At 63.1% G+C, this 47,878-nt stretch carries 44 protein-coding genes and 1 pseudogene; 27 read left to right on the forward strand and 18 right to left on the reverse strand.

Features of this window, described 5'->3' with window-relative positions; genetic code table 11:
* Positions 1 to 240: 240 nt before the first annotated feature.
* Both typA and ACTHNE_RS10555 read right to left on the reverse strand, forming a co-directional pair.
* Positions 241 to 2,070 (reverse strand): translational GTPase TypA, encoded by a 1,830-nt coding sequence (typA, locus tag ACTHNE_RS10550; protein ID WP_324937625.1) that lies wholly within the window; start codon positions 2,068 to 2,070, stop codon positions 241 to 243.
* A 332-nt stretch (positions 2,071 to 2,402) separates the two neighbouring features.
* Positions 2,403 to 2,900: a VOC family protein gene (locus ACTHNE_RS10555; protein ID WP_440269224.1), complete on the reverse strand. Its 498-nt coding sequence runs from the start codon at positions 2,898 to 2,900 to the stop codon at positions 2,403 to 2,405.
* A gap of 569 nt (positions 2,901 to 3,469) precedes the next feature.
* On the opposite strand from ACTHNE_RS10555, the gene ACTHNE_RS10560 reads away from it, so the two are divergent.
* The 4 genes from ACTHNE_RS10560 to ACTHNE_RS10575 all read left to right on the forward strand — a co-directional run bounded on the left by ACTHNE_RS10560 (position 3,470) and on the right by ACTHNE_RS10575 (position 8,029).
* Positions 3,470 to 4,795, forward strand: a complete 1,326-nt coding sequence (locus ACTHNE_RS10560) for a carbohydrate-binding protein (protein ID WP_440269225.1) — start codon at positions 3,470 to 3,472, stop codon at positions 4,793 to 4,795.
* A gap of 232 nt (positions 4,796 to 5,027) precedes the next feature.
* A complete protein-coding gene (locus tag ACTHNE_RS10565; RefSeq protein WP_440269226.1) occupies positions 5,028 to 6,608 on the forward strand; it encodes a carbohydrate-binding protein in 1,581 nt (526 codons plus the stop codon).
* A gap of 260 nt (positions 6,609 to 6,868) precedes the next feature.
* Complete coding sequence (locus tag ACTHNE_RS10570) at positions 6,869 to 7,042, forward strand: hypothetical protein (protein WP_440269227.1); 174 nt, start codon at positions 6,869 to 6,871, stop codon at positions 7,040 to 7,042.
* Positions 7,043 to 7,189: 147 nt separating this feature from the next.
* Positions 7,190 to 8,029 carry a DUF3014 domain-containing protein gene (locus tag ACTHNE_RS10575; protein ID WP_324937615.1) on the forward strand — a complete coding sequence of 280 codons (840 nt, stop codon included), beginning with the start codon at positions 7,190 to 7,192 and terminating at the stop codon, positions 8,027 to 8,029.
* Between the two features lie 67 nt (positions 8,030 to 8,096).
* Here the strand turns inward: ACTHNE_RS10575 and ACTHNE_RS10580 are convergent, their stop codons facing one another.
* Positions 8,097 to 9,521 carry a hypothetical protein gene (locus tag ACTHNE_RS10580; RefSeq protein ID WP_440269228.1) on the reverse strand — a complete coding sequence of 475 codons (1,425 nt, stop codon included), beginning with the start codon at positions 9,519 to 9,521 and terminating at the stop codon, positions 8,097 to 8,099.
* 273 nt (positions 9,522 to 9,794) lie between these two features.
* Here ACTHNE_RS10580 and ACTHNE_RS10585 point away from each other — a divergent pair, with 273 nt between their 5' ends.
* The gene (locus tag ACTHNE_RS10585) at positions 9,795 to 10,295 is read left to right on the forward strand and encodes a DinB family protein (RefSeq protein WP_324937611.1); all 501 of its coding nucleotides are present in this window, start codon (positions 9,795 to 9,797) and stop codon (positions 10,293 to 10,295) included.
* Between the two features lie 4 nt (positions 10,296 to 10,299).
* On the opposite strand, the gene ACTHNE_RS10590 is transcribed toward ACTHNE_RS10585, so the two are convergent.
* Entirely contained in the window at positions 10,300 to 11,100 is an 801-nt protein-coding gene (locus ACTHNE_RS10590) for a glucose 1-dehydrogenase (protein ID WP_440269229.1), read from the reverse strand.
* Positions 11,101 to 11,177: 77 nt separating this feature from the next.
* On the opposite strand from ACTHNE_RS10590, the gene thpR reads away from it, so the two are divergent.
* Both thpR and ACTHNE_RS10600 read left to right on the forward strand, forming a co-directional pair.
* Positions 11,178 to 11,771: an RNA 2',3'-cyclic phosphodiesterase gene (thpR, locus tag ACTHNE_RS10595; RefSeq protein ID WP_440269230.1), complete on the forward strand. Its 594-nt coding sequence runs from the start codon at positions 11,178 to 11,180 to the stop codon at positions 11,769 to 11,771.
* Between the two features lie 320 nt (positions 11,772 to 12,091).
* Positions 12,092 to 12,877, forward strand: coding sequence for a class I SAM-dependent methyltransferase (locus ACTHNE_RS10600; protein WP_440269231.1), 786 nt, complete (start codon positions 12,092 to 12,094; stop codon positions 12,875 to 12,877).
* Positions 12,878 to 13,004: 127 nt separating this feature from the next.
* Here ACTHNE_RS10600 and ACTHNE_RS10605 read toward each other — a convergent pair whose 3' ends face one another.
* Positions 13,005 to 14,129 carry a glycoside hydrolase family 18 protein gene (locus ACTHNE_RS10605; RefSeq protein ID WP_440269232.1) on the reverse strand — a complete coding sequence of 375 codons (1,125 nt, stop codon included), beginning with the start codon at positions 14,127 to 14,129 and terminating at the stop codon, positions 13,005 to 13,007.
* A 93-nt stretch (positions 14,130 to 14,222) separates the two neighbouring features.
* On the opposite strand from ACTHNE_RS10605, the gene ACTHNE_RS10610 reads away from it, so the two are divergent.
* The 5 genes from ACTHNE_RS10610 (at position 14,223) to ACTHNE_RS10630 (ending at position 19,096) form a co-directional block, all read left to right on the forward strand.
* Complete coding sequence (locus ACTHNE_RS10610; RefSeq protein ID WP_324937629.1) at positions 14,223 to 14,438, forward strand: oxidoreductase-like domain-containing protein; 216 nt, start codon at positions 14,223 to 14,225, stop codon at positions 14,436 to 14,438.
* A gap of 81 nt (positions 14,439 to 14,519) precedes the next feature.
* Positions 14,520 to 15,044 carry a hypothetical protein gene (locus ACTHNE_RS10615; RefSeq protein ID WP_324937601.1) on the forward strand — a complete coding sequence of 175 codons (525 nt, stop codon included), beginning with the start codon at positions 14,520 to 14,522 and terminating at the stop codon, positions 15,042 to 15,044.
* A gap of 144 nt (positions 15,045 to 15,188) precedes the next feature.
* Entirely contained in the window at positions 15,189 to 17,186 is a 1,998-nt protein-coding gene (locus ACTHNE_RS10620; RefSeq protein ID WP_324937598.1) for an OPT family oligopeptide transporter, read from the forward strand.
* A 141-nt stretch (positions 17,187 to 17,327) separates the two neighbouring features.
* A complete protein-coding gene (locus tag ACTHNE_RS10625; protein ID WP_324937596.1) occupies positions 17,328 to 18,389 on the forward strand; it encodes a class I SAM-dependent methyltransferase in 1,062 nt (353 codons plus the stop codon).
* A complete protein-coding gene (locus tag ACTHNE_RS10630) occupies positions 18,386 to 19,096 on the forward strand; it encodes a pseudouridine synthase (protein WP_324937594.1) in 711 nt (236 codons plus the stop codon). Before ACTHNE_RS10625 ends, ACTHNE_RS10630 begins: the two co-directional genes overlap by 4 nt.
* A gap of 18 nt (positions 19,097 to 19,114) precedes the next feature.
* Here the strand turns inward: ACTHNE_RS10630 and ACTHNE_RS10635 are convergent, their stop codons facing one another.
* Entirely contained in the window at positions 19,115 to 19,261 is a 147-nt protein-coding gene (locus ACTHNE_RS10635; RefSeq protein ID WP_324937592.1) for a hypothetical protein, read from the reverse strand.
* A gap of 211 nt (positions 19,262 to 19,472) precedes the next feature.
* On the opposite strand from ACTHNE_RS10635, the gene ACTHNE_RS10640 reads away from it, so the two are divergent.
* A complete protein-coding gene (locus ACTHNE_RS10640; protein WP_440269242.1) occupies positions 19,473 to 21,032 on the forward strand; it encodes a protein adenylyltransferase SelO in 1,560 nt (519 codons plus the stop codon).
* A 148-nt stretch (positions 21,033 to 21,180) separates the two neighbouring features.
* Here ACTHNE_RS10640 and ACTHNE_RS10645 read toward each other — a convergent pair whose 3' ends face one another.
* Both ACTHNE_RS10645 and ACTHNE_RS10650 read right to left on the reverse strand, forming a co-directional pair.
* Positions 21,181 to 21,855 (reverse strand): SH3 domain-containing protein, encoded by a 675-nt coding sequence (locus ACTHNE_RS10645; protein ID WP_324946598.1) that lies wholly within the window; start codon positions 21,853 to 21,855, stop codon positions 21,181 to 21,183.
* A 72-nt stretch (positions 21,856 to 21,927) separates the two neighbouring features.
* Positions 21,928 to 22,356 (reverse strand): FKBP-type peptidyl-prolyl cis-trans isomerase, encoded by a 429-nt coding sequence (locus ACTHNE_RS10650; protein ID WP_440269233.1) that lies wholly within the window; start codon positions 22,354 to 22,356, stop codon positions 21,928 to 21,930.
* A gap of 278 nt (positions 22,357 to 22,634) precedes the next feature.
* Between ACTHNE_RS10650 and ACTHNE_RS10655 the strand changes: the two genes are divergently transcribed.
* The 4 genes from ACTHNE_RS10655 to ACTHNE_RS10670 all read left to right on the forward strand — a co-directional run bounded on the left by ACTHNE_RS10655 (position 22,635) and on the right by ACTHNE_RS10670 (position 27,602).
* The gene (locus ACTHNE_RS10655; protein ID WP_324946602.1) at positions 22,635 to 23,711 is read left to right on the forward strand and encodes a 3-deoxy-7-phosphoheptulonate synthase; all 1,077 of its coding nucleotides are present in this window, start codon (positions 22,635 to 22,637) and stop codon (positions 23,709 to 23,711) included.
* A gap of 378 nt (positions 23,712 to 24,089) precedes the next feature.
* Positions 24,090 to 26,387, forward strand: a complete 2,298-nt coding sequence (locus tag ACTHNE_RS10660) for an RCC1 domain-containing protein (RefSeq protein ID WP_440269234.1) — start codon at positions 24,090 to 24,092, stop codon at positions 26,385 to 26,387.
* Positions 26,388 to 26,604: 217 nt separating this feature from the next.
* A complete protein-coding gene (locus ACTHNE_RS10665) occupies positions 26,605 to 26,880 on the forward strand; it encodes a GNAT family N-acetyltransferase (protein ID WP_324946608.1) in 276 nt (91 codons plus the stop codon).
* Complete coding sequence (locus tag ACTHNE_RS10670; RefSeq protein ID WP_440269235.1) at positions 26,877 to 27,602, forward strand: DUF1345 domain-containing protein; 726 nt, start codon at positions 26,877 to 26,879, stop codon at positions 27,600 to 27,602. The genes ACTHNE_RS10665 and ACTHNE_RS10670 overlap by 4 nt, the downstream gene beginning before the upstream one ends.
* 68 nt (positions 27,603 to 27,670) lie before the next feature.
* Here ACTHNE_RS10670 and ACTHNE_RS10675 read toward each other — a convergent pair whose 3' ends face one another.
* Positions 27,671 to 28,153, reverse strand: a complete 483-nt coding sequence (locus ACTHNE_RS10675; RefSeq protein ID WP_440269236.1) for a YajQ family cyclic di-GMP-binding protein — start codon at positions 28,151 to 28,153, stop codon at positions 27,671 to 27,673.
* A gap of 96 nt (positions 28,154 to 28,249) precedes the next feature.
* Here ACTHNE_RS10675 and ACTHNE_RS10680 point away from each other — a divergent pair, with 96 nt between their 5' ends.
* Entirely contained in the window at positions 28,250 to 29,428 is a 1,179-nt protein-coding gene (locus tag ACTHNE_RS10680; RefSeq protein ID WP_440269237.1) for an NAD(P)/FAD-dependent oxidoreductase, read from the forward strand.
* A 61-nt stretch (positions 29,429 to 29,489) separates the two neighbouring features.
* Positions 29,490 to 30,374, forward strand: coding sequence for an NAD(P)-dependent oxidoreductase (locus ACTHNE_RS10685; protein ID WP_324945808.1), 885 nt, complete (start codon positions 29,490 to 29,492; stop codon positions 30,372 to 30,374).
* Positions 30,375 to 30,453: 79 nt separating this feature from the next.
* On the opposite strand, the gene ACTHNE_RS10690 is transcribed toward ACTHNE_RS10685, so the two are convergent.
* Positions 30,454 to 30,912: a YaiI/YqxD family protein gene (locus tag ACTHNE_RS10690; RefSeq protein ID WP_440269238.1), complete on the reverse strand. Its 459-nt coding sequence runs from the start codon at positions 30,910 to 30,912 to the stop codon at positions 30,454 to 30,456.
* Entirely contained in the window at positions 30,905 to 31,789 is an 885-nt protein-coding gene (locus tag ACTHNE_RS10695; protein WP_324945802.1) for a PhzF family phenazine biosynthesis protein, read from the reverse strand. Before ACTHNE_RS10695 ends, ACTHNE_RS10690 begins: the two co-directional genes overlap by 8 nt.
* A gap of 111 nt (positions 31,790 to 31,900) precedes the next feature.
* On the opposite strand from ACTHNE_RS10695, the gene ACTHNE_RS10700 reads away from it, so the two are divergent.
* The 4 genes from ACTHNE_RS10700 (at position 31,901) to ACTHNE_RS10715 (ending at position 34,753) form a co-directional block, all read left to right on the forward strand.
* Positions 31,901 to 32,509: a rhomboid family intramembrane serine protease gene (locus tag ACTHNE_RS10700; RefSeq protein ID WP_324945799.1), complete on the forward strand. Its 609-nt coding sequence runs from the start codon at positions 31,901 to 31,903 to the stop codon at positions 32,507 to 32,509.
* 102 nt (positions 32,510 to 32,611) lie between these two features.
* Complete coding sequence (locus ACTHNE_RS10705) at positions 32,612 to 33,175, forward strand: hypothetical protein (protein WP_324945796.1); 564 nt, start codon at positions 32,612 to 32,614, stop codon at positions 33,173 to 33,175.
* Positions 33,176 to 33,316: 141 nt separating this feature from the next.
* Complete coding sequence (locus ACTHNE_RS10710) at positions 33,317 to 33,667, forward strand: hypothetical protein (protein ID WP_324945791.1); 351 nt, start codon at positions 33,317 to 33,319, stop codon at positions 33,665 to 33,667.
* A 90-nt stretch (positions 33,668 to 33,757) separates the two neighbouring features.
* Positions 33,758 to 34,753, forward strand: coding sequence for an aminopeptidase (locus ACTHNE_RS10715; RefSeq protein WP_414649771.1), 996 nt, complete (start codon positions 33,758 to 33,760; stop codon positions 34,751 to 34,753).
* Between the two features lie 58 nt (positions 34,754 to 34,811).
* Here ACTHNE_RS10715 and ACTHNE_RS10720 read toward each other — a convergent pair whose 3' ends face one another.
* Positions 34,812 to 35,630, reverse strand: a complete 819-nt coding sequence (locus tag ACTHNE_RS10720) for a c-type cytochrome (RefSeq protein ID WP_440269239.1) — start codon at positions 35,628 to 35,630, stop codon at positions 34,812 to 34,814.
* Positions 35,631 to 36,034: 404 nt separating this feature from the next.
* On the opposite strand from ACTHNE_RS10720, the gene pncB reads away from it, so the two are divergent.
* A complete protein-coding gene (gene pncB, locus ACTHNE_RS10725) occupies positions 36,035 to 37,234 on the forward strand; it encodes a nicotinate phosphoribosyltransferase (RefSeq protein WP_324945785.1) in 1,200 nt (399 codons plus the stop codon).
* A 303-nt stretch (positions 37,235 to 37,537) separates the two neighbouring features.
* On the opposite strand, the gene ACTHNE_RS10730 is transcribed toward pncB, so the two are convergent.
* Positions 37,538 to 38,221: a response regulator transcription factor gene (locus tag ACTHNE_RS10730; RefSeq protein WP_324945933.1), complete on the reverse strand. Its 684-nt coding sequence runs from the start codon at positions 38,219 to 38,221 to the stop codon at positions 37,538 to 37,540.
* Positions 38,222 to 38,427: 206 nt separating this feature from the next.
* Here ACTHNE_RS10730 and ACTHNE_RS10735 point away from each other — a divergent pair, with 206 nt between their 5' ends.
* Positions 38,428 to 39,885, forward strand: coding sequence for a DUF4139 domain-containing protein (locus tag ACTHNE_RS10735; protein WP_324945930.1), 1,458 nt, complete (start codon positions 38,428 to 38,430; stop codon positions 39,883 to 39,885).
* Between the two features lie 210 nt (positions 39,886 to 40,095).
* The gene (locus ACTHNE_RS10740; protein ID WP_440269240.1) at positions 40,096 to 40,854 is read left to right on the forward strand and encodes an enoyl-CoA hydratase/isomerase family protein; all 759 of its coding nucleotides are present in this window, start codon (positions 40,096 to 40,098) and stop codon (positions 40,852 to 40,854) included.
* A gap of 337 nt (positions 40,855 to 41,191) precedes the next feature.
* Here the strand turns inward: ACTHNE_RS10740 and ACTHNE_RS10745 are convergent, their stop codons facing one another.
* The 3 genes and pseudogenes from ACTHNE_RS10745 to ACTHNE_RS10755 all read right to left on the reverse strand — a co-directional run bounded on the left by ACTHNE_RS10745 (position 41,192) and on the right by ACTHNE_RS10755 (position 43,679).
* Complete coding sequence (locus tag ACTHNE_RS10745; protein ID WP_324944342.1) at positions 41,192 to 42,043, reverse strand: sulfurtransferase; 852 nt, start codon at positions 42,041 to 42,043, stop codon at positions 41,192 to 41,194.
* A 2-nt stretch (positions 42,044 to 42,045) separates the two neighbouring features.
* A pseudogene (locus ACTHNE_RS10750) lies at positions 42,046 to 42,821 on the reverse strand (CoA pyrophosphatase).
* A gap of 87 nt (positions 42,822 to 42,908) precedes the next feature.
* Positions 42,909 to 43,679 (reverse strand): FKBP-type peptidyl-prolyl cis-trans isomerase, encoded by a 771-nt coding sequence (locus ACTHNE_RS10755; protein WP_324944339.1) that lies wholly within the window; start codon positions 43,677 to 43,679, stop codon positions 42,909 to 42,911.
* Positions 43,680 to 43,974: 295 nt separating this feature from the next.
* On the opposite strand from ACTHNE_RS10755, the gene ACTHNE_RS10760 reads away from it, so the two are divergent.
* Positions 43,975 to 44,757, forward strand: a complete 783-nt coding sequence (locus tag ACTHNE_RS10760) for an enoyl-CoA hydratase/isomerase family protein (RefSeq protein WP_440269241.1) — start codon at positions 43,975 to 43,977, stop codon at positions 44,755 to 44,757.
* Between the two features lie 98 nt (positions 44,758 to 44,855).
* On the opposite strand, the gene ACTHNE_RS10765 is transcribed toward ACTHNE_RS10760, so the two are convergent.
* Positions 44,856 to 45,776, reverse strand: coding sequence for a DUF1684 domain-containing protein (locus tag ACTHNE_RS10765; RefSeq protein WP_324944334.1), 921 nt, complete (start codon positions 45,774 to 45,776; stop codon positions 44,856 to 44,858).
* Between the two features lie 72 nt (positions 45,777 to 45,848).
* Positions 45,849 to 47,669 carry a DNA mismatch repair endonuclease MutL gene (gene mutL, locus ACTHNE_RS10770; protein WP_324944331.1) on the reverse strand — a complete coding sequence of 607 codons (1,821 nt, stop codon included), beginning with the start codon at positions 47,667 to 47,669 and terminating at the stop codon, positions 45,849 to 45,851.
* Positions 47,670 to 47,878 lie beyond the last annotated feature (209 nt).

Raw genomic sequence — 47,878 nt, forward strand, 5'->3', positions numbered from 1 at the left:
TTGACCAGCATTCGCTGTTGAAAAGCGCCTCCGCTTTCGCGGGAATGACGGCCCAGTAATCTGGAAGATCATGTGCAAGGTGTATAGCTCGCTGATTTTATTGAAATCATCGAGCAAAAACGTGGGGATACGTCAGGGTGCCAACCCCAACGATGCCATCTCCATGCTGCGCGATGTTGGGGTTTGCACCCCAACCTACGAAAAGGCCGCCTTGCGGCGGCCTTTTCGGTTATCGGCGTATCAACCGCCGCGTGATGCCTTCTTGCGATCGTTCTCCGTCAGATGCTTCTTGCGCAGACGGATTTCCTTCGGCGTCACTTCCACCAGCTCGTCGTCGTCGATGAAGTCCAGTGCCTGTTCCAGCGAGAACTTGGTCGCCGGGGTCAGCTGGATCGCATCGTCCTTGCCCGAGGCGCGCATGTTGGTGAGCGGCTTGGGCTTGATCGCGTTGACGGTGAGGTCGTTGTCCTTGGCGTGGATGCCGACCAGCTGGCCTTCATACACGTTATCGCCTTCGGCGGCGAACAGCTTGCCGCGTTCCTGCAGCGGCCCCAGCGAATAGGCGGGCGTGGTGCCGCCGGCGTTGGCGATCATCACGCCGTTGAGGCGCTTGGCGATCTGGCCTTCTTCCTTCGGTCCGTAATGGTCGAACACGTGGAACAGCAGGCCCGAGCCCTGGGTGAGGGTCTTGAACTGGTTCTGGAAGCCGATCAGGCCACGCGCCGGGATCATGTATTCCAGACGCACGCGACCCTTGCCGTCCGGTTCCATGTTCTTCAGCTGGCCCTTGCGCATGCCGAGGCGCTCCATCACCGGGCCCTGGTGGATTTCTTCCACGTCGACCACCAGCTGCTCGTACGGCTCCATTTTCTGGCCGTCGATTTCCTTGATGATCACTTCCGGACGTGACACGGCCAATTCATAGCCTTCGCGGCGCATGTTCTCGATCAACACCGACAAGTGCAGTTCGCCGCGGCCGGAGACCAGGAACTTGTCGGCATCCGAACCCTGCTCGACGCGCAGCGCCACGTTGTGCACCTGCTCGCGCTCAAGGCGATCCTTCAGCTGGCGGCTGGTGAGGAACTTGCCGCCGGAAAGATCCTTGTTGCCGGCGAACGGCGAGTTGTTCACCTGGAAGGTCATGCTGATGGTCGGCTCGTCCACCGTCAGCGCCGGCAGCGCCTCGGGCTTGTCCAGCGCACACACGGTGTCGGAGATGGTGAGCTCCTGGATGCCGGAGATGGCGACGATGTCGCCCGCTTCGGCGCTGTCCTGCTCGATGCGCTCCAGGCCCAGGAAGCCGAGCACTTGCAGCACCTTGCCTTGGCGCTTCTTGCCGTGGCGATCGATCACCGCCACCGGCATGTTCTTCTTCAGCGTGCCACGCTGGATGCGGCCGATGCCGATTACGCCGACGAAGTTGTTGTAGTCCAGCTGGCTGATGCGCATCTGGAACGGGCCGTCCGGATCCACTTCCGGCTTCGGCGCGTGGTCCATGATGGCCTGGTAGAGCGGGGTCATGTCGCCTTCGCGGGCGTCCGGATCGAGCGAGGCGTAGCCGTTGAGCGCCGAGGCGTAGACGATCGGGAATTCCATCTGCTCCGGCGTGGCGCCGAGGCGGTCGAACAGGTCCCACACCTGTTCCACCACCCACTCCGGACGGGCGCCCGGGCGGTCGATCTTGTTGACCACCACGATCGGCTTGAAGCCCATCGCGAAGGCCTTCTGCGTCACGAAACGGGTCTGCGGCATCGGGCCGTCCATCGCATCGACCAGGATCAGCACGGTGTCCACCATCGACAGCACGCGCTCCACCTCGCCGCCGAAGTCGGCGTGGCCTGGGGTGTCGACGATGTTGATGCGGTTTTCACGCCACTTGATGGCGGTGTTCTTGGCCAGGATGGTGATGCCGCGTTCCTTTTCCTGGTCGTTGCTGTCCATCACGCGCTCGGCCAGCACGGTGCGTTCGGACAGGGTGCCCGACTGCTTCAGCAGCTGGTCGACGAGGGTGGTTTTGCCGTGGTCGACGTGGGCGACGATGGCGATGTTGCGCAGGTTTTCGATGGACATGAGTGCCGGGCTTGGGCGGGCCGTAAGGCCGCCGCGCAGGTTTCGGTAGGGGTTAACCTGCGGATTATACGGGGTTGTGTGACATCTTGCTTGCTGTCTGGCCCTTACGCGTTGCCTGACCATTGCGGCCTGAACTCTCGGTCGCCTGTTGGTGCCCTGTCGCTAAGGTTCCGTTAGCGTCGAATCTCTCAGCTTGCCGGACTGCTCCCTCCCCTGCTTGCAGGGGAGGGATGGGTTGGGGTGAAGCCATCTCGCGATGCATGCCAGCCATGCGGCAAGCCCAGGCAACCCCAGCCCGGCCCTCCCCTGCAAGCAGGGGAGTGAGCCAGCCGCTACGCCGCCGCGTCCTCCACCACGCCCAGATCCAGCTTCTTCATCGTCATCACCTTCTGCATCACGCGCTGCGCCTTCGCGCTGTCCTTGGCGGTGAGCAGCTCGATCAATTGCACCGGCACGACCTGCCAGGACAGGCCGAAGCGGTCCTTCAGCCAGCCGCATTGCTGCGCGGCGGGGTCGCCGTCCTTGGATAGCGCGTTCCAGTAGTGATCTACCTCCTCCTGCGTGCGGCAGTTCACCACCAGCGAGACGGCAGGGGTGAAGGCGAAGATCGGGCCGCCGTTGAGGGCGGTGAAATGCTGCCCGTCCAGTTCAAACGCCACGGTCATCACCGAGTCCGGGGCGCGATGTGTGGCTTGCGCCGTCGCGGCGTCGTAGCGGGTGACGCTGAGGATGCGGGAGTTGTCGAACACCGACACGTAATAGTTGGCAGCTTCTTCGGCTTCTTCGTTGAACCACAGGAACGGGGTGATGCGCTGGAATCGCGAACTCATGGCGGATGCCTCCGTAGTGGATGGGATGTCTTAACTGTGCGACGACCGTGGCGGCGTGAAATCGACAAGCGGCGACAAATATTCGCCGAGCGTTTAGATCGAATGAAACATGTCCAAAGCTGGCTATCGTTGTCAGCGATGTCATGCCATGCAGTGCCTATGGCCGTGTGTGCATGCTGCGTTGCGTTCGGCTGCTGACGCTTCGCTTAGTGCGGAATGATCGCGGCCTGTCTCTTCGCAACGGACGCCATGTGTTGCGGCGCAACGGCAAAAATCTGCGTTTTCGGCCGTTTTTCGCTGTCAGCGTGCACGCTTTGTGAAGGCGCATGCCAGCGATGTGACATTTATTCCTTTGCGATACGAATCACGTTCCAGCGTGGGCAAATCGGCCAATTGCACTGGACAACGTTGTCATGCCGGGCCAATACTCGCGCCACTTTGCGGTTTCATGACAAGCGGTAGCGCGCATGGATGCGGATGGCGACTGTCCCCCTCGGCTGCCTGGAGCGCGGCTGTGAATCGCCGGCGTTCATTCAACCTCGTTGCGTTCCATCAGCCCGGAGACAGTCATGCAAGAGAAGAAGTCCACGAAATGGTCCACCGTTACGGCAAGCGCGTTGAGCACGGCGGTGGGTGCCGCGCTTACCACTACCGTGCTTACCGTCGCGCCGGTGCAGAGGGTGCATGCGCAAAGCACTTGTGCTGCGGCCTGGAGCGCTACGGCCATCTATACGGCCGGCAACATGGCCAGCGAAAACGGCATCAACTACAAGGCCAACTGGTGGACGCAGGGCAACGACCCGGCTACCAACAACGGTGGCCCGGGCAGCGGCCAGCCGTGGACGTCGCAAGGTACGTGCACATCGACGCCGACTCCAACGCCGACCCCAACTCCTACTCCGACGCCCACACCAACGCCGACTCCGACTCCCACGCCGGCACCCAGCGGTTTCGTGTTCAGTCCGTACAAGGACATCACGATCAACCTCAACTGGAACACCAACAGCATGCAGACGGCTGCGTCGGGTTCGGTGCTGCCATTGGTGGGTAGCGGCAGTTTCTATTCGACCAAGGAGCCGAACCTGCCCGGCATTACGCTGGCCTTCGCCACCGGTGCGTGCGGCAGCGAAAGCTGGGGCGGCGTTACGGCGTCCGGTTTCATCTCCGGCAATATCAGCGCGCTCAACAGCGCCGGCCTCAACTACATCGTGTCGACCGGTGGTGCGTCCGGCGTGTTCACCTGCGGATCGGCCTCGGCGTTCGAGAGCTTCATCGCGAAGTACTACACCTCGCACATGCTGGGTGTGGATTTCGATATCGAAGGCGGCCAGTCGCAGGCGGACATCCAGCAACTGGTGGCCGACGTGGCCGCGGCGCAATCGCAGTATCCCAACCTGCGCTTCTCCTTCACGCTGGCCACGCTTGCGTCTTCGGACGGCAGCTACGGCGGCATCAATCAGCTCGGACAGTGGACGGTGCAGGCGATCAAGGCAGCCAGCCCGGCGTTGAAGAATTACACCGTCAATTTGATGGTGATGGATTTCGGCAGCGCGACGGCCGCCAACTGCGTGGTGGTGAACGGCGTGTGCGCGATGGGGCAATCGGCGATCCAGGCGGTGACCAATCTTGAACACACCTACGGCATTGCGGCCAGCCATATCGAACTGACGCCGATGATCGGGCAGAACGATGCGCAGGGCGAAATCACCACGCTGGCGGACATCGACACCATCGTCAATTACGCCACGGCAAACGGCCTGGCCGGCGTGCATTTCTGGTCGCTGGATCGCGACACGCCGTGCGCGGCCGGTTCGGCATCGTCCACGTGCAATTCGTATCCGAGCGTGGGCGCATTGGGTTACACCAACGAGGTCCTGAAGGATCTCGGTAAATAAAACCAAGCAGGGAACGCAGGGGAAACCGCGGCGATTCGGCAGTGCCGGGTCGCTGCGGCGTCATAGCGCGGATTGGCGGGATACGCGGCGCGCGACATGCGCCGCCATGACAGTACCGATATGCGGGATGCGCGGCGGCGTTCGTCTTTGACTTTACGTTTTGCGAACGCGGTCGTCGCATCGCCGATGTTCTTCACCTGTTGCGGTTCAATCCCATTCTGGAGACAGTCCCATGCAAGTGAAACGACCAACGAACTGGACCACCCTGGCATGTAGCTCGTTGAGCACCGCGATATGCGCGGCGCTTGCCACCACGGCGCTTACCGTGGCGCCGGTGCAGACCGTCCACGCGCAGTCGACCTGCGCGGCGGCATGGAACGCATCCACGGCATATACGGCCGGCAATGTGGTGAGCGAAAACGGCATCAACTACGTCGCCAACTGGTGGACGCAAGGCAACGATCCGGCCACCAACAATGGCGGCTCCGGCAGCGGCCAGCCGTGGACGTCCGAAGGCGCGTGCGGCGGTTCGCCCACGCCTACCCCGACACCGACGCCCACTCCCACACCGACACCAACGCCTTCGGGCTGCGATCCAGCCTGGAACGCAGCCACCGCATACAACGGTGGCGCGCTGGTCAGCGAAAACAGCATCAACTACAAGGCGAACTGGTGGACGCAGGGCAACGATCCGGCCACCAGCAACGGCCCGAGTGGCAGCGGCCAGCCGTGGACACAAATCGGCACGTGCAGCGGTTCGCCGACGCCGACACCCACACCGACCCCGACGCCTACTCCCACGCCAACACCAACACCAACTCCAACGCCCACACCGACACCGACACCCAGCGGTTTCGTGTTCAGTCCGTACAAGGACATGAGCATCAACATGAACTGGAATACCTACGCCATGGCCACGGCGGTCACCGGCACGACGATTCCGGTGGTAGGCAGCGGCAGCCTGTATGCCACGCAGGTGCCGAACCTGCCGGCGATTACGCTTGCGTTCGCCACCGGCGAATGCGGCAGCGAAAACTGGGCGGGCGTGACACCATCGGAATTCATCTCCGCCAACATCACGCCAGGCGCCGCCAACTCGCTGGCCAGCGCGGGCTTGAAGTACATCGTTTCCACTGGCGGCGAGGCAGGCGTGTTCACCTGCGGCTCCGCGTCGGCATTCCAGAGCTTCATCGCGAAGTACTACACCGCGCAGATGATCGGCGTGGATTTCGATATCGAAGGCGGCCAGACGCAGGCGGGAGTGCAGCAATTGGTGGCGGATGTCGCCGCCGCGCAATCGCAGTATCCCAACCTGCGCTTCTCCTTCACGCTGGCCACGCTCGGCGCGTCGGACGGCAGCTACGGCGGCATTAACCAGTTGGGGCAATGGGTAGTGCAGGCAATCAAGGCATCCAGCCCGGCGTTGAACAACTACACCATCAATTTGATGGTGATGGATTACGGCGGCGCCACGTCGTCCAACTGCGTGGTGGTCGGCGGCGTGTGCGAGATGGGGCAGTCGGCGATCCAGGCGGTGACCAACCTGGAACACAGCTACGGCATTCCGGCCAGCCATATTGAGCTCACGCCAATGATCGGCCAGAACGATTCCGGCGGTGAAATCACCACGCTGGCGGACATCGACACCATCACCAACTACGCCGCCGCAAACGGTTTGGCCGGCGTGCATTTCTGGTCGCTGGATCGCGATACGCCGTGTGCGTCGGGGTCGGCATCGTCCACCTGCAATTCGTATCCGAGCGCGGGCGTGCTGGCCTTCACCAAGGAGATCCTCAAGGATATCGGCAAGTAGCGTGCAGGTTCAGGGGAGCGCGTCGCGAGAGCGGGAGGCATGCCCCTTTTCGCGGCGCAGATGGGAGGGGGAGGGCCACCGGCACGAACGTGCCGGTGGCTTTTTTTTCTTGGTGCCCAGAACGTGCCAGGAAAGTTGAACGCAGTGGCAGTCGCGGCAGCTCTCACAAAGCGGGCGAACTCGGCTTAATGCCTTGCGGCGCAAGAACTTTTTCTAGACACCGCCAACTTACGTCAGCCTGACGTGCTCGGCTGTCATTGATGCGCCGCCGGAATGTGTCGCAGTTGTCCAAGTTCCTACGAAGATCTCTACGCCGCCAGCAGCCTGGCGCCTACGACCGCGATGACAGCTTCCTCATGCCCGCATCCGCGTTGAAGCGTCGCGTGCAAGGCCGGCCGATGGCGGCGGCTGAAGGGCGCTACCGCGTGGCGTGATGCCTGGCGGCACGAGCATCGCAATGAACGCAAGTGAACGCCCGCGCTTGCTGTGCCTTGTCGTCACAGCGCCGCTGACGATGCGCGCGAACGAACCGCCGATACGCCTGTCACAATGATTGTTCAACGAGCAGAACGGGCAGCATCGTGAATCGAAATATCAAGCGAACCTCATATGGCGGCTGGATCGCCGCGATCATCATCGTGCTTGCTGTCGTGGCAGCGGGCGTCTATCTGGTCCAGCGCGGCATGCATCCGGCCGCATCGGAAAATCCACCGCCGAGCGCACCGCCATCGACAGCGGCGCAGGCGCCAGCAAGTTCGTCCTCTACGATCCAGCACCCCATCGCGCAGGCCGCCGCAGGGCCTGCGCCCGCATCCACGGCAGCGCTGCCGGCCCTGGTCGACAGCGACGCCAGCGTGCGTGAAGCTCTGGCGAGCATGGTGGGCAGCGACATGGGTGCGTTGCTGGCGCCGAGCCAGATCATCTCGCGCGTGGTGGCGACGGTGGACGCCTTGCCGCGCCAGGGCATGGGCAACACTACGATCCTTCCGCTGCGCACGCCCCGCGGCACCATGCAACTGCAGACCGCCAATGGCGCAAGTGTGATTGCCGCTGCCAATGCGGAGCGTTATGCGCCTTACATGACGGTGCTGGCCAAGGTCGACCCGCATGCCCTGGTTGCCTGGTACAAGCAGAACTATCCGTTGTTCCAGCAGGCGTATCGCGAGCTCGGCTACCCGCGCGGCTATTTCAACGATCGGCTGATTACCGCGATCGACGACATGCTCGCCGCGCCGGACGTGCACGATCCGATCGCCGTGACGAAGGAAGGCGCGCGCTATCACTTCGTCGATCCGCAACTGCAGTCGCTGTCGAATGGACAGAAGCTGATGCTGCGTCTCGGCCCTGAGAACGAAGCCCAACTCAAGGCCAAATTGCGCATGATCCGAACGTTGCTGGCAGGTGGCCAGGTCGGGCATTGAGCATCATGCCGAGCGCAAGAAAAGGCCCGCGAAACGCGGGCTTTTTCGTTGCAGCGAAGTGGAGCGATCAACCGTGGTGCATATCGTGCCCGCCACCACCGTGCGGTGCGCCACCTCCGGACGGATGCGGCGCCTGGGCAGGGCGATAGGCACGATATTGCGGTGCCGGCGCCGCGTGGTACTGATACTGCGGTGCGCGGAACTGCGGTTGCGGCTGCGGGCGATACACCGGTGCCGGCGCCGGACGGTACGCGGTGGCAGGCGCGCGATAGGTGTTCATCGGATGCGCATTCATCGGTTGCATCGGACGGCCGGTCGGCGGGACGCCGCCGCCAGGACGATACGGGTTGCTGTAGTTCGCGCTGGGACGTATCGCGTTCGGCGCGACCGGCGCATTCGTGTGTGCAAAATTAGCCGAATGCAAGGCTGCGCCGTTGTTGAAGGGTATCGATTGCGGCGCGCGCATTCGGCTGTTGTTGACGTGCTGCATTGGTGCCGCGTTCGGCATGTTCGCGTGCGGGGCAAAGCTTGCCGAGCGCAGCGCCATGCCGTTGTTCGGCTGCATGGCGTTGTTCATCGGACGCATGGTCGCTGCAGGCATGTTCGCGTGCGGTGCAAAGTTCGCCGAATGCGGCGCGAAGCCGCCGTTCGCCTGTGCAGCCTGCGGCGCATGCATCGCAACGTTGTTCATGTGCTGCGCGACGGAAATCGGGCCTCCACTGCGCGCCGCCGGCACCACGCCGGCGCCGGCGAACACGCCCGCGCGCGGCGTGGCGGCAATCGGCGGCGCGCCGTGATTGGCGGACACGCGCATCGCCGGGTTCTGGCGGGCCAGGTTCATCTGCTGCTGCTGGGCGGCGATCGGCCCCATGCGGGCCTGGCGGGCGAAGGCCATCTGTCGCGGTGTCGCCCGCGCCATCACGCCACCGCGTCCGCCGTTGTAGCTGATGTGGTTGACGTTGACGTTGTTGATCACCGTCTTGTTGTAAACGTTGGTGATGTTCACGTTCTCGATGTGGTTGACGGTGCGGTTGTAGTAGAAGCCGCCATGGCCCCAGTAGCCGCCGTCATAGCCTCTGCCGAAATACCCGCAGCCGTAGTTGATGCCGCCATAGAAGCCGATGTGGTCACCCCAGTAGCCGGGGTGGAACACGTACAGCGCGCCATCCCAGCCCCAATAGCCCGGCGTCCACAGCGCGCCATAGAACGGCGCCGGCACCCAGGTGCCCGGCACCCAGTAATACTCGTCGCCATCCCACGCCCAGTAACCTGGTGTCCAGATATAACCGGGGCCCGGAATCGGTGGTTGCTCATATACGGGCAGTGGCGGAGGCGGCACGCCGACTGAAACGCCTACACCGATGAATACGCCAGCATCCGCTTTTTGTGGCAGTGCGGCGAATGCGGCAAGCGCAGCCAGCGCACCTGCCAATGCACGCAGCAGCAGGCTGCGTCGCATCGAAATGGATGGCGTAACGGCGATGGCTTTCATGGCGTGTCCTCCTGGGTCTGCACCGTACTAGAGAAAACGCGGGAAAATGTTCAACGTTACCGTCACGCGGCACGACAAGTTCGCCATGGTTCAGCCGCGTTTGTCGGCAAGTGTCGCGCCATGGCTTGTGCGGCATGGTTTTGAAGCTTTCCAAATCGCGGATAAACAACGAGCGTTAGCGTTTAATTAAAATGCGGCGCGATAAACCGCGGCGCGTATTTGTAAGTTTTTGGTAAGCGGCGCGAACTCTCCGATCCGGCTAAAAGGCACCCCATGGCGCAGCGCCATCACCTTCACCAGCTCACACGTTATCGCGCGTGGGCCGACCGTTTGCTCTATCAATCGCTCAGCGCCGTGCCCGAGGAGGCCTTGAACGCGCCGCAGCCGATCGTTTTCGGCAATCTCTTGCGCACCTTGCATCACACCTATTGCATGGATCTGGTGTGGAAGGCGCATCTGCAAGGCGTGCCGCATGGACTTGCATCGCGCAACCCGGATCACTGCCCCGCGTTCGACGCGCTGCGTATGGCGCAGGCCGAGATGGACGCGTGGTACATCGACTACGCCGCGTCACTCGATGAGCAGGCTTGCGACGACATCGTGCGCTTTACCTTCATTGGCGGCGGCGAGGGGGAGATGCGGCGCGGGGAGATCCTGCTGCACGTGGTGAACCATGCAACCTATCACCGTGGGCACGTGGCGGCGATGATGTATGGCCTGTCCGTGTCGCCGCCGACCACCGATTTGCCGGTATTCCTGCGCGAAGACAGTTGAGGCGTCAGACGTACTGCATCTTCACCGTCATGCCGCCGTCGATCACGAAGTGTTGTCCGGTGACGAAGGCGGATGCGTCACTGAGCAGATAGACGGCCAACGCGCCGATATCATTCGGTGTTCCGGCGCGTCCGGCGGGATGCTGCGCGTGATCCTTGCGGCTCAGTTTGGAATGATGGCGTTCCTGCGGCTTCTTCCATTCATCGGTGACGATCCAGCCGGGCAGGATCGCGTTCACCCGCACCTTGGGGCCGGAGCTGACCGCCATTGCATGCGTGAGCGCAAGCAGGCCGCCCTTGGTGGCGGCGTAGGCTTCCGTATCCGCTTCGGACTGCAGCGCGCGGGTGGAAGCGATGTGCACGATCGCGCCGCCCGCCGCCGACAGCGACGGCAAGGCGTGCTTGCTGCACAGGAACGCGCCGGTGAGGTTGGTGGCGAGATAGCGGTTCCAGGTTTCCAGCGGCAATTCGTGTAGCGGACCTTGGTGCGGCTCGGCGATGCCGGCGTTGTTCACCAGGCCGTGCAAGCTGCCGAAGTGATCGATTGCGGCCTTGACCCAGCGATGCACGCTGGCTTCGCGCGAGACATCAAGCTGGCGGAAGGCCGCGCGTTCGCCCACCTTCCATTCCTGCAGGCAGGCGTGGCCGGCGTCTGGGTCCAGATCGCCGATCATCACGTTGCCGCCGGCGCCCAGCACGGCTTGCGCAATGCCGCGCCCGATACCCTGGGCGCCACCGGTAACCAGCACGACGCGATCGCGCAGCGGTTGGGCATTGTAGGTGGCGATGGCAGGGGCTTTGCTCATGTTGGTTCCACTTTGGATTGTCAGCACAAAAAGAGCGTAACGCATGCCTGCGTGACGAATGCGCTAGGCTTTTGCGCATGAGCAACACCGAATCGCCTGTCCAGACGGCGCTGTTTGGCCAACCCGCCACGCGCGAGCTGCATCGCCTGTTCTTTGCGCTGATGCCTGATGCCGCGAAGCGCCATGACATCAACCACGCCGCGGCGCTGGTGCAACAACAGCATCCCGGTTTACGCGCGCGCTGGGTGAAGCCGGAACGCTTTCACGCCACCTTGAACTTTCTGGGCGATTTTCCGGTGGTGCCCGATGAAGTGGTGGAGAAGGCGATGATCGCCGCCGGCGCGCTGCACGCGGCACCTTTCACCTGGACGCTGGACTACGTCGCCAGCTTCCGCGGCCGCGAACCGCCGTGTGTGCTGCGCAGCACGCAGGTGCCCGAATTGTTGTTGACGCTGTGGCGCGATCTGCATGCGGCGCTGGTGCGTGCCGGCTTGAAACTGCGCGCCGAACGGCAGTTCACGCCACACGTCACCCTGGCTTATGGCCGGCAGGAGTTGCCGGAAGCGGTGCCGGTAGCGCCGATCGTGTGGGAGGTGGATCGGTTCGTGTTGATCCATAACGTGGTGGGGAAGGGGAAGTATCGGATGCTGGGGAGTTGGGAATTGGCGTAAGTCAGCGCTGGTGTGCAGTCTCCCTCCTCCGTTGGCTTGATTGGCGTCGAATCTCAGCCTGCCGGAACGTGTCCCTCCCCTACGTGTAGTAGGGGAGGGCTAGGGTGGGGTGAAGCAACCTCGCGCGGCATTTCAGCCATGAGGCAAGCTCGAACAACCCACCCCAACCCTCCCCTGCGCGCAGGGGAGGGGGCCGTTATTCGTGCGGTTGAGATTCAACGCCAGTCGAGTCCCCTCGAATGGGCCACAAGTCAGCTATCCGATGCGCAGCCCGCAGGCGCACAATCCGCAAGCTCTCCCAACCCAGTCAGGAGGTCGTCATGCGTTCGATATCTGTCGTACTGCTTGCGGCATTGGCCGTTCCAGGGGCGGCCCTGGTGGCGCAAACGCCGCAAGCCAACCACATGCATGCCTTGCAGTATGTGCCGCCCTACGTCCACGCGGCGGTGGCCGATCCGGCGCGTGGGGAAGATGCCAGCAACGATGCACGCCGCAAGGTCGCCGACGTGATGGTTTTCAGCAATGTGAAGCCCGGCGAGAAAGTGCTGGAGCTGATCCCGGGTTCCGGCTATTTCACGCGCGTGTTCAGCGGCATCGTGGGCGCGACGGGTCACGTTTACGCGTTGTGGCCGGACGAATACGTCAAGGTCGACGGCGATGAATTGGCGCCGTTCGAGAAGCTGGCGGCCGATCCGCATTACTCCAACGTCAGCGTGCTCAAGCAGCCGGCGGCGCAACTGAGCGTGCCCCAGCCGGTGGATATCGTGTTCACCTCGCAGAACTATCACGACTATCCGGACAAGTTCATGGGCAAGGTCGATCCGGTGGCGTTCGACACGCAGGTGTTTGCCGCGTTGAAGCCGGGCGGCCTGTTCATCGTGATCGACCACGTGGCGCCGGCCGGTTCAGGCATGGCCGATACCGATACGCTGCATCGCATCGATCCGGCGATCGTGAAGAAACAGGTGGAATCGGCGGGTTTTGTGTTCGCGGGCGAAAGCAACGTGCTGCGCAATCCGAGCGATCCGCACACCAACAAGGTGTTCGACAAGTCGATACGCGGGCATACGGACCAGTTCATCTATCGGTTCCGCAAGCCAGGTTGACGTAGATGGATGCGTGGGCTGGGAAGCGCCCCAGCCCACGAAGATGCGACGTAGGTTGGGGTGAAAACCCCAATATTGTCATGTCATCCAACATCGCGATGTTGGGGTTTGCACCCCAACCTACGAGTCACTCGTTCAATCCATGCCACATCGCATCCAGCAATTCATCCGCCGGATCGTTGGTCTGCTCCCAGTACATGATGCCGCCCAGGTGCTGCGCCTTGATGTAAGCCATCTTCGCGGCGATCGACTGCGGATCGTCGTAGGTGATGAAGTGATGCGTCTTCGCGTTCCATAGCCACGGCGCCTTCGCCACGTCGTCCCAGTGGCGCACGTAGCCTTGCTTGCCGATGTAGTGCGCTTTCAGGTCGGGCCAGGTGAGCATGTTCACGAAATGGCCATAGGGTTGATACAGGCCATCGTGATCGTCCTGCACATCGGCGAATTCGCGCCCGTACAGCGCCGCGCCGATCACCAGTTTCTTCGGCGGCACGCCGGCGGCCAGGAACTGCTGCACAGCGCGATCGGTGGTGCGGCCGTCGCCCTTGATCAGCGGCGAGGCGTGCAGGCCGGTGTGGTGGCCGGTGGTGGGCGTGTTGGCGTTGACGAAGTCGTAGGTCATCAGGTTGAACCAATCCAGCAGCGGATTGATCGCTGGAATATCGACGTCGCTGACGAACGGACCATCGGCGATCGCCACGCTCAGCGTGTAGTGCTTGCCGTCTTTCTGGCCGGCGCGATCGAGGCTGGCGCGGATCGCTTTCAGCAGAAGGGTGAAGTTGGCCTTGTCGTCGGCGCTGGAGCGGATGCCCGATTCATGATGGCCGGGATATTCCCAGTCCACGTCGAGCCCGTCGGCATGCTGGGCGGAGAGCATCTGCGCGGCGGTGTCAGCGAATAGCTGGCGTCCCGCCTCGCTGCTGGCCGCTTCTGAGAAACCGCCCGCCGACCAGCCGCCGACCGAGACGGTGACCTTGAGTTTCGGATTGACGGATTTGAGCGCGAGCAGTGTCTGCAAGGTCTTGCTGCGATCCGCGTCGAGCCCTACGCGGCCGTCTTTCAGTTGCGCGAAGGCGTAGATCAGCGTGTCGATCTTGCCGACATCCTTGGTCTGCGCGGGATCCCAGCCGGTGGCGTAGCCGACGATGCGATAAGGCGATGCGCCATCGGCGGCGATGGCGCCGTTGGTGGCGAGCAGAACGAACAACGCTGCGGCCCATCGGCTGGCGCGGCGAAAGAACATGTGGCGCATGTGCACTCCTTGGTGGATCGATCGATGGCGGCGCTACGCTTGACGTGCAGGCAGCAGGACCGCATGGTGAAAGCTGCCTGGCCTGCTTTGCGTATGAACGACACGCCGATCCCCAACGATAACCAATTGCGCGACGATCCGCCGCCGGCGCCACCGGTCGAACCCGATCCGGGCGATTGCTGCGGCAACGGATGCGATCCATGCATCTTCGATCTGTACGAGGAAGCGCGGCAGCATTATCGGCAGGCGCTGGCGGCCTGGCGCGAGCGTCATCCGGATGTGGATCCGGCTTCGCCGGCGCCGCCCTGATGCATTCCCCTTACGACAGAAACCGTTGCTGTGCTTGCTGCGCTGCATTAAATTGCGCAGTTCGTGACAAGGGGGAATGACATGAAACGCTTTCTGACGATCGGCGCCGCTGCTGCGCTGCTGGCTGCCTGCGGTGGCCAGAACGTGCACGCGCCGGCGCCGCTGGGCGATCTGGTGCAGCCGGGCACGGCGCCGTGGCTCACCGTGACCGGTGGTGCGGACAAGCTCGACGTGCGCGGCCTCGATCACAAGCTCACGCTGGAGCCCTCGCCGGAACTGGCCAAGGCGATGCAATCGCAACTGGGCGCGCAGCTCAGCACCAACTACGTGCAGGACCTGGTCGTAACCTGCGATGCGTTGAACGCCAGCCTGCGCGTGAATGAGGAAAAATCGCCCGGCAACGTCTCCATGGACGTGGGCGTGCATTGCGCGATTTGGGCGCACGGCTTCCAAGTCAGCCACAACTACAAAACACAAGTGGCCACCGCGGTGGGCAGCGGCGCGAGCGATCAGGCCTATGCGCAGGCCTTGCCCAAGCTGTTGGCCGATGGCGCGAGCGGCATTGCCGAGCAGATGCGCGGGGATATCCGCAAGGTGGCGCGTTGATCGATTGACACGCGTTCGTAGGTTGGGTTACCCCCGGATCAAGTCCGGGGTAACCCAGCTTACGGTTGCGATCCTGCAGCGCGGCAACATGATCCCCGCGATCCACGCTATCTTGTTAGCTGGACAGTTTGGGGAGACACACCCGTGAATGCAGTACCTGGACCCGGTGCCGAACGCGCCGAACTCACTGTGCGCGGCCTGATCATCGGCATCGTGATCACCTTGTTGTTCACGGCGGCCAATGTGTTCTTCGGCCTGAAGGCCGGCCTGACCTTCGCCACTTCGATCCCCGCGGCGGTGATCTCGATGGCGATCCTGCGCGCGATGAAGAACGCGACCATCCAGGAAAACAACATCGTGCAGACGGTCGCCTCGGCGGCGGGCACGCTGTCCTCGATCATCTTCGTGCTGCCGGGCCTGATCATCGTTGGCTGGTGGACCGGCTTTCCGTTCTGGGTCTCGTTCGGCATCTGCGCCGCAGGCGGCATTCTCGGCGTGATGTACACCATCCCGCTGCGCCGCGCGCTGGTCACCGATTCGGATCTGCCGTATCCGGAAGGCGTGGCCTGCGCCGAAGTGCTGAAGGTGGGTTCGGGCGAAGTGGTGGAAGCATCCGATTCGGCCGCGGTGGAAGGCGGCAGCGCCGGCCTCAAGGCGGTGGTGGTCGGTTCGATCGTCTCGGCCGTGTTCTACGTGGTGATCCAGACCAAGCTATTCGCCAGCGACCTGGCGCAGTACTTCCGCATCGGCGACCGCGGTGCGACCAGCGGCTACGATTTCTCGCTTTCCTTCGCGCTGTTCGCGGTGGGACACCTGGTGGGCCTGTGGGTGGGCCTGGCGATGTTGCTCGGCGCCATCATCAGCTGGGGCTGGGCGGTGCCGCATTTCAGCCTGCTGCATCCGGCCACCGGCGACGTGGCCGAAGTGGCGCAGGGCGTGTGGAGCCATTACGTGCGCTTCGTCGGCGCCGGCACCATTGGCGTGGCGGCGATCTGGACGCTTCTGAAGCTGGTCAGGCCGGTGGTCAGCGGCCTCACCTCGGCGATGGCCGCCTCGCGCGTGCGCAAGGCCGGCAAGGGCGACACGCTGCCGCTTACCGAACGCGACATGCCGATCGGCATCGTCGGCCTCATCGTATTGCTGTGCATGATTCCGGTCGCCTACCTCTTGGGCCATTTCAGCGTGGTCAGCGGACTGGCCTCGCACACGACGCTGCTGGTGGTCGGCGGCGTACTGTTCGTGTTGATCCTGAGCTTTTTGGTGTCGACAGTATGCGGCTATATGGCGGGCCTGATCGGTTCGTCCAACAGTCCGCTTTCCGGCATCGGCATCCTGGTGGTAATCATCGCCGCGCTGCTGCTGGTGGCGGGCGTCAAATCCGACCTGCCGGCCGATTCGGGCAAGGCATTGGTGGCGTTTGCGCTGTTCATCACCTCGGTGGTATTCGCGGTGGCGGCGATCGCCAACAACAACCTGCAGGATCTGAAAACCGGCCAGCTGGTGAACGCTACGCCGTGGCGCCAGCAGGCGGCCCTGGTGATCGGTGTGATCGCTGGCGCGATCGTGATTCCGCCGGTGCTGGACCTGCTCAACAAGGCCTACGGTTTCCTCGGGGCGCCGGGCGTGGACCCCGCGCATGCGCTGCCGGCGCCGCAAGCCGGCTTGATTTCCGCGCTGGCGCAGGGCGTGATCCAGAACAACATCGACTGGAACCTGATCATCCTCGGCGGCGCCATTGGCGTGTGCCTGATCGTGCTGGATGCGGTGCTCGCCGGCACCACCAAATCCGTACGACTGCCGCCGCTGGCGGTAGGCCTGGGTATGTACCTGCCCACCTCCACCACCTTGATGATCGTGGTGGGCGCGATCGTCGGCTGGTATTTCGATCGCCGCGCCGATCGCACGCCGAAGGCGGAGGCCACCAAGCAGTTGGGCGTGCTGCTCGCCTCCGGCCTGATCGTGGGCGAGAGCATCATCGGCGTGCTGGTGGCGGCGATCGTGGTGTTCTCCGGCAAGCCGGCGCCGCTGGCCCTGGTGGGCGACAGTTTCGAAAACGCATCGGTGTGGATCGGCACGATCGCGTTTATGGCGGTGACGTTCGCGATGTATCGCTGGATCACGCGAGTCGGGCGCAATAGCTAAGCCGCGTAGGTTGGGGTGCAAACCCCAACATCGCCAAGCCGATCGGCAACAGGGTGTTGGGGTTTGCACCCCAACCTACGGCCGCAAGTTTGCAGCGCGCGGGCATAGAATACGTGCCCTGTTTCCACCGGACCCACTCGTTTGACCTCATCCGGCTTCCACGCCTCCACGCCCGAAGCGGTGCTCGATGCGCTGTTCCTGCCGTTCGCAGACGGCGTGTTGCATCTGCCCGCCGACGGCAATGTGTTGTTCCTGCGTGCGCGCAACAGCTTTCGCTTGCGCGAAGTGGCACGGTCGGGCTGGCTGTGCGAGCAGAGCTTCAAGCCGTTTGCCGATGCCTTGCTGCGTGACGGCTTCCACGTCGCCGAACCCGCCGACGATGCGCGCTTCAAGCTGGTGTTGCTGTTGCCGCCGCGGCAACGCGATGAAGCACGCGCATGGTTTGCCAAGGCGGTGCGGCATGCCGAGGGCGGCACGGTGGTGGCGTGCGTGCCGAATGCGGAAGGGGCGAAATCCGCGCAGGCCGATCTGGCGGCGCTGCTCGGTTCGGTCAGTCATCTTTCCAAGCACAAATGCCGCGTGTTCTGGGGTAGCTCGGAAACACGTGACGACGCATTGCTCGAATCCTGGCTAGCGCTGGATCGTCCGCAGATAAACGCCGCTGGGTACATGAGCCGGCCCGGCTTGTTCGCGTGGGATCGCGTAGACAGCGCATCGGAGTTGCTCGCCGCGCATCTGCCGGATGACCTGCATGGCCGTGTCGCCGATTTCGGTGCGGGTTATGGCTATCTCGCCGCACAACTCATTGCGCGCTGCCCCGGCATTACGGCGCTCGATCTGTATGAAGCCGAAGCGCGTGCGCTGGAACCGGCGCGCATCAATCTCGAGCAGGCGATGCGCGAACACCAGCGCGCACTCGCGGTGGATGTTCTGTGGCACGACGTCACCACCGGCGTAGGCCAGCGCTACGATGCAGTAGTGTGCAATCCACCGTTCCACCAGGGCAGGGCGGATCTGCCCGAGCTTGGCCGCGCGTTTATCACGCAGGCGGCGCGCGCATTGCTGCCGCATGGCCGCTTGTTGCTGGTCGCCAATCGGCATTTGCCGTACGAGGCTACGCTGGCGGCGCACTTCGAGCAGGTGCGCGCGGTGGTCATACAGGAAGGTTTCAAAGTGATCGAAGCAAAAGGTGTACGCGCATGAGGCTGGTCAGGCTGATCGCCAACCTGGGTTACGGCAGCCGCAAGGAGGTCGCGTGGATGTTCCGCGAAGGGCGCATCACCGACGCGCAAGGTGACGTGCTGTACGCGGATGACAAGGTCGAGCACGCGCAGATCCGCATCGATGGCGAGCCGCTCGATCCACCGGCGGGCATCTTGGTGATGATGCACAAGCCGCTCAACGTCACCTGCTCGCGCAAAGATCCGGGCCGCGTGGTGTACGACCTGCTGCCGCCGCGTTATCGGCAGCGCGATCCTGCGTTGTCCACGGTAGGACGATTGGATCGCGATACCTCGGGCTTGTTGCTGATCACCGACGACGGCGGCCTGCTGCATCGGATCATCTCGCCGCGCGCCAACGTCACCAAGGTGTATGAGGCCACTCTGGCGCAGGACCTGCGCGGCGACGAGCAGGCCTTGTTCGCCAGCGGCACGCTGATGCTGGAATCGGAAACCACGCCTCTGCTACCGGCGAAACTGGACGTGCTCGCGCCGCGCCATGTGCGCTTGTCGATCACCGAGGGGCGTTATCACCAGGTGCGGCGGATGTTCGCCGCTACGGGCAACCATGTGGAAAACTTGCAGCGCGTCGCAGTCGGTCAACTGCAATTGGCGGATTTGCAGCCAGGCCAATGGCGTCAGCTCAACGCGGAAGAGATCGCGCGAATCTTTGAACCGGCCGCTGTATAGACGGCCGGTTTTTCGTGATCAGGATTCGGTGTGCATCTGGTGCAAGCGTGCAAGTTCGTCTTCGCGACGAGAGTGCGTGCTGGACGTCCACGACACCAGCTTGAACTCGGCCAGTGTGTCGCTTACCGCTTGTTGTGAGGTGTCCTGCTTGGTGACTGCGAGCATCCCTGCTACCAGCTGCATTCCGCGCACAATGGCGGAACGAGCAAGAAGCATGTGCATAGTTGTTTACTCCGCCGGCTACCCCTGTGTAGCCGCGGCCAAACTGTATCAAGCTTTAACCATGGATGTATAGATGACGTGAAAAGTGTGCTGTCCCTATCATTTTTGCTGCCTTGCACCAGACAAGTCCGCCCGAATATCACTTTGCATGATGCTGACGAATCTTCAGTTCGATAACGCTTTCATCCGCGACTTGCCTGGCGATCCGGATCACGGCCACGGGCCTCGGCAGGTGGCGGGCGCGGTGTATTCGCGCATCGATCCCACGCCGGTATCAGCGCCGCGCGTAGTGGCCTGGTCGACGGAGATGGCGGCGATGCTAGGGCTCAGCGATGCCGATATCGCCAGCCCGTTTTTCGCCCAGGTATTCGGCGGCAACGGCGTGCTGGAAGGCATGCAGCCGTGGGCGTCCAACTATGGCGGGCATCAGTTCGGCACGTGGGCCGGGCAGCTTGGCGATGGGCGTGCCATTTCGCTAGGCGAAGTGCTCACGCGGCAGGGCAAGCGCTGGGAGCTGCAATTGAAGGGCGCCGGCAGCACGCCGTATTCGCGCGGAGCGGACGGACGCGCGGTGCTACGTTCGTCGATCCGCGAATTCCTGTGCAGCGAAGCGATGCATCACCTGGGCGTACCGACCACACGCGCCTTGAGCCTGCTGGTTACCGGTGAAACGGTCGAGCGCGACATGTTCTACGACGGCCATCCACAACATGAACCCGGCGCGATCGTCTGCCGCGTGGCTCCGTCGTTCATCCGCTTCGGCCATTTCGAACTGCCCGCTTCGCGCGGCGATCTCGCGCTGCTGCGGAAATTGGTGGATTTCACGATCCGACGCGATTTTCCGCACCTGGCCGGCAGCGATGAAAACCGCTACGCCGAATGGTTCGCCGAAATCTGCGCGCGCACGGCAAGCATGATTGCGCACTGGATGCGTGTGGGATTCGTGCACGGCGTGATGAACACCGACAACATGTCGGTGCTTGGACTCACCATCGATTATGGTCCGTACGGCTGGGTGGACGATTTCGATCCAACCTGGACGCCCAACACCACCGATGCGGTCGGCCGCCGCTATCGCTTCGGCCAGCAGCCGAACGTGGCGTGGTGGAACCTTAGCCGGCTTGCCGCCGCGATCGCGCCGTTGTTTGGCGACGTGGCGCCATTGCAGGCGGGGCTCGATCGTTACGTGGCCGAATACATGTTGCAGACGCGCCGCGACATTGCGGCCAAGCTGGGGCTTTCCGAGTGCCGCGACGACGACGTCACTCGCATGGAAACGCTGCAGCAGTTGCTGCATCAGGCCGAGGTGGACATGACGCTGTTCTTTCGCGCGTTAAGTCGTGTCGATTCAAACGCGCCACAGGTGGAGCCGTTGCGCCATGCCTTCTACGACGACGCGAAGCGCGAAGCCGCCGAAGCGGATTTCCTGCGATGGCTGGACGGTTACGCCGCGCGCGTGCGCGAGGATGCATGGCCGCCGGAGCAGCGCCTGGCGTGCATGCAGGCGGCCAATCCTTGCTACGTGCTGCGCAATTATCTGGCGCAGGAAGCGATCGATCGCGCCACCGATGGCGATTACACAGGCATCCATGACTTGCTCGACGTGCTGCGCCATCCATACGACGAGCAGCCGGGTCGCGAGCATTTTGCGCAGAAGCGGCCGGAGTGGGCGAAGCATCGGGCGGGGTGCTCGATGCTTTCGTGCAGTTCGTGATTTAGAAGATGGCGTGTAGGTTGGGTAGAGAGCCCCGGATTTGATCCGGGGCGAAATCCAGCACTGCCATCTACCCTTTCGCGTTGGGGGGCGGCTGCGCCTCAGCCCAACCTACACAGGCGTGAGGCGAGAGCGGAAATCTCTTCGTTCAACCGCCGCCGTTGTTTCCGTTATTCCCTTGCTGCTGCCCATTCGGCCGCGGCGCCGGCTTTGTGTTCTGACCGGGCGGGCCGCCAGTGCCCGGTTGTGGGCGATTGCCGTTGCCGGGCTGCGGCCTGTTTCCGCCACCGCCAGGCGGCGGACGATTGCCATTGCCGGGCGGTGGCCTGTTGCCGGGCGGTCGCGGGCGATAACCCGGCGCAGGTGGCCGCTGCCCCGGCCATGGGCGGATCGGCGGCCTGGGTCCCGGGTACGGACGAACCGGAATCGGCCGCGCGTACCAGCGAGTGCGATCGCGATAGAACGGCCGGTTGACGTAGTAGCGGCCCCAGTACGCGCCGATCGCGAAAGTCACCACCGGAATGCCGATGCGTGCGCCGTAGTCGCTCACGAACACCGGCTGGTTATTGTAGAGGTATTCGATATACGGCCCGGCGACCCAGCCGCGGCTGCCGACGGCGATCACGTCACACCATTGCCAGCCGTCGGTGCAGCCTTGCACCTCCACGGGCGTGCCGGGATCGAGGGTGTAGATCAAGGGATATTGCGGATCCGGCCCCGCCAGCATGTTGACGGTGGCGATGGTATAACCCTGCGCCGCGAAAGCCGACGCGGGAACCAGCATCAGCAGGGCGGTCGCGAGCGAGTAGAGCAGGCGTTTCATCGGTCGATCCTCCAGCGTGACAATTGGGGACGTACTGACGTTCTGCCTGGCCATCATGCCGTTGTCGGCGTTTTAGTGCACTTCCAGTAATTCGATATCGAACACCAGCGCGCTGTTCGGCGGCACGTCGGGCGGCGACCCGCGCCGGCCGTAACCCATGCGCGAGGGAACGACGATGGTGCGCTTGCCCCCGACCTTCATGCCCTTGATGCCGCTGTCCATGCCTTCCACCACTTCGTTGGAGCCGACCAGGAAGCTGAGCGGGCGGCCGCCGTCGTAGGAACTGTCGATTTTCGCGCCGTGATGGTCGGGCGCCTTGGCGTCGTACAGCCAGCAAATGTAGTTGATGCGCACGTCCGAATCGTCGCGCGCGGTATTGCCTGTGCCCACCACCACATCCTTGGTGGTCATCGCGGTCACGTCATCGGCGCGCGCCGATGACGAGCCAAGGGCGCCCAGGGCGAGCAGGGCGCCGGCCAGGAGAGCGAAAAAACGCGGCATGGAAAACTCCGAAAAGGTGCGGCGGCGGGACAGTAGCGCATGGCAGGGACGCGTCATAGTCCTTTCTCTCATTTGCACGAGGGCCCTGATGTGGTATCACTTGACCCCATGATCTTCACCACCGCCCGCTATTACTTTTGGTATCGCTATCGGAAGCCGGCGGCGGAGCATGGTGTGCGATCGTAACTAGAAGATCACCACTTAATCTCGAAAAAGCCGCCAGCCACCCTGGCGGCTTTTTCTTTGGGTCGCCGGACAACCAACAGGACCTTCCCGCCATGACCAGCCGTACCGACGACCTTCGCATCCGCGAAATAAAAGAAGTGCCCACCCCCGACGAGGTGATGCGCGATTGCCCGGCCAGCGAAGCGGCCATCGCCACCGTCGCCGCTTCCCGCCATGCCTTGCACAAGATCCTGCATGGCGAAGACGACCGCCTTGCCGTGGTGATCGGCCCGTGTTCCATCCACGATCCGGTCGCTGCGATGGATTACGCCCGCCGCCTGGTCGCCGAGCGCGAGAAGCACGCCGATACCCTGGAAATCGTGATGCGCGTGTATTTCGAAAAACCGCGCACCACGGTGGGCTGGAAAGGACTGATCAACGATCCGGACCTGGACGAGAGCTACCACATCGACAAGGGCCTGCACCTGGCGCGCGGCCTGTTGTGCGACATCAACGCCTTGGGCCTGCCGGCCGGCTGCGAATTCCTCGACCTGATCACGCCGCAATACATCGCCGACCTGGTCGCCTGGGGCGCGATCGGCGCGCGCACCACGGAAAGCCAGTCGCATCGCGAACTCGCCTCGGGCCTGTCCTGCCCGGTGGGTTTCAAGAATGGCACCGACGGCAACGTGAAGATCGCCGTCGACGCGGTGCTCGCCGCCGCCCGTCCGCATCATTTCATGGCTGTGACCAAGCATGGCCGCACCGCCATCGCCGCCACCGCCGGCAACGAGGACTGCCACGTGATCCTGCGCGGCGGCAAATTGCCCAACTACGACGCCGCCAATGTCGCCAGCGCCTGCGCCGTGCTGGGCAAGTCCGGCCTGGCCGAACGCCTGATGATCGACGCCAGCCATGCCAACAGCGCCAAGCAGCCGGAAAACCAGCCGCGCGTGGTGGCCGACATCGCCACTCAGCTCGAGGCCGGCGAAACGCGCATCCACGGCGTGATGGTGGAAAGCCACCTGGTGGCCGGACGCCAGGACCTTCTGCCCGGTTGTGAACTCACCTATGGGCAGAGCATCACCGACGGCTGCATCGGCTGGGACAGCACCGTCGACGTGCTCGAGCGCCTGGCAAAGGCGGTGCGTGTGCGGCGTGAACGGATAGCCGAACAAGTAGCGGCGTAACCTGCATCGTTGCGGGCTTTTCGCACACCATAGCCGCGAGAAGCGCATGGGAAGAAATGGTCCACGCTCAACGTTGGCCGTCTGCGTGAGTCTGCGCAACGGGTGACTTGAGAGACGTTGGCTTGCGACGGAATCTGCAAGCCGATTGGACCACTCCTTCCCTGCTTGCGAATGAGGGCTGGTGCGCGGACTAGTCGGTTTTCCAGCCAATGCTCCTTTCGCGCTTTCTCCTGCAACCAAAGGAAAGTGAACCCGACCCCGTTCTTTTGTTATCACTTGGCCGACACCATGGATTTACCTTGATGCCGCTACGTTGCCGGCTCTTTCAACCCGCCGAACGTGGCTGCGGGTTGCAACTATCACACATGGAGGTTTGTCATGACGACTCAGATGCCCCCTGTTGGTTTGCGTGCTCCCACTGTTCTGACTGAGCTGCCACAGGTAAAGGAGACGGTGAACGACATTCTCATGCCCGCCAATGCAGAAGGTGGAGCAACGATCGTGATACCGGCGGCAGTTCAATTGATGACTGGCGATGAAGTGACGGTGTATTGGCGTGGGGCACAAGGTGCAGGTTGCGCGCAGGTAACGAAACGAGTCACCCGCGCCAATGAGGGCAGGCCCCTGGAACTGGTGATTCCGGCCAGCGCCGTCCTCGCCAACGAGGGATTGGGCGTAACCGTGGAATACACGGTGCTGCGCTGTAGCGATGGCGGGGCAGAGCAGTCAGCGCCGTATCTGCTGAAAGTCGCCTCCGTATTGCAACTGCCTGCGCCGACGATCGACCAGGCGCAGGGTGACCTACTGAACCCTGCCCACTTGCCACCGGAAGGCGCAACGATTCGGATTTCATTCTTGGCGGGTTTATACCCTGGCGATCGGGGCGAAGTGGTATGGTTTGGGCGGAACTCGGACGGAACCGCGATATTGCCGTTTCATGTGACGAGTTTCGGTGCCGATGTGACCGTGCAGGCTCCGCGGTCGCTGATCGACGCCAATGAAGGGTTCGAGATCAGCATTACTTACGTCGTCAGGCGCCAAGGTGAACAGCCCCGGCAATCACCGCCTTCGTATTACCTTGTGCGAACACAGATAGAAAGCGGCCTGCTCGTGATCGGCGCGCGCTCAGAGCATCATCAGTTCGATAACGAATCTCTTTATCAAAGTGCTCGCAGACGCCGTCTCCACGCGCTTGACGATGCCACGTTGCAGGCGGTTGAAGCGTACTGGCGATACGCGGATGAAGTGGAATTGTTTGCGGGTACGGAATTCGTAGACACGCGTCCGAATGTGCCGTTGCACGTAACGCGAGGCACCTCGCAACAGATCATAAGTCCGCGCAACCTTACCGGTAACGGAGTAGGTGGAAACGGCAGCTTTGCAGCGCAGCGGGATAACCACAACGTGGTGGCATGGGGAAATGCAGGCTACGGCGGTAACACCGGTAACGTGATTCCCGGCATGACTGATATTGCGGAAGTGACGGCCAACGCGTCTGCCTATGCGGCGCGGCGCACGAATGGCAGGGTAGTGGCGTGGGGAAGTCCTGGCTATGGCGGCACGCTGCCCGATGCTATCGGAGCACTGGACGATATCGTCCGGGTGGTGGCCAATCCGAACGCCTTCGCAGCGTTGCGGGCGAACGGGTCGGTAGTCGCTTGGGGCAGTCCCGGCCTCGGCGGCACGGTGCCAGCGCCCATCGCCGGCGTTGACGATATCGTGGCGGTGTTCCCCAACCAGTATGCCTTTGCAGCCTTGCGTGAAAACGGCTCCGTCGTGGCATGGGGCCACGGGGCTTATGGCGGCGACGTGCCCGCGCCCATCACTGCCTACACCGATATCGTGAAGGTGGTGGGCAATCAGTACGCGTTCGCGGCGCTGCGCGTCACTGGGGAAGTGGTGGCGTGGGGCGACCCGAGCTACGGCGGCAACGTACCGTCACCGATCGCCGGCTTGACTGATGTGGTGGAACTGACAAGCAATTCGTATGCGTTCGCGGCGCTGCGAAGTAACGGAGCGGTGGTGGCGTGGGGTTATCCACCGTATGGCGGCAACGTCCCCTACCTGATCGCCATCCTGACCGACATCGCGGAGGTGACGGGCAATCAGTACGCGTTTGCTGCGCGGCGTCGCAATGGCGCCGTCGTGGCGTGGGGGGATGTGAGCTACGGCGCAAATGTGCCACTTCCGATTGCCGAACTGACCGATGTAGTGGAAATCGTGGCTAACGCGCAGGCCTTTGTGGCACGGCGCAAAACCAACCAGGTGGTAGCCTGGGGCCAGGTCGGCAACGGCGGTACCTTGCCTGCACCGATTGCCGGACTGACCGACATCGTGCAGGTCGTAGGCAATGCTCAGGCATTTGCCGGGCTCCGCGCGAACGGCACTGTGGTGCAATGGGGAAATACGGCTTACGGCGGCGTTTTCCCGAGCGATACCGTTCCGATTCCCGGCCAGGTTCGTGCGATCTACCCAAGCTGGGGCGCGTTTGCTGCCTTGACCTCCGACCGGCGAGTGATCGTTTGGGGTGCGCGCAGTAGCGGCGGCGACTACAGCGATGTGCCCGCCTCACTGATGGGCGCGATTTCGTACACGGCGCCTCTGGCAACCGCCAGAAAGCAGTCGCCTGGCGACGCTCTGAAATCCAGGAAAGTTGCGACTTCCGATTCAATTTAGCCGGTTCCAGCAAAAAAGCAGGCCTGACCCGCTTGAGCGCGCGTCGAAGGACGCCCTCAAGTGAGCCAGGCTCTGCTTTGCCTGTTGTTGTGCTGGCAAAAAGTTCCAGGGCGGGGCGATCCCAGCATTTGGCACGATGCTCCCCAATGGCAATGAGGCTTCGCCGAAGCGGGCAAGAGGTTTATGCTTTGCACCCCGGTAAACGCAGAACGGCATCATCACCTTGGATATCCGTCATCTCGCTGCAGCGCATCGCTTCGAGGCCATTGTGGATGGCTTCCTCTGCGAACTGGACTATCACTTGCAAGGCCAGGTGATGACCATCACCCACACCGGCGTGCCTGCCGAAGTAGGCGGGCGCGGCATCGCCAGCGAACTGGTGCGCACGGCATTGGAAACCGCACGCCGCGAAGGCTGGAAGGTGGTGCCGGCGTGCAGCTACGCGCGGGTGTGGATGGAGCGCCATCCTGAATTTGCGGATCTGCGCGCATGACGGCTCCCATCCAATCGCCTGGCGAGCACGGCGTCAGCGCCGCCTCGAACGGAAATCACGCCGTCCATGCACGGCGGCGGGTATGGGCGCCGGTACGTTTCGTGCGCGCGCGGCCCTTGCTTACCGTATCGGCCATCGTGTTCGTGGTGGCGTGTGTGGTGCTGTCGGTGCTCGGTGTGCGTTTGGCGTCCGCCGTGCTGCTCGGCTTCGACCTAGGCGCCCTATTGTTCCTCAGCATGCTGGCGCGCATGTTCACCCGCGCGACGGCGGCGCATATGGCGCGCCAGGCGCATTGCCAGGACACCGGCCGCCGCACCACCTTGTGGGTGGCGGTGTCGGTATCGATCGTGGTGATGGTGGCCTTGTTCACCGAAATGCACGCGGCCAAGGGCGGCGGGCTGGCGTCCATGGGCATGGCGGCGGCCAGCATCGTGCTGTCATGGCTGTTCATGAACACGATGTACGCGCTGCATTACGCGCACGGGTTTTACGGCGAGTTCGGCAAGCAGCATGAAGGGCTGGAGTTTCCCGGCACCCCGCAGCCCGACTACTGGGATTTCGTGTACTTCGCCTTCGTGATCGGCATGTGCTTCCAGGTGTCGGACGTGCAGATCACCAGCCACACCTTGCGCCGCACCGCGCTGCTGCACAGCGTGGTGGCGTTTTTCTTCAACGTGTTCATCATCGCGATCAGCGTGAATATCGCCGCCGGCCTTGCGTAGGTTGGGGTGCAAAACCCCAACACCGGGATACACGCATGGCGATGTTGGGGTTTGCACCCCAACCTACGTCAATCGCGGAAGTTGTCGAACTGCAACGGCAGTTCGACATCCGCCTTGCGCAGTAGCGCGATCGCCAGTTGCAGATCGTCCTTCTTCTTGCCGCTTACGCGCAGCTTGTCGCCGTTGATCTGCGCTTCCACTTTCAGCTTGGCTTCTTTCATGATGGCGATCAGCTTCTTGGCGACCGGCTGTTCGATGCCTTGCTTCACGGTGACCTTCTGCCGTGCGCCGCCCAGGTTCACTTCCGGATCGGCGATGTCCAGTGCGCGCAGATCGATCTTCCGCGCCGCCAGGCGTCCGCGCAGGATGTCCAGCATCTGCTGCAACTGGAATTCGCTGGGTGCGCTTTGCGTGATCACCATTTTGTCCAGCTCGAACTTGGCGTCGGTGCCCTTGAAGTCGAAGCGGGTGGACAGCTCGCGGTTGGCCTGGTCGACCGCATTGGTGAGCTCGTGCTTGTCGACTTCGGAGATCACGTCGAAGGAAGGCATGGCGGGAATCCTTGGGGTTTTCAGCAGACGCCGAGTTTAAGGCATGCCGGTGTTGGATAATGGACCGATGTGCATGGCGGCGACGGCGGTGATGGCGTGAAGGTGGATGTCCTGGTGATCGGCGCCGGCGCCGCGGGCCTGATGTGCGCCATCACGGCCGGGCAGCGCGGACGGCGTGTGCTGGTGCTCGATCATGCCAACAAGCCGGGCAAGAAGATCCTGATGTCCGGCGGCGGCCGCTGCAATTTCACCAACCTGGGCGTGACGCCCGCGCAATACATCTCAGCCAATCCGCATTTCTGCAAGTCGGCGCTGGCACGCTATACGCCGGCCGATTTCATCGCGCTGGTCGAGAAGCATCGCATCGCGTATCACGAGAAGGAGTTGGGCCAGCTGTTTTGCGATGAATCTTCCAAGTTGATCGTGCGCATGCTGTTGGACGAATGCGCAACGGCCGGCGTCCGCATCGAAACCAGTTGCGCGGTGGAGCGCGTGCGCAAGACCGACGAGGGCTTTACCGTGCTGACGGCGAACGGCGAAGTGCACGCTGAATCGCTGGTGGTGGCCAGCGGCGGCCTGTCGATTCCCAGCATGGGCGCCACCGGCTTGGGCTACGAGCTGGCGCGGCAATTCGGCCACAACGTGCTGCCGACGCGCGCGGGACTGGTGCCGCTGACCTTGAGCGGCAAGCATCTGGAGCACTACCAGGATCTCGCCGGCGTCGCCTTGCCGGTGGCCGAAGCGCGCGTGGGCAAGCGCAGCTTCCGTGCCGGCCTGCTGTTTACGCATCGGGGCATCAGCGGACCGTCGATCCTGCAGATTTCCTCCTACTGGCAAGCGGGCGACGAACTGCGCATCGATCTGTCGCCGCAGCAGGACATCGGCGACTGGCTGATCGCCCAACGCGCGGCGCGGCCGGCGGCGGAGCTGCGCAATGTGCTGGGCGACCTGCTGCCGCGACGATTAGCGCAACGCCTGTGCGAGCTTTGGCTGGGCAGCAGGCCGATGCGCCAGTACCGCGATGCGGACCTCAACGATACCGGCGCGCGATTGCACGATTGGCCGATCGTCGCCAGCGGCACCGAAGGTTATCGCACGGCGGAAGTAACCTTGGGCGGCGTGGATACCGACGGTCTTTCTTCAAGCACGATGCAATCGAAACACGTTCCCGGCCTGTATTTCATCGGCGAAGTGGTCGACGTGACGGGCTGGTTGGGCGGCTACAACTTCCAATGGGCATGGGCGTCTGGCCGCGCCGCCGGCGAGGTGGCGTGATGCTTCGCTTTCGCTGGACATCGCCCGTGCTCCACTTGTCGCATGCAACAGGAGAAGCTCCATGAAAGTCGGCTTTATCGGACTGGGCGCGATGGGCAGCGCCATGGCCAGCAATCTGGTGGCGGCCGGGCATCACGTGACGGTGTGGAACCGTTCCGAAGCAGCGGCGGAAAAGCTCGCGTCGCTGGGCGCCAAAGCGGCCAGCACGCCGGATCGCGCCGCGCAGGGCGAAGTGCTGCACAGCATGCTGGCGAACGACCAGGCGGTACGCAGCGTGTTCCTGGATGGCGGTCTGCTCGACGCGATGGATCCGGGCACGCTGCACGTCAATCACGCCACGATCTCGGTGGCGCTCGCGCGGCAACTGGCTGAAGAGCATGCCAGGCGCGGCCTCGGCTATGTCGCCGCGCCGGTGTTTGGCCGTCCGGATGTGGCCGCCGCGGGCAAGCTCAACATGCTGGTGGCAGGCGCGCCGGGCGCGATCGAAAAAGCCCGGCCGTTGCTGGAAACGATGGCCGCGCGGCTGTGGCCGATGGGCGAAACCCCCGAGCGCGCCAACGTGGTGAAGCTCGCCGGCAATTTCATGATCGTCTCGGCGATCGAAAGCCTGGCCGAGGCCTCCGTGCTGGCGCGTGCCTATGGCGTGAGCGCGGTCGATTTCATCGAGCTGATGACCAGCACGCTGTTCGCCTCTCCGGTGTACCAGGGTTACGGCAAGGCGATGGCGGAGGAGCGCTTCACGCCGCCGGGCTTCGCCTTGCCGCTGGGCTTGAAGGACGTGATGCTGGCGCAGGACGCCGCGCAGGCGGAGCAGGTGCCGATGCCGCTGGCGGGCGTGCTGCGCGAAAGCCTGATCGAGGCGCTAGCCGATGGTGCGCAGGAGATGGACCTGGCGGCGCTTGCGCGCGCATCCGCACGAAGGGCGAACCTGGATCGGCGTGCGTAGGTTGGGTGCGAACCCATCAGGGTGCGAACCCCAACGTATTGAAACCATGGGCATGGGGATGTTGGGTTCGCACCCCAACCTACCGTCGTTGTGCCAGCCAGCGATCCAATTGGTTGGCAAACGCCTGCTTGTCGCGCGGATGCAAGGCGGCAGGCCCGCCGGTATTCACGCCTGCGCTGCGCAGTTCTTCCATGAAGTTGCGCATGGTCAAGCGTTGTTGAATGGTGTCGGGCGTAAACAGCTCGCCGCGAGGATGCACGGCCAATGCGCCTTTCCCGATCACCGTGGCGGCCAGCGGGATATCCTGCGTGACTACCAGATCGCCAGGCGCGACCAGGCTGACGATTTCGTTGTCCGCCACATCGAAACCGCCGGCGACCTGGATGCTGCGGATGTACGGCGAAGGCGGCGTTCGCAAGGCATGGTTCGCCACCAGGGTGACCTGCACCTGCGCGCGCTGCGCAGCGCGAAACAGGATCTCCTTGATCGCTACCGGGCAGGCGTCGGCATCCACCCAGATGCGCGGCGCATCAGTCACGCGCGTTCCAGTGCAGGGTGCCGTCGATCACCGTGTTGGTGCGTCCGCCGATCCAGATCGTGCCGTTGACCATGTGCGCGATCAGCAATGCATCGTGGCCCATCTCGCGGCCCTGGCTCACCGAATAACCGCCGGCCAGTGGACCGTTGGGTTCGGCGTGTGTGAGGTACGCGGCGATCAGGCCATTGGCGGCGCCGGAAGCGGGATCTTCCACTATGCCCACGCCCGAAGGAAACGCGCGCACCACCAGTTGATAATCCCGATGCGTGCTACGCGCGAAGGCGCACAAACCCATGCTGCCGCTGGCGACGGCGAGTGCGCCGATCGCGCTGTGATCGGGCTGCCATGCGCGCAGGCTGGCTTCGTCCACGCATTCGGCCAGCCACCAGCGGCGACCACCGTCGACCAGCGCGGGCGGCAGCTTGCCCAGGTCGATGCCGTCGAGCGTGGCGGCCAGCAGCGGATGGGCATGCAGGCCGGTTTTCACCACGCGCGCCTCGGGCGATTGCAGCATCAGGATGCGTTGTGCACCGCTGCCTTCCACGCGAATCGGCAGGATGCCGGCGCCGCATTCCTGCCATAGCACGCCATCTTTCGGTTCGGCCAGGCTGCATTCGAGCACCGCATGCGCGCTGCCTACGCTGGGATGGCCGGCGAAGGCGATTTCCTTTTCCGGCGTGAAAATGCGCACGCGATAACTGGCCTTGGGATCGCCAGGCGGCAGCAGGAACGTGGTTTCGACCAGATCGGTCCAGCGCGCGTAGCGCTGCATGTCGGCATCGCTCCATCCGCCGGCATCGGTGACCACACCCAGGTGATTGCCGCCGCCGGGGCTGGCGGCGAAGACGTCCAGGTGCATGTAGCGGATGGGTTTCATACGTACGGCAGGGCAAAAAGTGGAGAGCGACTATCCATTCTAGCGGTCGACAACTTGGCGCGTGAACGTCAAGATGCGCGGATTCCTTGTTCTCATGGTCGGATTCGTCATATGCCGATGACTACGCTCATCATTCTCGCCGCCACCTGCATCGTTTCGTTCATGGCCTTCAACAACCGGCGGCTGGTGGACGATCTGATCCTGTGGCCGCCCGCGATCGAACGCAAGCGCGAGTACTACCGGCTGGTGACGTACGGATTCCTGCATGCCGATCCGATGCACCTGTTGTTCAACATGATGACGCTGTTCTTTTTCGGACGGGCGATGGAGCCGGCTTACAACGCCACCCTGGGCACATTCGGCTTTGCGCTGTTCTATCTGGGCGGCTTGATCGTGTCGATCCTGCCCACCTACCTGAAGAATCGTCACAACAACAATTACCGCAGCCTCGGCGCGTCCGGCGCGGTGTCGGCGGTGGTGTTCGGTTTCATCATGTATGCGCCGTGGCAGAGCATCTGGATCTTCTTCCTGAAAGTGCCAGCGATCATCTATGCGGTGCTGTACGTGGCCTACTCCATCTACATGGACCAGAACGGGCGGGACAACGTCAACCATAGCGCCCACCTGTGGGGCGCGGCCTATGGCGTGGTGTTTACCGTGCTGGCGAACCCGGCGGTGCTGCCGCACTTTTTGGGCGAGCTGTCGCGACCGAGGTTCTAAACCCAGCGAACGGCCCAAGCGAACGGCCCAAGCGAACGGCACTTGCCGATCACAGGCTCTTGGCGATGATGTCGGCACCGATCACCGCTGGAGTACGTACGCATGGCAACGACGCGCAAGTCTGCCGCGAAGAAGTCCGCGGCCCGCACCACCAGAAGGAAGCCGGCCGGTAAATCCGGCCCGGCCAGCAAGAAAACAGCGAAAAAAGCTGCTCCCGCCAAGAAGGCGCCAGCCAAGGTGGTAAAGGCGGCCGCCAAGAAGGCCGCAAAGAAAACCGCAGCCCGCAAACCGGCAGCGCCGCTGGCGAAAAAAGCGGCAAGGACGGCCAGCAAGGCGCCGGCTGCGAAAACCGCTCGCCCTGCAGCGCCGGCCGTGGCGCGCAAGGCACCCAGTAAACCCGCGAAAGAGCCGCGGACGCCGGCGCCCATTGCGAGCGATGGATCGGGCGAAGTCGCGCATATCAGCCCCGAGGATGCGGTGGCGCATATCCAGGCCTTGCTGCGGGCAAAGCAGGACCGCGTGAAACACGGGCCGTCCTGGCCTGGCGCTCAAACGGCTCCCGCGGCGGTCAACGGCAGCACGCCGCACGGCGGCCCGCAGGCGCAAGGGCCGCAGCATCATTTGCCGCACGCGCGGGGCGATCAATCCAAGGGCGGCAAGAGCTGAGTGAGGCCGTTTTAGCGGTTTTTTATCCAAAGGCCAGTTGCATCTGCGACCGGCCTCTGTTTTGGTTGCTCATATTTTGCTCAGTGCGCATTTAGCCCGACAGGACTACCGTGGCTGCGTAGATCACATGGAGTCCCCACCATGAACATCTCATCCAAACGCGTGCTTGCCGGCGTGACGCTGGTCGGCCTGATCAGCCTGCTTTCCGGCTGCTACGTGGCACCGGATTACAGCTACGTACGTAGCAACGGCTACGCCGGGGACGCCTATTACGGTAGCGGGCCGGCGGTGGTCTACGACTACCCGGCCTACGGCTATCCCTATGGCTATTACCCGTACGGTTATTCCGGCGGGGTTTACTACTACAGCGGTCGCGGGCGTTACTGGGGACATGATCACGACCATGACTGGCATGGCGGCGGCCACGGTTGGCGCGGCGGCGGACATGGCTGGTCGGGCGGCCACGGCGGCTGGGATCACCACCGGCACTGAGCGCGCTTCCTGCGGCAGAATGCGGGGATGATTCATCCCCGCATTTTATTGTTTGCCATTCGCGCGATGGCCTGCGTCATGATGGCTGCCATGCTCGGTGCCTGCGCCAATCTTCGCTACTACGCGCATGTGGCGCATGGCGAAAGCGCCTTGCTGCTACAGCGCCGCTCCGTCAGCAAGGTGGTGGCCGATCCCGCGACCGATCCGAAACTGGCCGCGCGTTTGCGCTTGTCGCAGCAGGCGCGGCAGTTTGCATCCGATCAGCTCGATCTGCCGCACAACAGAAGCTACACCTACTACGTGCAACTGCATCGTCCGTACGTGGTGTGGAACGTCTATGCCACGCTGCGCTTCTCGGTGGAGGCGGTGCCGCAATGTTTTCCGATCGCCGGCTGCGTGGCCTATCGCGGCTGGTTCGACCAGCAAAAGGCGAGGGCGAGTGCCGAGCGCCTGCGCGCGCAAGGCGATGATGTCTATGTCGGCGGCGTATCCGCCTATTCGACGCTGGGCTGGTTCGCCGATCCCATCCTAAGCAGCATGCTGCGCTGGGACGACGACGAACTGGTCGGCACGATCTTCCACGAGCTGGCACACCAGAAGATCTACCTCAAAGGCGATACCGCGTTCAACGAAAGCTATGCCATGTTCGTAGAGGAAGAAGGCTTGCGCGCCTGGCATCGTTCGCGCGGCGAGCCGGCCGGCGACGATCACACGCAGGCGATGGACGATGGCTTCACCAGGCTGGTGCTCGATCTGCGCGAGCGCCTGAAAAAGCTCTACGCCAGCGGCGCAGGCGAAGAAGCGATGGCCCAAGCCAAGCAACGCGAGATCGACGCCTTCCGCGCGCGCTACGCCACGTGGCGCGACCAGCACTGGCCGAACGACCACCGCTACGACAAGTGGGTGGCGCAACCGATCAACAACGCCACTTTGTTGCCGTTCGGTCTGTACGACCAATGGACACCGGCGTTTGCGGCCTTGTTCACGCAGGCGGGTGGACAGTGGCCGGCGTTCTATGCGTGCGTGCGTGCGTTGGCGAAGGAGCCGAAGGCGCAGCGGGAAAGCACGCTGCGCGCGTTGCTGTAAACCGTATGCATCCCGTGATCGCGTCGTAGGTTGGAGTTCGGCTTCGCCTCAGCCCAACCTACGGTAATCGCGCCGGCCTGTGCTTCGCCATATACGTGAGATACGCCATCACCGCGTCCAGGTCCGCATCCGACAGCGACGCCTGCGTGGGAAAGCCGGTCATCCTCCCTTCCGGCCAGCGCCGCAGCGATTGTGGATTGCGGATGAAGGCGCGTAGCATGGCCGGGCTGAGGTATTCGGTAGGGCTGTGCGGGATATTGAGATCCGGCCCCAAGCGCGCATCACCCTCGCCGTTGAGCGTATGGCAGGCGAAACAGGTGCGCTGGAACACTGCATAGCCGCGACGTACGGGGCTGTCCACAGGCACGGATGCAGCCGGCGCGGTGGCGGGAAAGCGCGCGGCGATATCCTGCGTCCCATCGATTCGCGCCAACTGGTAGGGCCATTGCTCGCTGCTGATCTGCGCAGCGGCCGGGTTCGTCCACACCACATAGAACGGGCCGGCATCGCCCTTGTTGCCGGGAAGCGCCGGCCAGGGGTGCTGCGGGTCTTCGATCGCCAGCCACGCCTGCGCGCCGGCCTGGTTGAGGATGGCGTCGCCGGCGATGTCGACCGAGAAGCCGTCGTTCGCAACGAATTTCAAACGTTCGCCATGCGCAAGCCCAGGCAACAGCGCACGCAGCGGTACGGCTTGATACTGCATGGCGCGATGGAATGCGACGTCATCGGGGATGCTCACTTTTTGCACATCCGGGCGAGCCAACAATTGCCCAGTGGTCCATATGCGTGCGCCATGGCCGGTGTCGATGCGCAGGTCGGCGGCGTGCAGCGGCAGGGCACAGCACAGTGCGAGCAGGGCAATGCAGCGAACTAACATGCGGATGGCCTTGTACTGAAGGTCAATGGGAAAAGATGCAAATGAAACTTTGGCGATCTGTCGAGTTGGTCTTGCCCTAGCTATCGGAAAGCTGAACCAAAGCAATCGTTGTCTTGAACTTCGTTGGTAGCGGCCACACTAAGATTCCGTATCGCCGTGAGGCGACGAGCGGATGCCACAGCTTATCGTGGCATCCAGGGGTCGGTTCCCAGTTTACCCTCCCCCCGGAACGCGACCTAACAAACCCCGGCAGTTATTCCCCTGGCTGCCGGGGTTTTATCTTTTCTTCCTGTGCGAAATCGCCAGCGGTTCTATCACCGACTGTTCACGGCTGCCGTTTCGGCAGGATAATCGGCGTCCAGCGTGCCACGTGCGCGACGTTTCTTCTCCGACATGGACGCTCCATGATCGTCAGTTCCCTGCTCGACACCGATCTTTACAAATTTTCAATGATGCAGGTGGTGCTGCATCAATACCCTGCGGCGCAAGTGGAGTACCGCTTCAAGTGCCGCAACCCCGGCGTCGACCTGGTGCCGTACATCGACGAAATTCAGGCGGAGCTGAAGGCGCTGTGCAGCCTGCGCTTCACCGAGCCGGAGCTGGACCATCTGCGTAGCTGGCGCTTCATCAAGAGCGACTTCGTCGACTTTCTCGCGCTGTTCCAGCTCAACACCAAGTACGTAGAGATATTTCCCTCGCCGCTCGGCAATGGCGAAATCGAAATCCGCATCATCGGGCCCTGGCTGCATACCATCCTGTTCGAAGTGCCACTGCTGGCGATCGTCAATGAGGTGTACTTTCGCAACAGCTGTCCCGACTACGACTTGACCGAAGGGCGCCGCCGCCTGCAGGAGAAGATCGCGCTGCTCTCCAGCACACCGGGCTACCAGGAGTGCCGCATTGCCGATTACGGGACGCGCCGGCGCTTTTCGCGCCAATGGCATCGCGAAGTGGTGGCGACGCTGCACGAAGGCCTGGGCATGCAGCTGGCCGGTACCAGCAATGTGTGGCTGGCCCGGGAGTTGGGCCTGCGTCCGCTGGGTACGCTGGCGCATGAATACCTGCAAGCGCACCAGGCGCTGGGGCCGCGCCTGCGCGATTCACAGGTGGCGGCGCTGGAAGCCTGGGCGAAGGAATATCGCGGCGACCTGGGCATCGCCCTGTCCGACGTCTACGGCCTGACCGCCTTCCTGCGCGATTTCGACATGTACTTCTGCAAGCTGTTCGACGGCACGCGGCACGATTCGGGCGATCCGTTCGCCTGGGGTGAGCGCGTGCTGGCGCACTACCAGGCCAACCGAGTCGATCCTCGCAGCAAGATCCTGGTGTTCAGCGATAGCCTGGACATTCCCAAGGTGATGCGGCTGTTCAAGCACTTCCACGGACGCTGCCAGCTGGCGTTCGGCGTGGGTACCAACCTCACCAACGACGTCGGCCCCGCGCCGCTCAATATCGTGATCAAGATGGTTCGCTGCAACGGCCAGCCGGTGGCCAAGCTCAGCGATTCGCCGGGCAAGAACATGTGCGATGACGAAGCGTATATCGCTTACTTGCGGCAGGTGTTCGACATCCCCGTTATCACCGAAGTGGAATCGGCCGCGTAGGTTGGGGTGCAAACCCTGATATATCCCCACGTTTTTTCGTTTGGTGCATATGTGCCCGAAATGCCGTCATTCCCGCGAAAGCGGAGGCGCTTTTCAACAGCGAATGCTGGTCAATCCATCTGCTCTGATGCAAAAGCAAAGATGGATTGACCAGCATTCGCTGTTGAAAAGCGCCTCCGCTTTCGCGGGAATGACGGCATTTCGGGCACATATGCACCAAACGAAAAAAATGGGGATATATCAGGTGCAAACCCCAACACGGCCATGCCCATGAACATGGCGATGCTGGGGTTTGCACCCGACCTACGCGCTTCCAGAAGTATCCGGTTGCGACGACGAAGCCACCATCCCGTGCTCCATCGCATACCGCAACAGATCCACATCGCGCTCGATACCCAGCTTCTGCATGGCGCGCGCCTTCTGCGTGCTGATGGTCTTCTTGCTGCGACTGACGCGTTCGGCGATCTCGTTGACGGTAAGGCCGCTCGCATAGAGCCGCACCACCTCCAGCTCGCGCTTGCTCAACGGCTGCAGCGCCTGGCCGCCGCGATTCATATCCCGCATGTGCAGGCTTTTCTGCACGCTGGGCGAATAGTAGGTGCCGCCCGTTGCCGCGGCGTGGATGGCGGGCACCAGATGGCTCAGTGCATCGGACTTGCTGACGATGCAGCAGATGCCCTGCTTCTGCAGGGCGCCGAGCACGGCCGGGTTGTCCAGCATGGTCAACACGACCAGCTTTACCGATGGATAGCGCCGCTGCAGAAACGAGAACAGCGCAATGCCGTCTCCATGCTCGTTGCCCGGCATGGAATAGTCGGAAACGAGCACATCACAATGGCCCGCATCCAGGATGCGTAGCAGTTCGGTGGAATTGCCCGCCGTGCCGGTCAATCGGATGGTGCTGACGGAAGACAGGCTGTGTTCGATGCCGGCGATCATTCCCGGATGATCGTCCGCAAGCACCACTCTTAGCGAGAAGCCATCCATTTGCGGCCTTTGAGTCCGTTGCGCATTCAATCATGAAGCATCCGGCGGCGCTGCACCGGCAAACGCCGATGGTACGCCAGTTTGGCCAGGGCATGCGGCATGGCCACCGCCGCCTGAAGCGCGCGCGAATGGCCTGGGGCTGGCGCGCATACACTGCTTGGGTGCACTCGTTATGATCGGCCTCACTGTCGTCAAAGGAGTGCGTCATGCCGATCAACTATCGAACCGTGCTGGCCGTGGCGATCGCCGCGCTGGGGGGCGCCACGCAGGCTAAGGCCGCCGATGGCGCCTCGATCACGCTGTATCGCAGCGATAGCCCAAGCTTGTACGCCAGCAGCGGCCAGAGCAATGCCGACGAGGGCTACGCGGTGGTGCGCGAGCGGCGCAGCGTCAGCTTGCAATCGGGTGTGCACGACGTGGTGCTGGGCGATCTGCCGAACCATCTGGATGCCGAAGCGATGGCGCTGGGCTTTCCCGGCGGCGAGGCGAAGGTGGTTTCGCAACGGCTGTTGCTTGGCCAGGGCCCCAACGCGGCGCTAACCGGTCTGACCGGTAGCAGCATCAGCGTACTGGGCGACAACGGCCAACCCTTGGCGAGCGGAACCTTGTTGCGCGCGGGTGGCGACGGGCTGGTCGTGCATGGCAGCAATGGCACCACGTTGATCCACCAATATGCCGCGGTGAACACGCAAGCAGGAAGCTTCCCTACCGGCTCCAGCCTGCGCCTGCGCGTGGATGCCGCACGGGGCGGACAGGCTGAGGCCCTGCTGAGTTATCCCACCTCGGGCATCGGCTGGCGTGCGTCCTACGTGGCTATGTTGCAGCCAGGCAATACCTGCAGCATGCAGTTCGAGTCACGCGCCAGCATTGCCAACCGCAGCGGCCGCGATTGGCAGGACATCCACCTGACCCTGATCGCCGGCGAACCGAATTTCGCCAAGGAGACCGCCCCCCGCCCGATGATGATGCGCGCGATGGCCGCGCCGGCAGCAAAGGAGGCGATGCCCGAACAGTCCTCGATGGGCGATTACCGCAGCTACACACTGCCCACGCCGATCGACCTGCCTGATGGCAGCATCAGCCAGGTGCCGCTCTATACCCCGCGCACGGTAAGTTGCGAACGCACCGCACTTTACGAGAACGGCGGCAACTGGATGCCGCCGCAACCGATGCTCAATCGCGAATTCAACACCGACAACAACACCAGCATCATCAGCACGCTGCGCTTCCAGGCCTTCGACAGCCTGCCGGCCGGTTATCTGCGCGTGCTCACGGCCGATCGCAACGGCGTGCCGCAATTCATCGGCGAAGGACGCATCAACGACACGCCCAAAGGCAGCGACGCCACCATCACGCTGGGCACGGCATTCGACCTGCGCGGCCAGCGCGAACGCAGCAGCTTTCACGTGGACAAGGCCGGCCGCACGCTGGATGAAGCCTTCCATATCACGCTGACCAACGCCGGCGACAGCGCACGCACGGTGACGGTACGCGAACATCCCAATCGCTGGCGGCAATGGACGGTGACTTCGTCCAGCGTAAAGCCGAGCAAGCAGACCACCGACACACTGGAGTTCAAGGTGGAGGTACCGGCCAACGGCAAGGCCGTGCTCGACTATGCCGTGCGCTATACCTGGGCGGCTGACGATCAGCCGCAATCCTGACTACGCGATGATTGCTCCCTCCCCTGCGTGCAGGGGAGGGCCGGGGTGGGGTTGCACGAGCTGGCGGCACGATTGGAATTCATAGCGAGGTTGCTTCACCCCACCCAACCCTCCCCTACTTCGCAGGGGAGGGAGCTGATCGCGGCACGCAACAGGTTGTATGGGTTCAAATGAGTACTATTCGATCCTAACCCTCCAGTCGGAACGTCCATGCTTACCATCACCAAACACGACGCCGTAACCGATATCCAGCTGGCCCGTCCACCGGTCAATGCGCTGAACCTGGAGCTGCTGCGCGCCTTGCAGGAAGCGCTGGCGAACGCCGTGCGCGATGGCGCGCGCGGCGTGGTGTTGTCCGGCGCGCAAGGCATGTTCTCCGGCGGCGTGGACGTACCGGCCTTGCTCACGCGCGATCGCGCCGGTGTGCGCGAATTCTGGCGCGAGTTCTTCGTCACCTGCGCCGCGCTGGCACATTTGCCGGTGCCGGTGGCGGCGGCCATCACCGGACACAGTCCCGCAGGCGGCGCGGTGCTTTCGCTGTTCTGCGATTACCGCGTGATGGCGCAAGGGCCGTACCGCATCGGCTTGAACGAAGTGCAGGTGGGGCTGGTTGCGCCCGATTGCATCCAGATGGCGTTGCGGCGCGTGGTGGGTGCGTATCGCGCGGAACGCCTGCTGGTGTCGGGTGCGCTGATCGATGCAGAGCAGGCGCTGGCGTATGGTTTTGTGGATGAATTGGTGGGCGTGGATCAAGTGGCCACGCGTGCGCTGCATTGGCTCAACGAAACGCTGGCCTTGCCTTCACATGCGATGTTGGAGACGCGCAAGATCGCGCGGGCGGATTTGACGCGCACGTATGCGGATGTGGATGCGCTGCCGATTGATGGGTTTGTGGATGCGTTTTTTCACCCGCAGACGCAGGTGGCGTTGCAGGCCCTGGTGGACCGGCTTAAGAACAAGGCTAAATAACGCGGCAATGCACGCTGACGTGCGCTGGGTTTTTCGCTTGATGATTTCAGCGAAGCCATGAGGCTGTACGCGCTGCACAGGACTTTCAAACCACCTCATCGTCATTCCGGCGAACGCCGGAATCCAGTCAAGAATGACGTGCGAAGCACACGATGTAAGAGGTTTTGTGTGCTTCGCACGATATATCCAAACTGGATTCCGGCGTTCGCCGGAATGACGACTCGATTTTTTAGCGATCTGCGCGTTGCCGACTATTTGGTGAAAGTCCGTCGCAAGATTGCTTCACCCCACCCCAACCCTCCTTCCCTACTACACGTAGGGAAGGGAGTAGATCCTGCTACGCATTCCCCGTCGCAACCGGCCGCGACGGATCGCTGACCCAACCACTCCATGACGGCGGATACAAGCGCGAACCCGCCAACCCGGCATGTTCCATCGCCAGCATATTGTGGCAAGCGGTCACACCCGAGCCGCACATATGCACCACCTGCTCCGGCGCGCGATCACCGATCACCGCGCGAAATGCCTCGCGCAATTCAGCCGGCGATTTGAAGCGGCCATCGGCTTGCAGATTCTCGGTAAACGGACGGTTCGCCGCGCCCGGCACATGCCCGGCGGCGCGATCGATCGGCTCCACTTCGCCGCGGTAGCGCGCAGTGGCGCGCGCGTCCAGCAACAGATGATCGCCCGGCGTGTTGGCGGCGGCGGCGTGGTCGAGCACCATCATGGCGGCGTCGTAATGCAACTGCACTTGCGTCGGCTGCCGTTGCGGAATTGCCTGTGTAACCGGCAGGTTCGCCGCCTTCCATGCAGCGAAGCCGCCGTCGAGTACGGCGGCCTCGCGCACGCCGCACAGGCGCAGCAGCCACCACAGGCGCACGGCGGCCAATGCGCCATTGATCGCGTCGTAGCTCACCACCTGCAAACCAGGGCGCCAGCCCCAGCGGGCGAGCACGGCGGAGAACGCTTCTTCCGTCGGCAGCGGATGCCGGCCGAGGCCTTGCGGTACGCGCGTGAGATCGGACAGGTCGTGATCCAGATCGGCGAACACCGCGCCCGGAATATGCTCGGCGAGGTACTCGCGCTCGCCCTTCTGCGCGTCGGCCAGTTCATGGCGGCAATCGACGATCAGCACGCCATCGGGTGGCAATGCGGCCAATTCTTCGGCACTGATCAAGGTGCTTTTCATGGCTACTCCATCCTCTGCAAAAGATGCTGCAAGATCGCCGCCGTGGCGCCCCAGATGCGATGGCCCTGGTAGTGGAACTCCACCATCTCGCGGCGATGCCCGCGGTAATCCATCTCGTAGCGTTTCAGGTTGGCGGGGTTCAACAGGAACGCCAGCGGCACTTCGAACACTTCCGCCACTTCGTCGGGCGCCGGCAGGAACTGCGCCTCGGCGGCGATGCGCGCCACCACCGGCGTGATGCAGAAACCGCTGATGGTTTCAAAGCAATCGAGATAACCCATCGGCGTAACCAGCGACGGATGCAGGCCAATTTCCTCTTCGCTTTCGCGCAAGGCGGTGGTCAATGCGTCGGCGTCGGTAGGGTCGGCGCTGCCGCCGGGAAACGCAACCTGCCCGGCATGCGAGCTCAAGTGATCGGTGCGTACCGTGAAAATCATGCTCTGCTCGCTTCCATCGCGCACGCCGATCAGCACGGCGGCGGAGCGGCGCTCGATTTCGCCGATCAGCTCGTTCATCAGCGCATGGTTCCAGCCCGGCGGCGACGGCGGCTGCGACAGCGGACGCAGGGCGCGCTGCAGGGCTTCCATCATGCGCTCTCGCGCGCGGGAAGCAGCACATCCATGTAGTGGGAACGTTCGGTGTCGCTCATGCTGCGCCACCGTGCGATTTCATCGCCGGTTCGATAACAGCCTTCACAAAAGCCGCGCGCGTCGAGCAGGCAGATGCCGACGCAGGGGCTCAAGATGGCTTGCTGAGGGAAAGTGACGGACGTAGACATGCGCCCGACATGCTAATGGAAGCGGCGAAGCGAGTGTAGGTGGCGTGCAAACTCCAACGCGCTCACCAGCCCCGTTGGGTTTGCACCCTACCTGCGTTCGTCGAGCAGGGGGCCTGGTGCCTGCGGATTCGGCGGTTTGATGTCCAGTAGTTCGATATCGAACACCAGCGCCTGGTTCGGGCCGATACGCGGCAGCAAGCCTTGTTCGCCATAGGCGAGCGAGGGCGGAATCACCACTTTCCAGCGATCGCCCACGTGCATGCGCGGGATCACGTACTGCCAGCCGCGGATCACCTTGTCTACGGGGAACGTGACCGGCGCACCATGCGCCCAGGTGCTGTCGAATTCGGTGCCGTCGATCAGCATGCCGCGGTAGTTCACCGTGACCATGCTGTCGATGGCGGGAGTGGCGGTGCCGTTGCCTTTCTTGATCACCGAATATTGGATGCCCGACGGCAACTGCACCACACCGGGCAAGGTGGCGTTATGGCCCATGTACTCGGCGCTTTTCTTCGCGTTCTCGGCGCCAATGTGCTTGAATTCCGCCATCGCCTGTTCGTGCATGCGCTCGCCCAGGCTCACCAGCTGGTTGTACATGTCTTCCTTGGGCACCGCCGGCGCGCGCTTGGCGTACGCATCTTCGATGGCCTTTTGCAGCACGGCCATGTCCACCGGGAAATCGCCGTCGGCGAACTGCGCGCCGATGCGGTAGCCGATTGCGTAGGAAAGCTTGTGCTTGTCCAGCTTCACCACCGGTGATTGCTTCTGCGACGGGCTGGACGCATTCGTCCCCTGCGCCTCGACCGCAAACACGGCGGGCAGCAGGAGAAGCGGAAGCAGCCAACGCATACGTCTCATTACATTCTCCATGATGCAGTGCCGCCCAATGACTTCATGCAGGTCGCGTGCTGGACAAGCGGCTGCCCGACGAGCAAACAGAACCGGCGTGATGACTTCGAGGCATGGGGGCGGACTCCAAGCATACGGCGAAAGCGGTCATCCTAAGCGGTTCGGCCGTTTGATGCAGCCATGCCACGGGGCCGGCGCGGCGATCCGCCAACCGCTGGATGATCGGGGCTGGCATTGAGAAAGCCGGCGGCAACAAAGGTTCCCGCTGCTAAAATCGGCGTTTTCCGCTGATACGGAGTCCACCATGGCTTACCGCAACCTCGAGATCGGCCATCGCGGTGCCGTGCGCACCATCACCGTCAATCGCCCGGACAAGCTCAATGCGCTCAATCGCGAAACCTTGAACGAACTGACCCTGGCCTTCGCTCAGGCCGCGCAGGACGATGCCGTGCGGGTGGTGGTGCTGGCCGGCGCCGGCGACAAGGCGTTCGTGGCCGGCGCCGACATCAGCCAGATGAATGGCTACACCGCGATCGAAGCGCAGAGCTTTTCGCGCACCGGCCAGCGGCTGATGAGCAGCATCGAACGGCTCGGCAAGCCGGTGCTTGCGCGCATCCAGGGCTTCGCGCTGGGCGGCGGCATGGAACTGGCGATGTGCTGCCACCTGCGCATCGCCAGCGAGAAAGCCAGGTTCGGCCAGCCGGAGATCAACCTCGGCCTGATCCCTGGCTTCGGCGGCACCCAACGGCTATTGCGCCTGGCCGGCCGCAGCGCCGCTCTCGAACTGTGCCTGAGCGGCGCCACCATTACCGCGCAACGCGCCTATGAGCTGGGCATCGTCAACCGCGTGGTGGCGCCCGAGGCGCTCGATGAAACCGTCAACGCCCTCGCCGACCAGCTCGCCGCCGCCGCGCCGCTGGCTGCCGCGAGCATTCTCGACTGCGTGCTGCAGGGCGGCGAAACCTCGCTGGATCAAGGCCTGGAGTTCGAAACGCAGGCGTTTGCGTTGATGTTTGCGACGGAAGATATGAAAGAAGGAACGAGTGCGTTCCTGGAAAAGCGCAAGGCGACGTTCAAGGGTTCGTAAATCGGGAATCGTTACAGCAGAGCGTAGGTTGGGGTGCAAACCCCAACGTCGCCATGTCTGTGTCGATGGCAATGTTGGGGTTTGCACCCCAACCTACGTCAGTGGCCGCCGCGGTATTTCTTTTCGCCCGCGGTAATGCGCAGGTCCAGGCGATTTTCCGGCGGCGCCAGCGGGCAGGTCGCGAACGGCGTAAACGAACACGGCGGGTTGTAGGCCTTGTTGAAATCCAGCACCACCTTGCCGTTCTGCGGTAGCGCGGCATAGAGGAAACGCGCGGCTCCATAGGTTTCGTGGCCCGAGGTGCGATCGGCCAGCACGAAGAACAACTCGCCGCCCGGTTCTTCCTGGTACGGCAGCAATTCGTACGTATGCCCGTCGCGCGTGAACACGGCCTTGCCCGGTACCTTCACCGTATCGATGGTGCCGATCACCGAGCCGATCTTAAGATCATGCGGCGGATCGAACGGCACCCAATCGGCCACGATGCGCCATGACGGATCGATCGAAAAATAATCGATGCCGAGAAAATGCTTGCGCGAGGCGGCTTGGGTGTCTTTCACGCGCAGCGCCTTGCGGCCTTCGCGATCGATCACGAAAAAGTTCGCCGTGCCGAACGCCACCTTGGTCGGCGATGCATTGCCGCTGACGTGCATGTCGTCGACCAGCGCGGCTTGTGCGACCTGCTTGCCGTCGATGGTCGCGCCGCTCTCCTTGGTCAGCGTGATATGCACCTGGCCGGATTTGTCCAGCGTGACCACGCCCAGGTGTGCAGGGCCGGCCTGCAGGATGATGTCGTTATCGGATGCGCTGCCGACCTTGTTGGCGCCTTCCTGCAACCATTCCAGCCCGATCAGGCTGAGCCAGCCTTCCGGCGCGGTGAGCCGTTCGACGCGTTCGGCACGCCATTTCTCGATGCTTTGCTGGTACGCATCGGGCGCGGTGTTGGAGGGAACGGTATCGGCATGCACGAGGGCGACTCCAGTACTCAAGATCAGTCCAGCCAGGACGTTACGCCACATGGGTTTCGCTCCGCGCAATACAAGCTTGCGTAAGTTGGGTTAGCGCAGCGTAGCCCAACGATACCGCCTGCCCTATCGACCACGGAGAAAAAGCTTATCCAGTTCGGTCATGCCCAACTGCACCCAGGTGGGACGGCCGTGGTTGCATTGTCCGGAGCGCTCGGTGGCTTCCATTTCACGCAGCAGCGCGTTCATTTCCGGCAGGCTCAGACGCCTTCCCGCGCGCACCGAACCGTGGCAGGCCATGGTCGAAAGCAATTCGTTTTCCAGTTCCTGCAATTGCCGCGAGCTGCCGTGCTGCGCCAACTCGCCCAGCACGCTGCGGGTGAGCTCGGCGACGTCGGCGCCTTCCAGCAAGGCCGGAATGCGGCGCACCACCACCGCGGACGGCCCGCTGCGCGAAAGCTCCAGGCCCCAGTCGGCCAGCGCTTCGCCGTGTTCTTCGGCGGCGGCGGCTTCCTTCGCGCTGACCGGCACCGACAGCGGCACCAGCAGGATCTGCGAGCGCAGGTTGCTGCACACGCGGCCGGATTTCAGTTTTTCGTAAGTGATGCGCTCGTGCGCCGCATGCATGTCGACCAGCACCATGCCGTGTGCATTCTCGGCAAGGATGTAGATGGTCTTGAGCTGCGCGATGGCGTAGCCCAGTGGCGGCGCTTCGCTGGTGTCGGCGGCGGGCATGCTCGGCGCCGCCATGGGCGCAGGTTCAGCCGTGCCAAGCAAGGCGGCGTAGTCCGCCAGCGGTTCTTCGCGCACGCCCAGTTGCAGCCGGCTTTGCGGCGCATAGCTGGGCCAGTGGCTGCTTGCCTGGCGACTTACTTTCTGCACCACCGCGGAAGCCACGCCGGTATCGGCGGGCCACGTGGCCGCTTCCACCGGCACGTGCAGGCCGGCGCGCGTTTCGGCGAGCGCTTCGTGCAGCGTGCGAAACAGAAAATCGTGTACCAGGCGCTGCTCGCGAAAACGCACTTCGCTCTTGGCCGGATGCACGTTCACGTCGACGCCCGCCGGATCGAGTTCCAGATACAGCACGAACGCAGGATGCCGGCCATGGAACAGCACGTCGGCATACGCCTGGCGCACCGCATGTGCGACGACGCGATCGCGCACCAGACGGCCGTTCACGTAGAAATATTGCGCATCGGCCTGCGGGCGCGAAGCCGTCGGCAGGCCCACCCAGCCGGACAGGCGCATGCCCGCCGAGGCATGATCGATATGCAGGCTCTGCTGCGGAAAGGATTCGCCCAGCATGTCGGCCACGCGCGCGAGCATGGAAGTTTCATCGCGCGCCGCCTTCCACACGCGCACCAGCTTGCCGTTGTGGCTGAGCCGGAACTCGGCGCTGCCGCGCGCAAGTGCGAGCGACTTCAACAGATCGTCGATATGCGCGAACTCGGTGCGTTCCGCGCGCAGGAATTTGCGCCGCGCTGGCACGTTGTAGAACAGGTCGCGCACTTCCACGCTGGTGCCTTGCGGATGCTGCGCAGGACGCACGTCCTGCATGCGGCCGCTGTCCACTTCCAGGCGAAACGCGTTGTCTGCACCGCGCAGGCGCGAGGTCATGGCAAAGCGCGCCACCGATGCCATCGAGGCCAGCGCTTCGCCGCGAAAGCCCATGCTGGCCACGTGTTCCAGATCGTCGAAGCTGCCGATCTTGCTGGTGGCGTGCGAGGCCACCGCCAACGGCAGATCGTCGGCCGCGACGCCGTCGCCATCATCGCGCACGCGAATCAATCGCGCGCCACCAAGTTCGATGTCCACTTCGATACGCGCAGCACCCGCGTCGAGACTGTTCTCGACCAGTTCCTTGACGACCGAAGACGGCCGCTCGATCACTTCACCGGCGGCGATCTGGTTGATGAGCTCGGGAGGAAGCGGACGGATGCGGGACATGGGGCGCAAGCTTAACAGCGTGCGGCGGCGTCAACTATCCGGATCCGTAGGATGGGGTGCGAACCCTGATATATCCCCACGTTTTTTCGTTTGGTGCATATGTGCCCGAAATGCCGTCATTCCCGCGAAAGCGGAGGCGGGTTTTGAAAAGGAAATGAGGGGAAAACAAAATTTGTTTTTGGAAAGATGGAGGTGGGTTGACAACCTAT

It is taken from the genome of Dyella sp. (assembly GCF_051954575.1).
Taxonomy (GTDB): domain Bacteria; phylum Pseudomonadota; class Gammaproteobacteria; order Xanthomonadales; family Rhodanobacteraceae; genus Dyella_B.

Excerpts from the sequence above, each read along its gene's own strand:
- typA (WP_324937625.1), bottom strand. The coding sequence starts at position 2,070 with ATGTCCATCGAAAACCTGCGCAACATCGCCATCGTCGCCCACGTCGAC.
- ACTHNE_RS10555 (WP_440269224.1), bottom strand. The coding sequence starts at position 2,900 with ATGAGTTCGCGATTCCAGCGCATCACCCCGTTCCTGTGGTTCAACGAA.
- ACTHNE_RS10560 (WP_440269225.1), top strand. The coding sequence starts at position 3,470 with ATGCAAGAGAAGAAGTCCACGAAATGGTCCACCGTTACGGCAAGCGCG.
- ACTHNE_RS10565 (WP_440269226.1), top strand. The coding sequence starts at position 5,028 with ATGCAAGTGAAACGACCAACGAACTGGACCACCCTGGCATGTAGCTCG.
- ACTHNE_RS10570 (WP_440269227.1), top strand. The coding sequence starts at position 6,869 with ATGCGCCGCCGGAATGTGTCGCAGTTGTCCAAGTTCCTACGAAGATCT.
- ACTHNE_RS10580 (WP_440269228.1), bottom strand. The coding sequence starts at position 9,521 with ATGAAAGCCATCGCCGTTACGCCATCCATTTCGATGCGACGCAGCCTG.
- ACTHNE_RS10585 (WP_324937611.1), top strand. The coding sequence starts at position 9,795 with ATGGCGCAGCGCCATCACCTTCACCAGCTCACACGTTATCGCGCGTGG.
- ACTHNE_RS10590 (WP_440269229.1), bottom strand. The coding sequence starts at position 11,100 with ATGAGCAAAGCCCCTGCCATCGCCACCTACAATGCCCAACCGCTGCGC.
- thpR (WP_440269230.1), top strand. The coding sequence starts at position 11,178 with ATGAGCAACACCGAATCGCCTGTCCAGACGGCGCTGTTTGGCCAACCC.
- ACTHNE_RS10600 (WP_440269231.1), top strand. The coding sequence starts at position 12,092 with ATGCGTTCGATATCTGTCGTACTGCTTGCGGCATTGGCCGTTCCAGGG.
- ACTHNE_RS10605 (WP_440269232.1), bottom strand. The coding sequence starts at position 14,129 with ATGCGCCACATGTTCTTTCGCCGCGCCAGCCGATGGGCCGCAGCGTTG.
- ACTHNE_RS10610 (WP_324937629.1), top strand. The coding sequence starts at position 14,223 with ATGAACGACACGCCGATCCCCAACGATAACCAATTGCGCGACGATCCG.
- ACTHNE_RS10615 (WP_324937601.1), top strand. The coding sequence starts at position 14,520 with ATGAAACGCTTTCTGACGATCGGCGCCGCTGCTGCGCTGCTGGCTGCC.
- ACTHNE_RS10630 (WP_324937594.1), top strand. The coding sequence starts at position 18,386 with ATGAGGCTGGTCAGGCTGATCGCCAACCTGGGTTACGGCAGCCGCAAG.
- ACTHNE_RS10635 (WP_324937592.1), bottom strand. The coding sequence starts at position 19,261 with ATGCTCGCAGTCACCAAGCAGGACACCTCACAACAAGCGGTAAGCGAC.
- ACTHNE_RS10645 (WP_324946598.1), bottom strand. The coding sequence starts at position 21,855 with ATGAAACGCCTGCTCTACTCGCTCGCGACCGCCCTGCTGATGCTGGTT.
- ACTHNE_RS10650 (WP_440269233.1), bottom strand. The coding sequence starts at position 22,356 with ATGCCGCGTTTTTTCGCTCTCCTGGCCGGCGCCCTGCTCGCCCTGGGC.
- ACTHNE_RS10655 (WP_324946602.1), top strand. The coding sequence starts at position 22,635 with ATGACCAGCCGTACCGACGACCTTCGCATCCGCGAAATAAAAGAAGTG.
- ACTHNE_RS10660 (WP_440269234.1), top strand. The coding sequence starts at position 24,090 with ATGACGACTCAGATGCCCCCTGTTGGTTTGCGTGCTCCCACTGTTCTG.
- ACTHNE_RS10670 (WP_440269235.1), top strand. The coding sequence starts at position 26,877 with ATGACGGCTCCCATCCAATCGCCTGGCGAGCACGGCGTCAGCGCCGCC.
- ACTHNE_RS10675 (WP_440269236.1), bottom strand. The coding sequence starts at position 28,153 with ATGCCTTCCTTCGACGTGATCTCCGAAGTCGACAAGCACGAGCTCACC.
- ACTHNE_RS10685 (WP_324945808.1), top strand. The coding sequence starts at position 29,490 with ATGAAAGTCGGCTTTATCGGACTGGGCGCGATGGGCAGCGCCATGGCC.
- ACTHNE_RS10695 (WP_324945802.1), bottom strand. The coding sequence starts at position 31,789 with ATGAAACCCATCCGCTACATGCACCTGGACGTCTTCGCCGCCAGCCCC.
- ACTHNE_RS10700 (WP_324945799.1), top strand. The coding sequence starts at position 31,901 with ATGCCGATGACTACGCTCATCATTCTCGCCGCCACCTGCATCGTTTCG.
- ACTHNE_RS10705 (WP_324945796.1), top strand. The coding sequence starts at position 32,612 with ATGGCAACGACGCGCAAGTCTGCCGCGAAGAAGTCCGCGGCCCGCACC.
- ACTHNE_RS10710 (WP_324945791.1), top strand. The coding sequence starts at position 33,317 with ATGAACATCTCATCCAAACGCGTGCTTGCCGGCGTGACGCTGGTCGGC.
- ACTHNE_RS10715 (WP_414649771.1), top strand. The coding sequence starts at position 33,758 with ATGCTCGGTGCCTGCGCCAATCTTCGCTACTACGCGCATGTGGCGCAT.
- ACTHNE_RS10720 (WP_440269239.1), bottom strand. The coding sequence starts at position 35,630 with ATGTTAGTTCGCTGCATTGCCCTGCTCGCACTGTGCTGTGCCCTGCCG.
- pncB (WP_324945785.1), top strand. The coding sequence starts at position 36,035 with ATGATCGTCAGTTCCCTGCTCGACACCGATCTTTACAAATTTTCAATG.
- ACTHNE_RS10730 (WP_324945933.1), bottom strand. The coding sequence starts at position 38,221 with ATGGATGGCTTCTCGCTAAGAGTGGTGCTTGCGGACGATCATCCGGGA.
- ACTHNE_RS10735 (WP_324945930.1), top strand. The coding sequence starts at position 38,428 with ATGCCGATCAACTATCGAACCGTGCTGGCCGTGGCGATCGCCGCGCTG.
- ACTHNE_RS10740 (WP_440269240.1), top strand. The coding sequence starts at position 40,096 with ATGCTTACCATCACCAAACACGACGCCGTAACCGATATCCAGCTGGCC.
- ACTHNE_RS10745 (WP_324944342.1), bottom strand. The coding sequence starts at position 42,043 with ATGAAAAGCACCTTGATCAGTGCCGAAGAATTGGCCGCATTGCCACCC.
- ACTHNE_RS10755 (WP_324944339.1), bottom strand. The coding sequence starts at position 43,679 with ATGAGACGTATGCGTTGGCTGCTTCCGCTTCTCCTGCTGCCCGCCGTG.
- ACTHNE_RS10760 (WP_440269241.1), top strand. The coding sequence starts at position 43,975 with ATGGCTTACCGCAACCTCGAGATCGGCCATCGCGGTGCCGTGCGCACC.
- ACTHNE_RS10765 (WP_324944334.1), bottom strand. The coding sequence starts at position 45,776 with ATGTGGCGTAACGTCCTGGCTGGACTGATCTTGAGTACTGGAGTCGCC.
- mutL (WP_324944331.1), bottom strand. The coding sequence starts at position 47,669 with ATGTCCCGCATCCGTCCGCTTCCTCCCGAGCTCATCAACCAGATCGCC.